General features: G+C 62.5%; 56 protein-coding genes and 1 tRNA gene (1 of these 57 only partly in view). 36 read left to right on the top strand and 21 right to left on the bottom strand.

The window, feature by feature from the left end; genetic code table 11:
• Positions 1-387 precede the first annotated feature (387 nt).
• Positions 388-651, bottom strand: coding sequence for an acylphosphatase (locus tag E7T06_RS06895; RefSeq protein ID WP_136365099.1), 264 nt, complete (start codon positions 649-651; stop codon positions 388-390).
• Between the two features lie 214 nt (positions 652-865).
• Between E7T06_RS06895 and E7T06_RS06900 the strand changes: the two genes are divergently transcribed.
• The 4 genes from E7T06_RS06900 to E7T06_RS06915 all read left to right on the top strand — a co-directional run bounded on the left by E7T06_RS06900 (position 866) and on the right by E7T06_RS06915 (position 15,990).
• Positions 866-11,980 (top strand): translocation/assembly module TamB domain-containing protein, encoded by an 11,115-nt coding sequence (locus E7T06_RS06900; protein WP_240740898.1) that lies wholly within the window; start codon positions 866-868, stop codon positions 11,978-11,980.
• 545 nt (positions 11,981-12,525) lie between these two features.
• Entirely contained in the window at positions 12,526-13,554 is a 1,029-nt protein-coding gene (locus E7T06_RS06905; RefSeq protein WP_136365100.1) for an IS110 family transposase, read from the top strand.
• Positions 13,555-13,604: 50 nt separating this feature from the next.
• Complete coding sequence (locus E7T06_RS06910; RefSeq protein ID WP_136365101.1) at positions 13,605-14,612, top strand: alpha/beta hydrolase-fold protein; 1,008 nt, start codon at positions 13,605-13,607, stop codon at positions 14,610-14,612.
• A gap of 316 nt (positions 14,613-14,928) precedes the next feature.
• The gene (locus E7T06_RS06915) at positions 14,929-15,990 is read left to right on the top strand and encodes a peptidase C39 family protein (RefSeq protein WP_136365102.1); all 1,062 of its coding nucleotides are present in this window, start codon (positions 14,929-14,931) and stop codon (positions 15,988-15,990) included.
• A gap of 174 nt (positions 15,991-16,164) precedes the next feature.
• Here the strand turns inward: E7T06_RS06915 and E7T06_RS06920 are convergent, their stop codons facing one another.
• Both E7T06_RS06920 and E7T06_RS06925 read right to left on the bottom strand, forming a co-directional pair.
• Positions 16,165-16,614, bottom strand: coding sequence for a hypothetical protein (locus E7T06_RS06920; RefSeq protein WP_136365103.1), 450 nt, complete (start codon positions 16,612-16,614; stop codon positions 16,165-16,167).
• Positions 16,615-16,766: 152 nt separating this feature from the next.
• Positions 16,767-19,001 carry an ABC-F family ATP-binding cassette domain-containing protein gene (locus E7T06_RS06925; protein WP_136365104.1) on the bottom strand — a complete coding sequence of 745 codons (2,235 nt, stop codon included), beginning with the start codon at positions 18,999-19,001 and terminating at the stop codon, positions 16,767-16,769.
• Between the two features lie 225 nt (positions 19,002-19,226).
• Here E7T06_RS06925 and E7T06_RS06930 point away from each other — a divergent pair, with 225 nt between their 5' ends.
• Positions 19,227-19,616, top strand: coding sequence for a hypothetical protein (locus E7T06_RS06930; protein WP_136365105.1), 390 nt, complete (start codon positions 19,227-19,229; stop codon positions 19,614-19,616).
• Between the two features lie 47 nt (positions 19,617-19,663).
• Positions 19,664-20,593: a rhodanese-related sulfurtransferase gene (locus E7T06_RS06935; RefSeq protein ID WP_240740902.1), complete on the top strand. Its 930-nt coding sequence runs from the start codon at positions 19,664-19,666 to the stop codon at positions 20,591-20,593.
• A 95-nt stretch (positions 20,594-20,688) separates the two neighbouring features.
• Here E7T06_RS06935 and E7T06_RS06940 read toward each other — a convergent pair whose 3' ends face one another.
• Complete coding sequence (locus E7T06_RS06940; protein ID WP_168733424.1) at positions 20,689-21,147, bottom strand: Hsp20/alpha crystallin family protein; 459 nt, start codon at positions 21,145-21,147, stop codon at positions 20,689-20,691.
• 342 nt (positions 21,148-21,489) lie between these two features.
• Here E7T06_RS06940 and pyrR point away from each other — a divergent pair, with 342 nt between their 5' ends.
• The 8 genes from pyrR (at position 21,490) to E7T06_RS06980 (ending at position 28,474) form a co-directional block, all read left to right on the top strand.
• Positions 21,490-22,050, top strand: a complete 561-nt coding sequence (pyrR, locus tag E7T06_RS06945; RefSeq protein WP_064015150.1) for a bifunctional pyr operon transcriptional regulator/uracil phosphoribosyltransferase PyrR — start codon at positions 21,490-21,492, stop codon at positions 22,048-22,050.
• A complete protein-coding gene (locus E7T06_RS06950; protein WP_136365107.1) occupies positions 22,047-22,973 on the top strand; it encodes an aspartate carbamoyltransferase catalytic subunit in 927 nt (308 codons plus the stop codon). The genes pyrR and E7T06_RS06950 overlap by 4 nt, the downstream gene beginning before the upstream one ends.
• 3 nt (positions 22,974-22,976) lie before the next feature.
• A complete protein-coding gene (locus tag E7T06_RS06955; protein ID WP_136365108.1) occupies positions 22,977-23,366 on the top strand; it encodes a hypothetical protein in 390 nt (129 codons plus the stop codon).
• 60 nt (positions 23,367-23,426) lie between these two features.
• Complete coding sequence (locus E7T06_RS06960; protein WP_136365109.1) at positions 23,427-24,065, top strand: hypothetical protein; 639 nt, start codon at positions 23,427-23,429, stop codon at positions 24,063-24,065.
• A 17-nt stretch (positions 24,066-24,082) separates the two neighbouring features.
• On the top strand, positions 24,083-25,348 hold the full coding sequence (locus E7T06_RS06965) for a dihydroorotase (RefSeq protein ID WP_136365110.1): 1,266 nt from the start codon (positions 24,083-24,085) through the stop codon (positions 25,346-25,348).
• A gap of 296 nt (positions 25,349-25,644) precedes the next feature.
• Positions 25,645-26,817: an ATP phosphoribosyltransferase regulatory subunit gene (locus E7T06_RS06970; RefSeq protein ID WP_136365111.1), complete on the top strand. Its 1,173-nt coding sequence runs from the start codon at positions 25,645-25,647 to the stop codon at positions 26,815-26,817.
• Positions 26,814-27,461 carry an ATP phosphoribosyltransferase gene (gene hisG, locus E7T06_RS06975; RefSeq protein ID WP_136365112.1) on the top strand — a complete coding sequence of 216 codons (648 nt, stop codon included), beginning with the start codon at positions 26,814-26,816 and terminating at the stop codon, positions 27,459-27,461. The genes E7T06_RS06970 and hisG overlap by 4 nt, the downstream gene beginning before the upstream one ends.
• A complete protein-coding gene (locus E7T06_RS06980) occupies positions 27,458-28,474 on the top strand; it encodes a phosphotransferase (protein WP_136365113.1) in 1,017 nt (338 codons plus the stop codon). Before hisG ends, E7T06_RS06980 begins: the two co-directional genes overlap by 4 nt.
• 341 nt (positions 28,475-28,815) lie before the next feature.
• Here E7T06_RS06980 and E7T06_RS06985 read toward each other — a convergent pair whose 3' ends face one another.
• Complete coding sequence (locus E7T06_RS06985; RefSeq protein ID WP_136365114.1) at positions 28,816-30,033, bottom strand: aminotransferase class I/II-fold pyridoxal phosphate-dependent enzyme; 1,218 nt, start codon at positions 30,031-30,033, stop codon at positions 28,816-28,818.
• A gap of 68 nt (positions 30,034-30,101) precedes the next feature.
• Here E7T06_RS06985 and E7T06_RS06990 point away from each other — a divergent pair, with 68 nt between their 5' ends.
• The 6 genes from E7T06_RS06990 to E7T06_RS07015 all read left to right on the top strand — a co-directional run bounded on the left by E7T06_RS06990 (position 30,102) and on the right by E7T06_RS07015 (position 34,966).
• Positions 30,102-30,797: a 5'-methylthioadenosine/adenosylhomocysteine nucleosidase gene (locus E7T06_RS06990; protein WP_136365115.1), complete on the top strand. Its 696-nt coding sequence runs from the start codon at positions 30,102-30,104 to the stop codon at positions 30,795-30,797.
• Between the two features lie 5 nt (positions 30,798-30,802).
• Positions 30,803-31,174, top strand: a complete 372-nt coding sequence (locus tag E7T06_RS06995; protein ID WP_136365116.1) for a CidA/LrgA family protein — start codon at positions 30,803-30,805, stop codon at positions 31,172-31,174.
• 90 nt (positions 31,175-31,264) lie between these two features.
• Positions 31,265-31,936, top strand: coding sequence for an LrgB family protein (locus E7T06_RS07000; protein ID WP_136365117.1), 672 nt, complete (start codon positions 31,265-31,267; stop codon positions 31,934-31,936).
• 64 nt (positions 31,937-32,000) lie between these two features.
• Positions 32,001-32,231, top strand: a complete 231-nt coding sequence (locus E7T06_RS07005) for a FeoA domain-containing protein (protein WP_136365118.1) — start codon at positions 32,001-32,003, stop codon at positions 32,229-32,231.
• Entirely contained in the window at positions 32,228-34,489 is a 2,262-nt protein-coding gene (feoB, locus tag E7T06_RS07010; protein WP_136365119.1) for a ferrous iron transport protein B, read from the top strand. Before E7T06_RS07005 ends, feoB begins: the two co-directional genes overlap by 4 nt.
• Positions 34,490-34,588: 99 nt before the next feature.
• Positions 34,589-34,966, top strand: a complete 378-nt coding sequence (locus tag E7T06_RS07015) for a helix-turn-helix domain-containing protein (RefSeq protein ID WP_136365120.1) — start codon at positions 34,589-34,591, stop codon at positions 34,964-34,966.
• 104 nt (positions 34,967-35,070) lie between these two features.
• Here E7T06_RS07015 and E7T06_RS07020 read toward each other — a convergent pair whose 3' ends face one another.
• Together E7T06_RS07020 and E7T06_RS07025 are read right to left on the bottom strand one after the other, a co-directional pair.
• Complete coding sequence (locus E7T06_RS07020) at positions 35,071-35,781, bottom strand: metallophosphoesterase (RefSeq protein WP_136365121.1); 711 nt, start codon at positions 35,779-35,781, stop codon at positions 35,071-35,073.
• Between the two features lie 110 nt (positions 35,782-35,891).
• Positions 35,892-35,968, bottom strand: a tRNA-Pro gene (locus E7T06_RS07025).
• Here E7T06_RS07025 and E7T06_RS21170 point away from each other — a divergent pair.
• The gene (locus E7T06_RS21170; RefSeq protein WP_168733420.1) at positions 35,941-36,105 is read left to right on the top strand and encodes a hypothetical protein; all 165 of its coding nucleotides are present in this window, start codon (positions 35,941-35,943) and stop codon (positions 36,103-36,105) included. The two genes, E7T06_RS07025 and E7T06_RS21170, sit on opposite strands and share 28 nt — an antisense overlap.
• Before the next feature lie 56 nt (positions 36,106-36,161).
• On the opposite strand, the gene E7T06_RS07030 is transcribed toward E7T06_RS21170, so the two are convergent.
• Positions 36,162-36,755 carry a RecX family transcriptional regulator gene (locus E7T06_RS07030; RefSeq protein ID WP_240740899.1) on the bottom strand — a complete coding sequence of 198 codons (594 nt, stop codon included), beginning with the start codon at positions 36,753-36,755 and terminating at the stop codon, positions 36,162-36,164.
• A gap of 229 nt (positions 36,756-36,984) precedes the next feature.
• Here E7T06_RS07030 and rpsT point away from each other — a divergent pair, with 229 nt between their 5' ends.
• Complete coding sequence (gene rpsT, locus E7T06_RS07035; RefSeq protein ID WP_136365122.1) at positions 36,985-37,266, top strand: 30S ribosomal protein S20; 282 nt, start codon at positions 36,985-36,987, stop codon at positions 37,264-37,266.
• Between the two features lie 202 nt (positions 37,267-37,468).
• Here the strand turns inward: rpsT and E7T06_RS07040 are convergent, their stop codons facing one another.
• From E7T06_RS07040 to E7T06_RS07090, 11 genes are all read right to left on the bottom strand, one after another.
• On the bottom strand, positions 37,469-37,933 hold the full coding sequence (locus E7T06_RS07040; protein ID WP_136365123.1) for a hypothetical protein: 465 nt from the start codon (positions 37,931-37,933) through the stop codon (positions 37,469-37,471).
• A gap of 68 nt (positions 37,934-38,001) precedes the next feature.
• Entirely contained in the window at positions 38,002-38,625 is a 624-nt protein-coding gene (locus E7T06_RS07045) for a GNAT family protein (protein WP_136365124.1), read from the bottom strand.
• 290 nt (positions 38,626-38,915) lie between these two features.
• Positions 38,916-39,512 carry a recombination mediator RecR gene (recR, locus tag E7T06_RS07050; protein WP_136365125.1) on the bottom strand — a complete coding sequence of 199 codons (597 nt, stop codon included), beginning with the start codon at positions 39,510-39,512 and terminating at the stop codon, positions 38,916-38,918.
• Positions 39,513-39,543: 31 nt separating this feature from the next.
• Positions 39,544-39,834, bottom strand: a complete 291-nt coding sequence (locus E7T06_RS07055) for a YbaB/EbfC family nucleoid-associated protein (RefSeq protein ID WP_064015165.1) — start codon at positions 39,832-39,834, stop codon at positions 39,544-39,546.
• Positions 39,835-39,850: 16 nt separating this feature from the next.
• On the bottom strand, positions 39,851-41,323 hold the full coding sequence (locus tag E7T06_RS07060; RefSeq protein ID WP_136365126.1) for a recombinase family protein: 1,473 nt from the start codon (positions 41,321-41,323) through the stop codon (positions 39,851-39,853).
• Entirely contained in the window at positions 41,253-41,906 is a 654-nt protein-coding gene (locus E7T06_RS07065) for an HNH endonuclease (protein ID WP_136365127.1), read from the bottom strand. The genes E7T06_RS07060 and E7T06_RS07065 overlap by 71 nt, the downstream gene beginning before the upstream one ends.
• A gap of 198 nt (positions 41,907-42,104) precedes the next feature.
• Positions 42,105-43,076 (bottom strand): DUF3037 domain-containing protein, encoded by a 972-nt coding sequence (locus E7T06_RS07070; protein ID WP_136365128.1) that lies wholly within the window; start codon positions 43,074-43,076, stop codon positions 42,105-42,107.
• The gene (locus E7T06_RS07075; RefSeq protein ID WP_136365129.1) at positions 43,073-43,999 is read right to left on the bottom strand and encodes a hypothetical protein; all 927 of its coding nucleotides are present in this window, start codon (positions 43,997-43,999) and stop codon (positions 43,073-43,075) included. Before E7T06_RS07075 ends, E7T06_RS07070 begins: the two co-directional genes overlap by 4 nt.
• Before the next feature lie 98 nt (positions 44,000-44,097).
• Positions 44,098-44,538 (bottom strand): hypothetical protein, encoded by a 441-nt coding sequence (locus E7T06_RS07080; protein ID WP_136365130.1) that lies wholly within the window; start codon positions 44,536-44,538, stop codon positions 44,098-44,100.
• Positions 44,539-45,137: 599 nt separating this feature from the next.
• Positions 45,138-45,599: a S24 family peptidase gene (locus tag E7T06_RS07085; protein WP_136365131.1), complete on the bottom strand. Its 462-nt coding sequence runs from the start codon at positions 45,597-45,599 to the stop codon at positions 45,138-45,140.
• Positions 45,600-45,605: 6 nt separating this feature from the next.
• On the bottom strand, positions 45,606-46,238 hold the full coding sequence (locus E7T06_RS07090; RefSeq protein WP_136365132.1) for a S24 family peptidase: 633 nt from the start codon (positions 46,236-46,238) through the stop codon (positions 45,606-45,608).
• A gap of 204 nt (positions 46,239-46,442) precedes the next feature.
• Between E7T06_RS07090 and E7T06_RS07095 the strand changes: the two genes are divergently transcribed.
• The 7 genes from E7T06_RS07095 (at position 46,443) to bet (ending at position 49,621) form a co-directional block, all read left to right on the top strand.
• Positions 46,443-46,676 (top strand): helix-turn-helix transcriptional regulator, encoded by a 234-nt coding sequence (locus tag E7T06_RS07095; protein ID WP_136365133.1) that lies wholly within the window; start codon positions 46,443-46,445, stop codon positions 46,674-46,676.
• Positions 46,673-46,846, top strand: coding sequence for a hypothetical protein (locus E7T06_RS21175; RefSeq protein ID WP_168733422.1), 174 nt, complete (start codon positions 46,673-46,675; stop codon positions 46,844-46,846). Before E7T06_RS07095 ends, E7T06_RS21175 begins: the two co-directional genes overlap by 4 nt.
• A 240-nt stretch (positions 46,847-47,086) precedes the next feature.
• The gene (locus tag E7T06_RS07100) at positions 47,087-47,536 is read left to right on the top strand and encodes a hypothetical protein (protein WP_136365134.1); all 450 of its coding nucleotides are present in this window, start codon (positions 47,087-47,089) and stop codon (positions 47,534-47,536) included.
• 112 nt (positions 47,537-47,648) lie between these two features.
• A complete protein-coding gene (locus E7T06_RS07105) occupies positions 47,649-47,954 on the top strand; it encodes a hypothetical protein (RefSeq protein WP_136365135.1) in 306 nt (101 codons plus the stop codon).
• Entirely contained in the window at positions 47,954-48,163 is a 210-nt protein-coding gene (locus tag E7T06_RS07110; protein ID WP_136365136.1) for a hypothetical protein, read from the top strand. The genes E7T06_RS07105 and E7T06_RS07110 overlap by 1 nt, the downstream gene beginning before the upstream one ends.
• 82 nt (positions 48,164-48,245) lie before the next feature.
• Entirely contained in the window at positions 48,246-48,425 is a 180-nt protein-coding gene (locus E7T06_RS07115; RefSeq protein ID WP_136365137.1) for a hypothetical protein, read from the top strand.
• On the top strand, positions 48,422-49,621 hold the full coding sequence (bet, locus tag E7T06_RS07120) for a phage recombination protein Bet (protein WP_136365138.1): 1,200 nt from the start codon (positions 48,422-48,424) through the stop codon (positions 49,619-49,621). Before E7T06_RS07115 ends, bet begins: the two co-directional genes overlap by 4 nt.
• A 32-nt stretch (positions 49,622-49,653) precedes the next feature.
• Here the strand turns inward: bet and E7T06_RS07125 are convergent, their stop codons facing one another.
• The gene (locus tag E7T06_RS07125; RefSeq protein WP_136365139.1) at positions 49,654-50,025 is read right to left on the bottom strand and encodes a hypothetical protein; all 372 of its coding nucleotides are present in this window, start codon (positions 50,023-50,025) and stop codon (positions 49,654-49,656) included.
• A gap of 68 nt (positions 50,026-50,093) precedes the next feature.
• Here E7T06_RS07125 and E7T06_RS07130 point away from each other — a divergent pair, with 68 nt between their 5' ends.
• Genes E7T06_RS07130 through E7T06_RS07160 form a run of 7 tightly spaced genes read left to right on the top strand, consistent with a single transcriptional unit; the run spans position 50,094 to position 55,026 of the window.
• A complete protein-coding gene (locus tag E7T06_RS07130) occupies positions 50,094-50,330 on the top strand; it encodes a hypothetical protein (protein ID WP_136365140.1) in 237 nt (78 codons plus the stop codon).
• The gene (locus E7T06_RS07135; protein ID WP_136365141.1) at positions 50,327-50,617 is read left to right on the top strand and encodes a hypothetical protein; all 291 of its coding nucleotides are present in this window, start codon (positions 50,327-50,329) and stop codon (positions 50,615-50,617) included. Before E7T06_RS07130 ends, E7T06_RS07135 begins: the two co-directional genes overlap by 4 nt.
• Positions 50,614-51,636 carry a hypothetical protein gene (locus E7T06_RS07140; protein ID WP_136365142.1) on the top strand — a complete coding sequence of 341 codons (1,023 nt, stop codon included), beginning with the start codon at positions 50,614-50,616 and terminating at the stop codon, positions 51,634-51,636. Before E7T06_RS07135 ends, E7T06_RS07140 begins: the two co-directional genes overlap by 4 nt.
• Positions 51,633-53,006: a DnaB-like helicase C-terminal domain-containing protein gene (locus tag E7T06_RS07145; RefSeq protein WP_136365143.1), complete on the top strand. Its 1,374-nt coding sequence runs from the start codon at positions 51,633-51,635 to the stop codon at positions 53,004-53,006. Before E7T06_RS07140 ends, E7T06_RS07145 begins: the two co-directional genes overlap by 4 nt.
• A 21-nt stretch (positions 53,007-53,027) precedes the next feature.
• Positions 53,028-53,633, top strand: a complete 606-nt coding sequence (locus E7T06_RS07150; RefSeq protein WP_136365144.1) for a hypothetical protein — start codon at positions 53,028-53,030, stop codon at positions 53,631-53,633.
• Between the two features lie 44 nt (positions 53,634-53,677).
• Positions 53,678-54,196 carry a hypothetical protein gene (locus tag E7T06_RS07155; RefSeq protein WP_136365145.1) on the top strand — a complete coding sequence of 173 codons (519 nt, stop codon included), beginning with the start codon at positions 53,678-53,680 and terminating at the stop codon, positions 54,194-54,196.
• Complete coding sequence (locus E7T06_RS07160; RefSeq protein ID WP_136365146.1) at positions 54,193-55,026, top strand: hypothetical protein; 834 nt, start codon at positions 54,193-54,195, stop codon at positions 55,024-55,026. Before E7T06_RS07155 ends, E7T06_RS07160 begins: the two co-directional genes overlap by 4 nt.
• A gap of 11 nt (positions 55,027-55,037) precedes the next feature.
• On the opposite strand, the gene E7T06_RS07165 is transcribed toward E7T06_RS07160, so the two are convergent.
• Positions 55,038-55,125, bottom strand: the final stretch of a protein-coding gene (locus tag E7T06_RS07165; RefSeq protein ID WP_136365147.1) for a hypothetical protein. 224 nt of this gene lie beyond the right edge of the window; only the last 88 of its 312 coding nucleotides appear in the window; its start codon lies beyond the right edge, outside the window — the gene reads right to left on this strand; it ends in the stop codon at positions 55,038-55,040.

The following is a 55,125-nucleotide window of genomic DNA, read 5'->3' on the forward strand; positions in this document are numbered from 1 at the left end:
CCGCGAAGGGGGCCGCACCGTCGGTGCCGGCGTCGTCGCCAAGGTTCTGGAGTAAGTATTTCTAGAGCAAGCGTCAGCACAAGCTAGGTTCCCGAATTTGGGAGCTTAAAAGGGAGAAGAGGCCAGTGCGCCTTCTCTCCCTTTTTCGGTTGAGCTTGGAGGGTGAACCCCCCCGTTGCTGACGCGACGCCCCCCCTTGAGGGGAGGACAAAGGCTGTTGCGCTCCCCTCTCCTGCGGAGCTTTGCAAGTCAAGGGGGGCTGGCTGCACAGCAGACTGGGGGGTTGCCTGGATCGTCACCTCGCTAGGCGTGCCAACCTCAGCACACGCCTCACGTTGCTGAGCCGCACGGGAATCGATGTTTCTATTTCAGCTTGCCATTCACTCTCTAGTACACATGAAAATCCCGTAGCCCAGTGCCTTCGCTGTACTGGGTCTGGACTTCACGCACTCTGGCATGGGGCGGCCCCCGGTGAAGCCAGTGCAGCAAGCGGTCTAAGTCGGCCTGCTCGCCCTCTGCGATGACTTCTACCTGCCCATCGGTGAGGTTTTCGGCGTAGCCTTGAAGTTTGAGGTCGCGGGCGTACCTTTGCACAAAACGGCGGTAGCCCACACCCTGAACGGTTCCGGTCACAAGAGCGGTAAGGCGCATATAGGGCGCATGGTAGCGGGCGCGGGGCGGGGGCAAGTGTCTGTCAGGTTCCTCTGTGCGCCAGACAGGTGGGCCGAACACCCCGCCGTGTCTGATGGTCAGGTGAGACTGTGCCGCCTGACATTCATGTGAGTGTGGATAGAATGACAGGAATGCCCGCTCCTGTCGTCTTGGCCTCTCCCCTGTTTCTCGCCGCCGCCCGCGTGGGTGACGTGTGACAGACGGCCCTGCACCGCGCCCCGATCCTGCTCCTGTGGCTGATATGCAGCCTGATGACGGCAACCCTACCCCATTGATGCGGCGGCGCAAGCGGTGGCCTTGGGTATTGCTGGCGGTAGTTCTGGTCTTGGCGGCCCTGCTGACCTTGACCCCCCGCTTGTTCGGATCGCTGATTTTGTCCCGCTTGGGGGCCGATCTTCAGGTGAAGGCAGACCGAGTGGGCGGGCCACTGTGGTCGCCCAATTTGTCTGGGGCCACCATCAAGTTGCCCGGAATTGAGGGGACGGCGGGCAAGGCGGGCGTCACGGTAGAGGGCGTCAATCTTGCGACGCGCACCGTGAAGCTGAATGTGGCTGTGCAAGACGCCACCGTGAATCTGAAGTTGCAAGAACTCTTGAAAAAGGGTGCGGCTGGAAAGGGCGGCGGCTGGAAAGTGGTGCTGGGCGGGCTGGATGTACAAAACGCCCGCGTGAACGTAGACGGCAAAGGCGCGAATGTTCCCAATGGGACTTTCCGGGTAGAACAGGGCCAAAACGGGGCGCTGACGGTGAAGGGCCGCACCAATGACGGCGATTTGAATGCCGATGTGCAGGTGTCTCAGGGCAAGGCGGGCAACATTTTCGGCCTGAATCTGGACGCCGACGCCCGCGTGCTGAACCACTACTGGCCCGGAGTGACGGCGGGCCGAATTACTGGGCGCTACGTGCTGAACGACGGCCCGATTCGCGGAGATTTGAAGGTGACAGACGCCGCCTTGCGTGTGCCACAAGCCAAATTCGTAACGGTGACGGGCGTGAATGGAACCGCCACCCACCGGGGCGACAAAGTTGATCTGAAACTGGCGGGGCGCGGCTGGAACGGCACAGTCAACGCAGTTGGCGCAGTGGATTTGAAGGCCAAAAACTGGAGTGTGACCGCCGACGCCGACCCGACTGTGGAAGGCTTAGCCAAAGCATTCGGCACCACAGGCACGGGCAATTTAAATTTGAGAGTCACGGCGGGCGGCTGGAGTACGGTACGGGTAAAGGCCTATGCCAAAGGCGCGGGCCAAGTGGGGGGCGTGCCTTTCCAGGATGCCAACGTGGAATACACCCTGCTGACCGAAAACGGCAACCGCGCCGGGCAGACCAACGATCTGGCCTTTAGTGTCAAAACGGCGGTGGCGGGCGATCAGGCCATCAGCGGACGTTGGGCGCTGGGCCGGGCCGGAACCGCACAGGCGCGGGGCACGCTGGCGGGGCAACCCCTTACACTCGACGCCACACTGGATGCCAAGAACAAGCTGACGTTGGCGGGTACGGCGCTGGGCGGGCCTGCACGCGGCTCCTTCGACTTGAAAACGCAGGCGCTGGACGCCGTGCTGAATCCCAAAGTGAGCGGCGTGGGCGCACGCGTGGCCCTGACAGGCAAACCTTCCGACTTGCGGGCAGCCATCAGCGGCGGCACGGTAGGGCCATTTGGGGTGGCAGGCACGGCGCGGCTGAACGCACAGGGCTTGACGGCTGACCTGCAAAGCGGTGAGGGAACGGCGGCTGGAACCTTAGCCCTCAATCTTGACCGCCAATTTAAGGGAACGTGGAGCGCCCAAAATCTCAAGGGCGCGGGCGTAACTTTGGGCGGAAATGGACAACTGGACGCCACAGGCGGCGACTTGACAGGCACGCTGACGGCCAGTTTGCCCGGATTGACTGCGCCGCTGACCGGCCCCCTGAATCTGAATTATGTTCGGCAGCGCGGCACCTTTGCACCCGGCAACCAACGCCTGACTTGGAACCGCGACACCTTCGGCCTGACCGCCCGCAACTTGGCTGTGGCTGGCGGCGTGACCGTAAACGGCAACTTGAACGTGACCACCGCCCTGAGAGCCACCGGGAACCTGACTGCACGCGGCAACGGCTTTGACGTGACCGCCACCGCACGCGGCGACACGGCCAGCTTGCGCGGCGTGTTGGGCGCGGCAGGTAACCGCGTCACCGTGTTGGCCGACACGCAGCTTTCCGCAGGATTTCTAACGAGCGCCCAGATTGAGGGGGCCGACATCGCGGGCACGCTCAGCGTAGAGGACGGCATCCGCTTTTCGCTGACTACCGCCAATGCAGCAGGCAGGCGCGACACTGCACGCGGCGTAATCGACGGCTCCAATTGGGACGCCATAGGCCGGGTCAATCTGGCCGCCCTGCGCCCGCTCTTGCCTGCGCTGGCCGAGCAAAAGCTGGACGGAACATTAGATTTGGCGTTGGCGGGATTGGGCGGCAGCGCCCGCGTGAATGCTTCGGCGGCGGGCGCAGGCGTAGCCGGAACATTGCAGCGTAACGGACAGGGGGCGCGGCAGCCCATCACCGCCGATCTGAACGTGACCTATCCGAGTGTGAGGGCACGATTGGCGGGCCGCGTCTTCCCCGATGTGCAGGTCAGCGGCAGCGGCACCTACCGCAACGGAACAGACGCGCCGCAAACGCTGAACGCTGTGCTGGCGGGCGAGTACGGCAACCTGAATGCCCGCCTGACCGGGCGCACCGGGCCGCTCTCGTTTAGCGGTGTGACTATTCCCGCGCAGGCCGTGAATCTGACCGGAACCGTGACGCCCAACCTGACGGCGGCGGGCACGTGGGGCGACCTGAACGTGACCTACGACGCCCGCACCGGACTGGCCCGCGTGACCGGGCGGCAAACCCTGACCGCGCTGGGCCAGACCGGAACCGTGCAGGGCCGCGCCACGTGGGGGCCGGGGCGCAGCACCGATGCTGGAGGGGTCAACTCTTTTCGGGGAGCCGTGGAAGCCAGCGGCGTGCTGGATCAGTACACGGTGGCGCTCAGCGGCCCTTGGGACAGCCTGAACGTGCGCCTCAGCGACGGCGAAGGCCTGCGGGCCAGCGGGAAAGCCTCCTTGCCTTCGGGCCGATACGACGTGGATTTGCGCGGCCCGATTGCGGGTGGGACGGCGGCGGGCGGCCTCTTTATAGACGGCAACGTGACCGGCACCGGCACCGAGCCACGCGGCACCGTGAACGTGTTTGACGGCGCGGGCGGCAGCGCCAGCGTGAGCCTGCGCGGCTTTTCGAATTTGGATGTGCAGGCACGCGGCCTCACCCTCGGTGGACAAAAACTCTACGGCGACCTGAGCGCCCGCAACAACGTGCTGAGCGGCGTGATCGACGCTGGCCCCTTCCGCCTGACCGCTGCGGGGGGCCGGGTGCGTGCAGTGGGCAAATTCGTGGGCCAAAGCGTCGTCGCCAGCGGCAAACTGACCCTGCCCGCCACTGTGTCTGACCTGAATGTGCGGGTGGACGGCCCGTATCTGAGCGCCAGCGCCACTGGCAGCGTTTCGGATTTGCGCGGCACGGTGCGCCTGAATGCTCAAACGTTTGGCCCGGCACAGGCACGGGTCAGCGTTCCAGCGCAGGTTTTCCCCCTCACGGCTTCGCTCACCGGAGCGCGGGCCAATATTGGCGGCCTGACCTTCTTGGGCGGCGACTGGAGCGGCGCGGCAAACTTGCGCTACGTGTTGAGTACGGCGGCCAGCAACACCCCCGGACAACTCCGCTTGGAAGGCAACGGGCCGCAACTGCTGGCGATTCCATCCGGCCCGGTGGCAGGCCGCGTCACTGTGCTGCCCACCATCGGCGGCACGCTCAGCGCCAGCCTCGCCCCCGCCCTGCCCTTCTTGCCGCAAGCGGTTCGCAAGGAAATTGTGCCCGGCAGACTCGTCGCGCAAATTTCGGCAGCGGGCGCAGTCCTGACCACCACTGGCACGCGCTATGTGGGCGAGCCGCTGAACCTCTCGGCGCGGGTGAATTGGAAGAACGGCGTCACCGCTTCCGGCACGCTGACCCACCCCGGTTCGCGGATTCCAGTGCGCTACGACGGGCGCGATCTAACCCTCGACGGTTTGGTGCTGAATGCCCGCGCCCTGCAACCCGTGTTGCCCGGACTGACCGGAACCCTGACCGCCAGCCTGACCGTACCCAAGCTGGACTTCGCACAGGCCGATGGGCGGGCGCGGGTGAATCTGGCGTTGGGAGGGCAGCGGGCAGATGGCTTGGTCTCGCTGCGACGCGGGCAACTGGATGCAGACCTGACCAGCACCCTCGCGGGCCTGAATCTGCGGGTGCGCGGGCCGTTGTATCCACAGGCCGACGCTGTGCTGAACGTAGACGGCGTGCGCGGAACCCTGACTGGAAGCGCCGCCAACACACTGAAGTTGCAGGCAGCGGGCGACTTTCAGGGCCAAGCTCTTGACCTGACGGCCAGTGCCGCAGGACTGACAGGCAAAGGCCAAATTAAATTGGCGGGCAATGTGGCGGGCCAAAGCATCAGCGCCAGCGGCAACCTCGTTTCCGGCGTGCTGTCAGGCCTGAATCTGCGGGTCAGCGGGCCGTATCTGACGGCCAATGCCAGCGGAAACTTGGCTGATCTGCGCGGCTCGGTGCGGCTGAATGCCCAAACCTTCGGGCCAGCACAGGCCCGCGTCACTCTTCCGGCTCAGGTGTTGCCCCTCACGGCCTCGGTGAGCAAGGCGAGCGTGAATGTGGGCGGCCTGAACTATGCAGGCGGCCAGTGGAACGGCGCGGCGAACCTGAGCTACGGCTTCGGCAACACGCCCGGACAACTGCGTTTGCAAGGCAACGGGGCGCAACTGCTGGCCCTTCCATCCGGCCCCGTAGTAGGCCGCGTCACTGTGCTGCCCACCATCGGCGGCACCCTCAGCGCCAGCCTCTCCCCTGCCCTGCCCTTTTTGCCGGAAGCTGTGCGGAAAGAGTTCGTGGCCGGAAGGTTGATCGCCCAAATCTCAGCTACAGGTGCGGCACTGACCACCAACGGCACGCGCTACGTGGGCCAGCCGTTGGGACTGGCTGCACGGGTGAATTGGAAGAACGGCATCACCGCTTCCGGCACGCTGACCCACCCCGGTTCGCGGATTCCCGTTCGCTACGACGGGCGCGATTTGAATATTGACGGAGCCGTACTGGACGCGCGCACCTTACAACCCCTGCTGAAAGGCGTGACCGGAACCCTCAGCGCCAGCCTGAGCGTGCCCCAATTGGATTTTGATCAGGCCAGCGGGCGGGCACAGGTGAATTTGGCGTTGCAGGGCCAGCGGGCGGTGGGAGCCGTGACCGTGCAGCGCGGGCAAGTGGGCGCAGACCTGACCAGCACGCTGGCGGGTCTAGACGTGCAGGTGCGCGGCCCCCTCTACCCGCAGGCCGACGCCGTGCTGAACATAGACGGCGTGCAGGGAACCCTGACCGGAAGCGCCGCCGAAACGCTGAAATTGCAGGCGGCGGGCGAGTATCAGGGCCGGAATCTGAATCTGAGTGCGAGTGCAAGCAATCTGACGACTGGGGCCGCTTCGGCACAACTGACCGGAACCGTGTCGGGCGCGGCAGTGAACGTGAGCCTGAAGCAAAATGCAGGGAAATGGAACACGGCGGGCAGCCTGAACGTGCCTGACCTCCGCACCCTGACGGCCACCAGCGGTTCGGGCGGCACGGCGGGCAACCTGAGCGCCACCATCGGCGGCACGCTGGACAACCTGACCCTCAACGCGGCGGGCGTCGCGGCGGGCGTGCGCTTCACGGCTCCGGCCAGCTACCGGGGCGGCGTGCTGCGGCTGGCGGGCGCGTCGGCCACGCTGCCTAACCTCGTGAGCGTGCGGGCCAGCGGGCCAGTCTTTCCCACGTTGGGACTGAGTGCCAAAGCCACGCTTAAGGACTATCTGCCGGGAACATACACGGTGCAGGCCAGCGGCAGCCTCTCCAAACCCGATGTGAACGCGCAGGGTACGCTGCAAAGTGCGCCCACCGGACTGCAAGCCGGGGGCAGCCGCGTGACCGCCCGCCTGCTGGGGCAGGATTACCGCCTGACCTTTGCGGGCGAACCGTTGGCCGGATTTGTGCGCGGGAAACTGGGGGCGAATGCGCTGGGCGGGCTTTTAGATTCCCGCCTCGCCCTGAACACCAGCTACATCGGCGCGGATGGCCGGCGTGTGGCCCTGAACGGCGCAACCGGTTGGAATGCCCGCCGGGGCTGGCTGGGCAGCTTGCAGGCTCGCGGCACACTGGGCGAAAACAACACCCTGAACGCCACCCTGAACGGCTCTGGCCCGCTGGCGATCTCGGCGTCTCTCCAAACGCCATTCAACGGGCAGCCGCGCACCGCCAGCGTCACCGGAACCCTGCCCGCCGACCTTCCCTTCCGGCCCGGTGGCACGCTGGATTTGGCCGCGCTGGACGTGGGCGCACTGTGGGGACGCGCCGGACAACTGGCCCTAACTGGGCAAGCCACGCTGGGTGGCGGCACTTGGAGCAAGCTGGACGCGCAATTCGCAGGCCAGATAGACGACAGCGCGGGCGAATTGACAGGGGATCTGGGGGCCACCTACCGTGCTGGTGACGTTTCGGTGCGGCTGGCCGGAGAGCGCGTGTCGGGCGGCGCGGTGCTGGCGGGCGGCAAGTACGACCTGACCTTGCGGGCCGAACCGCTGCGTCTGGCACGGTTGCTTCCGGTCAATCTGGATATGGACGCCCTCACCTTCGGCGGCACGGTTACGGCGGCGGGAACGTTGGCGGGCGGGCCGTCTAAGGTCACGCTGCGGAACTTGGCCCTGAAGGGCGAACAGGGCAGTATTCGGGACAGCGGCATCGGGCCATTCAGCCTGTACGGGAGTGCTTCCTATGTGTGGCAGCCGGGGGGCCAAAATGTGCTGGAAGCCGCGCTGGACGGCAGCCTACGCGGCGGGGTCTTGCAGGCGCGGGGCCAGTTGCCAGCAGGCGTGCGCGTGACGGCGCGGGACATAGACGCCCGCACACTCGGCGCAGGCGTGCTGGGCGCGGCCCTGAACCTGACGGGCGACCTGACCAACCCGGCAGTCGCGGGGCAAGTCAGTACGGTGGCCGACGCCTTCGACGCCCGTGTGATCTTGTCTGGGCGGGCACTCAGCCTTAAGGCCAATGCGCGGGCCGATTTGAAAGGCAACGCCAAAGGCACGCTGTACGCCGAAGCCTCCGACCTGAACCTGACGGCGGGCGCGGCGGGGCTGGAAAACGTGCGGGCGCGGGTGTACGGCACAGTCGCCAGCGGCACGAACTCGGCCAAGTTGGACTTGAACGGCGTGTGGCCTGCGCTGACGGGCACGGCAACCGCTACTGTCGGCGGTATTGCTCAGCCCATCACCCTGACCGGAGACGGACGCGGCGGCTACGCCCTCAGCGGCGGCGAACTGGGGGCCGGAAGCGTGACCCTGACGCGCACGCAGGGCTTTATCCCCGCACTGGCTGCAACGCTGCGCCTGACGCCGTTGCCACTGGTGGGCGGAACCGGAGCAGCCACCGCCGAAGTGACATTTGGCGGCACACTGACCGCGCCTACAGTGGCAGCAACCGTGACCACCCGCAACGCGGCCCTGAGCGGCGTCACGCTGGCCGATACCACCGGAAGCATCACGGGCACGCTGACTAACCTGAGTGGCACGCTGGCACAGGCCGGAGCCACCGTTGCGACGCTGAACGGGCAAACCGTAAACCTGACGGGCCTCACCGCTTCTGTTGCTGGGGCCACCGTGAAGGCCACTGGTACGGCGGCGCTGGACGGAACCGCCGACTTGAATCTGGTCAGCAGCGGCGCACTGGACGGCAACCTGAAGGCCACCTACCGCGCCCGTGCCCTCTCGCTGAACGGCACTTTGGCCGCGCAGGGAGTCTCGGCGGCGCTGAATCTGGATGCCGACCCCTTCACTGGCTGGCACGGCACCGCCCGCCTGAGCGGTGGCCCCGCCGGAGTGCTGACCCAGGCCGCCACCCTGACCCTGAGTGGCCCCTTCGCTCACCCGCTCGCCACTGGAGACGCCGGACTATTGGGCGCAGGGGCGAGGATTGTCGCCAGCAGCACGGGCGTACAGGTGCGCCTCGTGGACGGCCCCGGAGCCACCGCCAACGGGGCCGTAGAGCTGCGGCCCAATGCAGCGGGCCAGTGGCAATGGCTGGGAGCTACCAGCCTGACGCGCCCCGAACTGAGCCTGAGCGTCACGCCTTCCGGCCCATTGGCCGACCCCAACTTGCTCCTCAGCGTGCGGCGAGGCGAGTGGCGAGCCAGCGGCACAGCCAGCCTACGGGCCGCCGACCTGAACGTCAGCGACGGCCTCAAAGATGGCCGCATCACGTGGACAGACCAGATCGTGCGGGCTGACTTGCCGGGACTTGACCTCTCGCGCTTGGGGGTTAAGTTGGGGAGTACCACACTCACGGGCCGCTTGACTGCGCAGGGGGCCATCAGCACCGACACCCGCGACGGTCAACTGACCCTGAACATTCAGGATGTGACCACCGACTACGAGGTGCCGTATCTGGGCCTGAAGGTGAACGGAGACGTGCAGGCCACCGTGAATCTGACCGCTGGAAAACCCACCGTGCAGGCCAGCGCCACCTTGCCCGCCGGAACGCTGACGCTGAATGCCCAACAGACTGGCACAGGGCAGGCAGACAAGAACTGGACAGGCCGCTTGACCGGATCGCTGGCCCAAGACGGCGGCACACTGGCCCTGAACGTGGGTGCAGACGGGGCGGGCCTGACCGGAAACGTGACGGCTACGCGCTACCCGGTGTCGGGCGCGGGCCAAAGCGTGCGGGTAGACGGCACGGTGGCGCTAGGCGGGCAAACCTTTAGCGCCAACCTGACTGCCGCCAACGAAATGGGAGAAGCCCGCGTGATCGGTTCGGGCGGGCTGGCCGACGTGGTGCCTGCGCTGAGCAGCGTGCTGGCCGTGCGCCCCACCGATCAGGGCTACAACTTGCGGGCCACACTGGACGCCGTAGAACTGAAAGAACTGGCGATTGCGCCCGCCTTGTCGGGCCGGGTCAGCGGCGAAATCAATATCAACGACGGTGGCGGCACCTTCGTCGTCCGTAGCGCGGGCCTGACGCTGGGGCCAAAGACCCTGCCCGCCCGCGTGGAAGGCACACAGATTGGCGGCGACTGGCGAATTCGCGGCTTTTTGGGCGAATCCGATCTGTTTGGTGGCCTCAGCGGGGGCGAGCTGTTTGGCAACGTCACCCTGAAATCTTTCCCGGTGGGCGCGATCGTAAGCGCACTGGTGGGCAACAGCCCCGGCGAAGGCATCGTGACCGGAGTGGCCCGCTTCCGGGTGCCGGTAGCCGACCCGTTGGCAGGCAGCGCCACCGTTGTGGCCGAACGAATCCGCGTGAGTGCCACCAGCGGCGAAGGCGCAACAAAAGTCACCGAAACGCTGCTGGGTTCCGGCACGCTGGACTACGCGGCGCGGGAACTGCGGAACGTGAACATCCAGTTGGCGGGGGCCGGAACGTGGGACGTGCGCGGAGCCTTCAGCCGCTCGAACGTGGGCCTGACCGCGCAGTTTACCAACACCACCTTTACGCCCGTGCTGGTGCTGGTGCCTGCTGTTGCCGACCTCGGCCCCAGCCTCAAGGGAACGCTGACCCTCACAGTGGCCGGAACCTATGACCGCCCGCGTGGACAGGTACGGGCCTCTAACCTCAGCGGCACGTTGGCGGGCCTGAGTCTGCAAGTGCCTACGCTGTCGGGCGACCTGCCGGATTCGGGCGCGTTTATGGCCACTGGGCGCGTGCTGACCGGCGGCGTGGTAGGCAGCGACGGCACCTTGAACGTCAGCGGCCAACTGACGTTGGGCGACCTGAGCCAAACCCGCGTGCGCTTTGAAGGGCTATTGGCTCCGAAAGCCCTCGGCGCGCTGCCCAATACCACCGTGACGCTGGCGCAGGCCGCCACGTCCAGCTGGACACTGGACGCCCAAAGCCGCAGCACCAACCCCGTGACCGGAGCCGGAACCCTAAGCCTAACCGGGCAAATTGCGCCGCGCTGGGACTTGGCGCTGGCGGCCCGAAATTACAACTTGCCGCTGGCGGTGGTGTACGCCCGCGAAAGCGCCCTCAACGCTGACTTGCATGCGGTAGACGACGGAACGCTGATCCGCGTGAGTGGAGCCGCCGACTTCTTGCGCCTGACACTGGGGCGTGTGGGGGCCACCACCACCATTCCTGCACCGGGCCAAAGCAGTACCGACGATGGCACGGGCAGCGGCGGGCGCACCACCGACAGCTACGCGACTCCGCTACCCGACATTTATTCCACCTTCCCGGAACCGGGCCGTGACCCCAACGCGCCCGCCCCCGCCCGGCCTTTTTTGCAGCGCCTTGTTCTGGAAGACATTCCGATTCGCGCCCCCAACGGCATCCGGGTAGACGAGGCCTTAGCCCGCGCCGAATTTGGCGGCTCCTTGGTGGTATCGGGTACAGGCGCACAGCCGCGTATTACAGGCGACATCACCTCTCAGCGCGGCAGTATTTTCCTGCGTGAAAACGAATTTGCCATTCAAAGCGGCTTAGTGAGCTTTACCGGCCAGAGCCTTTTTCCCACCTTTGCGATTCTCGCCAGCGGCAACGTGCAGGCCAGCACCACCGGGCAGCGCGTGCCCGTGACGCTGGACGTGAAGGGCGAATTCCGCACCCTCGCCAGTGGAGCCAGCACCCTTGACCTGACCACCGCTCTGCGCTGTACGGCCATTGCCGGAGCGTCGGGCGGCACGGGCAGCGGCGAATGCACCGACCCCAACACCACGCAGGCCTACAGCGAGGCGCAATTGTACGCACTGGTCGCAACGGGCGTACCTAACCTAGAAACGCTGCCCGGCAACCTGACCGCACTGGGGGCCAGCGCCCTGCAAACCGCACTGAACATCTTCGTGCTGGGCGAAATAGAGCGCAACGTGGCCCGCGCCCTCGGCCTAGACGTGTTCCGCCTGACGCCCAACCTCTCTACGGCAGACGGCAGCCTCGGCGCAACCATCACGCTGGGATCGTACCTGACGCGCAATCTGTACTTGCAATACCAGATCGACCTGACGGGCGCGGGCCTCATTGACGCCACGTATTCCACGCCCAACAAGCAATTTACCTTCAAGGTCAGCACGCCCCTGAACGGGCTAGACCTGCAAAGCGTGCGCCCCAGCTTCAGCGCCGCCTACAACGTGAATGACCGCGCCAGCGTGAGCTTGGGCGTGCAGAACAACCCCGAAAGCACGAGGCTGCGGTTTGGGGTGACGTATAGGATTCGGTGAGAATCAACGGTTCGGATAGGTGGCAAATTTTGCCCGAGAATACGGGGGTTGCTCCTCTCCCCTTGCGGGGACTGGAACAGCTCGCCCGCGAGAGGTTGGGAGGGGGAAGTGGGCAGTACGTCCTAGACGAAGTTTCTCTGTGGCCTGTTTTTTAACATCAACACCTGTCCGAACCGTTAGACATTACAAGCAGAGTCGATTTGATCATTGGTACAAGAGAGCCGCCTGAACTGCATTGTTTCGGCGGCTCTCTGCTTGATTTGGGATTCGGCCCACATCGTCAACATTCTCTGAGTTTGCCCAACCATCACACGGCTTTTTTTGTGTGTTGGGCCAGATCCGTCACACTCTGGATGGTCAGGTCTCTCCCAGGTCAACAAGCCAGTGCTTTTTTCCAGCCTTCCAAGGCCGCATTCTAGATCTGGCCGACCTGGGCTCTTTCTCTGCAACGCTGAACCCTATCCGAGGCCCCAGAGCCTGCACCACAAGAACAGTGCCGAGAAAGACTGTGCCTGACACGCTTTGCCCAGCTCAGGAGGTGCAGCATGTTGGTGCTGGGCATGGATGTCGGAAAACGAGAGTTGTTCGTTCAGCTGCAGGACACCACAGGAAGTTCGCTCGGTCAGCGCGGCCCCGTGGCCAACACACCCGCCGGACTTCACCAGTTGAGTGATTGGGTTCACAAGTGGACTGAACCCACACAACTCCATGTGGTGATGGAGGCCACCAATGTGTATTGGGAGCGCTGCGCACACCATTTTCAATCGCTCGATTGTGTCGTGAGTGTGGTGAACCCCGCACAGATCAAGTATGTTGCTCGTTCTGTCCTGCGCCGGGGGAAAACCGACGTGATGGATGCGGAGCTGATCGCGCGCTATGGAGTCGTCATGCATCCGGGCGGCTGGACGCCGCCCAGCACCGCGTTGAGTGACCTCAAGCAGCTCACTCGAGAACGGGAAGCCGTTCTCGTGCGCCGAACTCAGGAACAGAACCACCTTCAAGCCTGGCAAGACGCCCATCGTGCTTCGGAGACCGTCGTCAAGCTCACCCAGCAGCGGTTAGACCTTATGGTTGGGCAAGTCGGAGAGATTGAGGCCGCCATGCGTGCGCTGATTGAGGCCGATGAAACCTTGTCGCAGCAACTGAAGTTGCTGCTGAGTGTGCCGGGGTTTGCCTTTGTGGCGGCAGCAACCATTGTGGCCGAGACCGTGGGATTTGCCCACTTGGAGACTGGACGGGAGATTTCTGCGGCCGCAGGCATGGCTCCCTCCCCACACCAATCGGGCGCCAAGCGCGGTCAAGGACGGATGTCCAAAACCGGCAATGCCCGCCTGCGACGGATCGCGTATCTCTCAGCCTTAGGCGCGTCAACATCACACAGTCGAATGCGAACGTACTCTCGCCATTTGCGGGACACCGGCAAGCCAGCCAAAGTGGCGTTAGTCGCGCTGGGACGCAAATTATTCATCACTGGACTAGCGGTGGTGAAATCTGGGCGGCCTTATCAGGATGACTTTTGTCGTTCTCAAGACGGAACTGGCCCAACACCGACAACCGCCCAGCCACAGACTTGACAATCCATTAGCGACACCCTATTTAGATCAATGCCGCTACACTTCCCCATATGGCTGTTTCTGTCGCAGGTTCTCAGGTCACTTTTTCGGCTCCGGCAGGGGCGGCGGCGTTGGTGGGCGACTTCACCGATTGGCGCAAACGCCCCGCGCTGCCTGTGGTGGCGGGCCAGTCCATCACCCTGAGCCTGCCGCGTGGCGCGTGGGTGGAATATGCGTGGCTGGACGAGGCGGGCACGCCCTTTGCAGACCCCGACAACGCCCAAAAATCGCTGAATCCTTGGTGGCCTTACCCACGTGCGGTGGTGGTGGGCCAGTACGCGCAGCACTCGCTGTGGGCCGCGCCCGAAGCCACCCAGAAAGGCACGGCGCACCGCCTGACGTGGGAAGGCACGGTGTTTCCCGGCACGCGCCGCGCCATCGTGTACACGCCGCACGGGTATCAATCGTCTCAGGTCGTGCCTGTTTATTACGTGCAGGACGGCGTGGCCTTTTACCGCACGGGCAAACTGGGTGAGGTGATGGACAGGGCGGTAGAAGCTGGCCTAGCGTCAGGCGCGGTGTTGGTGTTTGTGGAACCCGGAGACCGTAGCGCCGAGTATTACCTGAACGACCGCTATCTGGACTTCCTGCAATCCGAAGTGTTTCCGCGTGTGGAAGGCGAACTTGCCACCGCCAGCGAGCGCGGCTTGTGGGGCGCTAGCCTCGGCGGACTGATTAGCCTGCATTTGGGCGCGGCCCACCCCGATCTATTTTCCCGCGTGGTCAGCCACAGCGGGGCGTTTATTGCGCGGCCCGGTGCAGAAAAAGACGGCATCATCGACACGACGACTGCCGGAGAATGGCTGCGCGAACGCCTGAGCCTGCACCCGCCCACGCACCTGAAAACCAGCCTAGATACAGGCGTATTGGAATGGCTGGCCGCCCCGAACCGCCGCATGGCCGCCCTCTTTGCCGATGCCGATTTGCCCCACCAGTACCGCGAATATGCCAGCGGGCACAACTGGGTGACGTGGCGGGCGGCGTTGCCGGAAGCGTTTTTGTACATGCAAGGTGGGTGAGAAGGGCGGCTAAGGGTCTAATACGGACTCCGCTTAATTCCGCCACAATCGGGACAGCACCGCTTGCGGCTCCATAACGCGTAGCCCGTACTTTTTCCCGCTCGCTCCGCTCGGATTGAATCCCAGAAAGTGCAGGATTCAATCGGAATCCGTATAAGAAGGGCCATCGCTGACGCTCACTCACCCCCTCCCAGCTTCCCCCGCAAGGGGGGAGGAGCAAAAACAAAGTTTCACAAGTCCCCCTAGACCCTTAGACGCGCCACCATCCAGCCAAACTCACCCGCCGCACCCCTCTCACGCGGCATAGTCAGCACCAATGCGGATTCCTATTCTTCTTTCATTGCTGCTGGGCAGCGCGGGGGCTTCCACCATGACCTATCCGGCATCCACCACCACCGTTCACGAGCGGGCGCAGGACTGGGCAGGCGCGGAACTGCGCGGCGTAGAGGTGCGGGGACAAACGCTGACGCTGACCGCAGGCGCAACGAGCGGCACGCTGACCGGGCAGCCGATTAAAGTGGCCGCCTTTGATGAACTGGTGCCGTCTTGGAACAGCAGCACGGCGGGCGCGGGCAGCGTAACGGTGGAAGTGCGGGCGCAAACGGGCACAGCTTGGACGCGCTGGTTTTCCTTCGGCACGTGGAGCAGCGCCGATGGCCGGGCCAGCCTGAATGGACAAAAGGACGCAGCGGGCCAGATCCTGACCGATACCCTGCGCCTGAGTGCCAAAGCCACCACCTATCAATACCGCGTAACGTTGCGCGGCGCGGGAACGAATGTGCGCCTGTTGGCCTTCAACACTTCTGACCGGGCCAAGCGGGCCGCCGGACTGGGGCAGGCCAGCAACCGGGCGGCGTGGGGCAAAGTGACCGACGTGCCGCAGCGTTCGCAAATGGTGTTTGCTGAGGGCGAAGGCTGGTGCAGCCCCACGAGTACCTCTATGATTCTGGCCCTCTACGGCGTGAATGTGCCCGTGCCTACCGCCGCCAAAGGCATGTTCGACCGCGTGTACGAGGGCACGGGGAATTGGCCCTTCAATGCCGCTTACGCCGCAGAAAAAGGCATGCGGGCCTTCATTACGCGCCTGCCCAGCCTTGCCGCCGCCGAGAAGTACACGGGCGCGGGCCTGCCGTTGGCGGTCAGTTTGGGTTGGAAGGCAGACGAGTTGCCCGGCGCACCGATTCCCAGCAGCGGAGGCCACCTGATGGTGCTACTGGGCTTCGACGCCAAAGGCAACCCCGTGATGAACGACCCCGCCGCCCCCACCGACGCGGGCGTGCGGCGAACGTATCCCCGCGCCGCCTTTGAGAAGCTGTGGCTGACGCATTCGGGCGGGCTGAGTTACGTGATTGCACCGCAGGGAACAGCGTTGCCCTGAGGGGCAAGACCGCGGAGTGTGGAACGTGGGAAAGGCGCAAGGCCAGTCAGAATCAATCGACTGGCCTTGCGTTTAGGGTTGTTGTGGATGAAATTAAATTCTAGCTTTGGCGGCCAAAACCCGCACAGTTTTTAACCACAATCCACGATCTACTCTCCACGATCCAGCCCTGCTTTACCGGCTGATGCTGGCGCGGGGTTCCAGCGCGTAGAACGACACCAGCGCCACGAGCGTGCCAACCCAACCGGGAGCGCTGCCGAGGCTCAGTTCGAAATTGCGGCCCAGTACGGTGCTGCCCAGCTGCCCGACGAGTTGATCGCCGTTTTGCTGCGCCACCACGTTCCAGCCCACGATGGGTTCGCCCATGTAGCCAGTCACGCGGTCTACGCCACGCAGCGTCAGCTTTTGCGAGCCGACGTTGCCTTTGAGTTCGCCGTCTTGAAGCTCGATCTTGAACGGGTCTGCGCCGACAGTACCCTGTACGCCGCGTTCCGTAATTTCGAGGTCGATGTCTTTGCCGTGGAGCTTGCCACCTGCGCGGCCTGTAATGCGGTCACCGTCGATGATACAGCGGATGTCATATCCGTCTGCTCCACCCAAACGGCCCTTAATCTGGTCTTCCATGCGGCGAAGTATAGCGGGGCCGGACGTGTTAGAGATGCAGGCTCACCTACTCGCGTTCACATGTTGACGCGACGCGAAGCCGAAGACACCGTTCTAGGCGCGAAAAAAACATCCTCAACTTTGCTGCCCCCTGCATTAACAGTTCGGCGGGATCAGATGGATACAGGCTCCGGCACAGGCTGTTTGCTGCCGCCCACCAATCCAACCCGCTCGAAATAGGCGCGGCGAGTGAGCATCGGCCCGCCCTCGCCCAGCCGCACCCGCCCCACATTCCAGCGCTCGAACAGGATGCGGAGTGCCCCGCCCAGCAGCGCCGCGCCGTACCACGCGGGCAACTCGGCAGAGGAAACGACGCTCCAGCGCAAGCATTCCCCGTCCCACGCCAAATGCGGGCAAGTCTGATCGTGCGCCGCCCAGAACATGCCCCCCCGCCCGATGCCCTCATCCCTTAGACCCCTAGTTCTTAAACTGTTCGGCCCTTGACCCTTAGACGCCGCACTCTCCGGCCCCCACTCCCTAAACTGCTGCCCCCGCACAGTCAGCGGAGGCTCGCGCACCTGAGCGTCGTAGTTGGGCGCGGCAAACGCTTCGGCATACAGGTCATAGAGGTGGTGCTGGAGCTGATGCGTTTGCGCCCGCAGCCGCGCTTCTTCCCGTCCGGTCAGTGCACCCGTCGCATTCAGGCTGGCGCGGGCCTCCAGCAACTGGTTTTCTACGGCCACGAGGCGTTGCCGGGGCGTGGGCAAGGGCGGCGGGGGCGGTGGATCGCCAGTCAGGGAGCGGGCCGGGTCGAGGTACTCGCCGCTCTTCCAGCCCGAAGACGCCCAACCGGTGACCTCACGCAGAGCCGCGTCTTCGATGACCCACAGCCGGTTGGCGACTTCGCGGGCAAAACGGCGGTCATGGGTGACGATAACAACAGCGCCGCCATACGCATGCACGGCTTCTTCCAAGGCTTGCAGGGCGTCCACGTCAAGGTGGTTGGTGGGTTCGTCCAGCAGCAACAAGTCGGCCCGCAGCGCACTCACCAGCGCCAAGCCTGCCCGCGCCCGCTCTCCGCCCGACAACACTTCCGGCAGCTTAGGCCAGTCGGCAGCCACGAAACCCGCACCGCCCAGCAGGGCTTTGGCCCGCCCGCCAAAGCGCCGCTCAAACTGGGGCCGCAGCGCCTCGCCGGGGTTCAGGCCGTGCCAAATCTGATCCAGATACGCCACCGAGACGCCGCCCGCCACACGCAGCACCGGTTCCGGCTGACCCAACCCTGCCTGATCTAAACGGGGCGCGTCGGCGTGCAGGATTCCGGCCAGCAGCCCCAGCAGGGTGCTTTTGCCCGTGCCGTTGGCTCCCATCAGGGCCACGCGGTCGCCTTGCCGCAGCTTGAAGGCCACTTCTCGCAGGACAGGATGATCGGTGTAGGTTTTGCCCAAGTGCTCGCCCCATGCCACCAGTGGGGCGCGGGCGCTTCCGGCCAGTAGGCGCATTCTGAGTTGGCGTTCGGGCAACGGGGCTTCTGCGATGGGCAGGCGCTGGGCGCGGTTTTTGAGGGGGCGGGAGCGGCGGCCCCACACGTCCAGGCGTTCGGCGCTACCTTCCAAGCGGGCGGCTTCCTGCTGGCCCAAACGGGCGGCGCGGGATTGGGTGCGGCGCTCTAGCTCTCGCTGGGCGCGGGCGCGGGAGTAGCCGCCCGCGTATTCGGTGGCCTCGCCGCCCTCCAGCCACAGGCTGCGGCCCGCCACTGCATCCAAAAAGTCGCGGTCATGGCTGGTGAGGATCACGCCGCCGCCGTAATCGCGCAGCCAGCTTTCCAGCCATTCACGCATCCGAATATCGAGGTGGTTGGTGGGTTCGTCCAGCAGCAGCAGATCGGGTTCGCGGGCCAGTGCGAGGGCCAACGCCAAGCGGGTGCGCTCGCCGCCCGACAATGACGCCGCATCGCGCCCCAAAAACCGCGTGAGGTCAAGGACACCCAGAATGCGGGCCATGCGAGAAGGCCAAGCATAGGCCTGAAGATCGTCTAGGCGAGCGTGCAGGGCCGTCCACGCGGTCAGGGCGTCGGGGTTGCCCAAGTCGGCTTCCAGCGTCAGCAACTCGGTTTCCAGTTCCCGGTAAGGATGAGCGGCGGCTACCAGATCACGGACGCGCACGCCGTCTGCATGGGCATGATGCTGGGCCAACACTGCCACCCGCAGCCCGTCCTCACGCCAGACCTCGCCTTCATCGGGAATCAGTTCGCCTGTCAGCACCCGCAGCAGCGACGTTTTGCCCGCCCCGTTGCGGCCTAGCAGGGCCACCCGCTCGCCTTGCTGCACATTCAAACTCACGCCCGACAGCACCGCCCGCTCGCCGTAGGCAAGAGAAATGGATTCGGCGGTGAGGAGCGTGGACATGCAGGAGAGAGGCTAGCAGGAATGGGGCGGGGGCAAATGCGCCACAAGGCTCAGAAAGCATTTGGGAAGTGGGTGTGGGTTGTATCAGCGGGAAAAACATTGTGGCCCACCCTATATGGAATTAAATTGACTCCTTGACATGTGCGATATAGGCCGGACGCGTAGACGTGTGGCCCCTCCATCTGCGGTACGCCACAACCCTCCAGTCATCTACACTTGCAGCACATGCAAGCAACCGACGCGGATATCTTGACTGGCTGGCGAATCGTCGTGGGCGCGTTAGGCATCTTGATCTTGCTGAATTTGTTGGGGGCCGTGCTGCCCCTCCTGACCCAACCCTCTGCGGGAATGACCGAGGCCAGCGCAGGTCGGCTGCTCCTGACGGCACTGTTGGCGTGGCCTGTCTACCGGGGAAAACGTCATGCCCAGTTTGAAGTGGCGCTTTTGGCGGCGTGGGCAGCGGCTCAAATGATCTTCAGTGCCTCAGACGTGGCGGGCAGCCTACGAGTGTTGTGGGGCTGCGCGGGCCTACTCAGCCTCAGTTGCGGCCTCGCGCTGGTTGTGTTGCCGCAGGTCGGTGCCTATCTGGAATTCGCCAAAGCCCAAGAACCCTAAAGTCCCAGCCTTTGCCCCAGCCCCCACCGCTTATACTGCCGCCCGTGATGGTCGCAATTGCCCATGTATCAGAAATGTCTGTATCTAAAAAGACAGAACAGAGCGCCCCGTATATCGTGGCTGCCCTCTACCAGTTCCGTACCGTGCCGGACGCTGCCGCCCTGCGTGAGCATCTGCTAGACGTTGCCACCCGCCTCAGCTTATGCGGCACGCTGATCGTTGCGCCCGAAGGCATCAACGGTACGCTGGCCGGAACGCGGGAAGCGGTGAGCGAGTGGCACGCGGCCCTGATCGCCGCCGGATTTACGGGCATGGAATACAAGGAATCGAGCAGCACCGAGCAGCCCTTCAAGCGCCTGAAAGTACGGCTGAAGCGCGAAATCGTGACGATGGGTGTCCCCGTGACGCCGCCCGAAGAAGCAGGCCGGTACGTGACGCCCGCCGAGTGGAACGCCCTGTTGCAAGACCCGGATGTGTTGGTGATCGACACCCGCAACCGCTATGAGGTCAAGGCAGGCACGTTTCAGGGCGCGATAAATCCCGAAATAGACAGCTTCCGCGAGTTTCCGGCGTGGGCCGATGAGCAGTTGCGCGGGCAGGAAGGCAAGCGGATTGCCATGTTCTGCACGGGCGGGATTCGCTGCGAAAAAAGCACCAGCCTGCTGCGTCAGCGTGGCTTTAGCGATGTGCTGCACTTGCAGGGCGGCATTCTGGGGTATCTGGAACAGGTGCCGGGCGAACAGAGCTTATGGAACGGAGAATGCTTCGTGTTTGATGGCCGCGTGACGGTGGGGCACGGCCTAGAAGTCGGCGGGGGCGAAATGTGCCATAGCTGCGGCTGGCCTCTCACGCCCGATGAAACCGCACACGCCCACTTTGAGCGCGGCGTGAGTTGCGAGCATTGCCACACCCAAACGACGGCAAAGCAGAAAGCGCAGTTTCGGGAGCGGCAACGGCAGCTAGACGAACGGGCTTAGGGAACGTGGATCGGAGGTGGGCTATTGCCACACTCCATGATCCGAAAAAAGCCTGCCCACATCGTTGCAGATGTGAGCAGGCTGCTGAACTAGAGTTACGCGCTAGGAGCGTCCACCGTCTTGCGGGCGGCTTCCAGTTGCCCGCCCGTGCGAACGGTCACGGTGCGCCTCTGGGCGGCTTCGCTGCGTGGCACACGTAAGGTCAACGTGCCGTTGGTGTAGTCGGCTTCCACTTTGGTCAGGTCGTACTTGGCAGGCACGCTGAAAGTGCGGGCCAATACGCCGTGAGCACGTTCCACACGGTGAGCGGTGCGCCCCTCACGGCGGCTGTAGGTGCGCTCGGCCTGCACGGTCAGGGTCTGATTCTCCGCCTCTATCTGAATGGAATCGGCCTGCACACCGGGCAAGTCCAGCGTCAGTTCCAGTCCGGTTTCATCTTCATGTACGTCGACTGGGGGAGCAAGGCGGGCGGGAGCGGTGCTGGCCGCACCAAAGGCACGATCCATGCGCTGGGTCAATTCTTCGATATCACGGAAGGGATCAAATCGCATCACTTTCATACCTCCTGAAATGGGTCGCGCTGGCCGCTGCTTTCTTGGCCCCGCGCTGTTATGCATATACTATTACTTGAGTGTTATTGTGTCAAGTTTAGTGCTGCTTTAGCGTAAGGTAATATTTTCGGAAGGCGGCGCGGCAGTCACATCTCGCCTAGCTGCTAAACTCGCGGGCGGAAACAGGGTCAAACCTTGACCCGCCCACCTTTCTCAGCGATCCCGTGAGGTCGCGCCCGCCCTGTGAGGCAGGAGAGGAGTTCATATGAATGCACGCCTGACATCTGTATCCCAAACACGCCGACAGCCTGCGCTGGACGGCCTTTTTTTTGTTGGGGGCACTCCATGACGCCCCAGCCCAAAGCCACCATTCTGACCGCCGACGAGGTGCGCCGCGCCATGACGCGCATTGCCCATGAAATCGTGGAGCGCAACAAGGGCGCGGAGAATCTGGCCCTGATCGGCGTGCATACGCGGGGCATTCCGCTGGCCGCGCGGTTGGCCGCCAAGTTGGAAGAGTTGGAGGGCGTCGCCATTCCCACCGGAATGCTGGACATCACCCTGTACCGTGATGACCTCTCCGAGATTTCGCACCAGCCTGTGATCCGCGAAACGCATGTGCCATTTGATCTGGCCCGCCGCCGCGTGATTTTGGTAGACGACGTGCTGTACACAGGCCGTACCGTTCGCGCCGCACTGGACGCCCTGATCGACTTGGGTCGCCCAGAAGGAATTCAGTTGGCCGTGCTGGTAGACCGGGGCCACCGCGAGTTGCCGATTCGGGCCGACTACGTGGGCAAAAATCTGCCTACCGCCAAGTCGGAATTGGTGAAGGTGAAGTTGCTGGAAACGGATGGTCTAGACCTTGTGGAACTCTGGGACTTGAACGGGACGGCAGACCAATGACCGCCCGCCCGCGCCACCTGCTGGACTTTGAAGGCTGGACGCCCGAACGCCTGACCGCCCTGCTGGACAACGCCGACACCATGAATCAGGTACTAGAGCGGCCCGTGAAGAAGGTTCCGGCGCTGCAAGGCCTAACGGTCTGCACGGCGTTTTTTGAAAATTCCACTCGCACCCGCATCAGCTTTGAGTTGGCTGCCCGCCGCATGAGCGCCGATGTGGTCAGCTTTGCCGCCGGAAACAGCAGCGTCAGCAAAGGCGAGAGCCTGCGCGACACAATCGAGGTACTGACGGCCTACAAAGTGGACGCCTATATCGTGCGTCACGCCGCTGCCGGGGCCGCGCATCTGGTGGCCCGCTACAGCGGCAAACCCGTGATCAACGCGGGCGATGGCCGCCGCGCCCACCCCACGCAGGCCCTGCTGGACGCCTACACGGTGCGGCAGGAATTCGGCTCGCTGGAAGGCAAAACGGTGGCTATCATCGGGGATATTCGCCATTCTCGGGTGGCCCGGAGCAACGCCGAACTGTTGCCCAAGCTGGGAGCCAAAGTCGTGCTGTGCGGCCCTGCCACGCTGCTTCCGGCAGATTTGGCTGCCTTGCCCGGAGTCACCCTGACCACCAACCCGCGTGAGGCGGTGCGCGGCGCACACGCGGTCATGGCTCTGCGCCTGCAAAGCGAGCGCATGAGCGGCGGCTACCTCGGCAGTTTGCAGGAATACGCCGACGTGTATCAGGTGAACGAGCGCCTGTTGGCGGGGGCCGAAGCGGGCGCAATCGTGCTGCATCCGGGGCCGATGAACCGTGACTTGGAAATCAGCGCCGACACCGCCGATAGCCCCAGAAGCCGCGTGCTAAAGCAGGTAGAGAACGGGCAGGCAGTACGTATGAGCGTGCTGTATCACCTGCTCGTTGGTAGAGAATAGGGAATGAAGTTCCTCTTTTTGCTGACCACCTGCCTTGTGATGAACGCCTGCACAGCCCCAGCAAGCATTGCAGGAAGTGCCGTCAAGCTTTCGCAGGCCAAACAGAAAGCGGCGCGGGCTGAAGGAATGGCCTACATGATGTTCTTGAGAATGGGTTTGATGGTGGCTTATATAGATGCCGGAAACAAAGTGCTGAGTACGATGGATTGTGCTGACGCCCGTTTAGGTGAGCCTCGCCCACTCGAAATTTTGAAAGTGACACAGTGTAAAGCGCAGATTATTTCGTACAAGGAATACACCATCGCTGCTGAATTCAACAATGGGTTTGCTTTTGTGGCCGATCAGGATGGAGTGCGCCAAGTCGAAGCAGCCCAGCTTCCAGTTTTGAAATGAGGGGTTCGAATAAATGTTGACGGCATTCAATATTCACCAAACAAAAACTACAACCCTACGATGAAGCGGGCGTTGCTAGCTGGCCTGATGCTGACGCAGGGGTGGGCGGAGGCGTGTGACCCCGCACCGTCTCTCGCAGACTACTTGTTAAGTGTGGCTGATGTCAGCCCTACTCCTTGCCCATATAAACAAGCACTTTCACCAGAAGACGTGCGGGAATGTTTCACTTCTCCATTCAAGCCGAACGCAATTGTTAGCAAAATTCAGTTGGAAGGCTACTACTTAGACCCGAAAAAATTATTTGTATACAACGCAAGCTCTGTCATAAAGACCAACGGCTTGGGCGGCTGGGTTGACGTGAGTGCGAGAATTCTAAACTATTCATCTGGAAGTTTAATTCTTCTGGAAGATTCATACAGTTTCCAAGAGTATTTAACCGATCTTCTTGCACCCATCTACTACGATGCGAACAGCAACTTAAGGCTCAGTACAACATGCCTGAGTTTAGGGTTGAACGTCAAAGACATTTTTAAATCCTGCTCATCGGATGACAAAATTGACGCCACTGGTGAATACATTCCCCTCAAATTTGAACTGGCTTTTTCGCCTGATACATCTCTCAAAACGAACAAGCCGTATACCTTCTACATAACCTCTGGTACTTGTTCAGTCGCAGTCATCGAAGAAGTCTCTAAATAGCTCAAGCAGGAGTCCCCATGACCCTAACAATCACCAATATCCGCCGTCCAAATTCCAATACGTTGGAGTCCATCACCCTAGAGAATGGCCTGATTAAAGGCTGGAACCTGCCCGTTGAAGGCGAAATTATTGACGGCAAAGGCGGGACGCTTGCGCCTGCGCTGATCGAACTGCACGCGCACTTGCGGGAGCCGGGGCAAACGGAAAAAGAAGACCTCGCGTCGGGCCTCGCGGCGGCGGCGGCGGGCGGCTACGGCACGGTGGTGTCTATGCCCAACACGTCGCCGGTGGTGGATGACCCCGCCATCGTGCGCTCACTCATCGAGAAGGCCAACCGCCTCGGCTTTGCGCGGCTGCGGCCTGCGGCGGCCCTGACCAAAGGGCAAACAGGCGAAACGTTGGCCGAACTGACCTTTTTGCAGGAAGCGGGCGCGGCCATGTTTACCGACGATGGCCGCACCAACGAAGATGCGCGGGTGCTGCGGCTGGGGCTGGAATATGCCGGAAGCCTCGGCATGGTGGTCAGCGTACACGCCGAAGACGCCAGCTTGCGGGCCGATGGCGTGATGAACGAGGGCGCAGTCAGCGAGGCGTTGGGCCTGCCCGGAAACCCGGCGGCGGCAGAAGCGGCGCGGGTGGCGCGGGATATAGAGATCGTGGCGGGCTTGCAAGCTCAGGGCCGCCCCGTGCGCCTGCATGTTCAACACCTCTCCACGGCACGGACGCTGGACTTGGTGCGCGAAGCCAAGCGGCGCGGCCTGCCCGTGACCTGCGAGGTGTGCCCCCACCACCTCACCCTCACCGACGAGGCGATGCGTTCCTTCGACTCCATCTACAAAGTGGCCCCGCCCCTGCGAACTCAGACCGATGCCGAACACCTGCTGAGGGGTCTGCTGGACGGCAGCGTGGATTGTATCGCCACCGACCATGCGCCCCATACCCGCGCCGAAAAGGAACGTGACTTGCTGACCGCGCCGTCCGGCATTGCCTATATAGAACTGGCCTTTCCGCTGATGTGGACGCGGTTTGGAGATGTGCTGGGGCTAGAGCACCTGCTTGACCTGATGACCCAGGCCCCCGCCCGCGTGATGGGCTGGCCCGAACCCTCGTTGGACGTGGGCGCACCCGCCGACCTGACCGTATTTGACCTAGACACAGAGCGCACCGTAAACCCGGCAGAGTTCAAGAGCAAGGCCAAATTCACGCCGTGGGCAGGCGAAAGCCTTCGCGGCTGGCCCACGCTGACGGTGGTGGGCGGGGCGGTAGCGTACAGGCGGGAGTAAAGGCGTCTAAGGGTCTAAGGAAGGGCGGAAAGGCAATCGCTGGGGCTCATCCCCCTCACCCCGCTGAGGTGCAGCGCCCCTCGTTACTGCGTAGCTCTGCGAGTCCTATAAGGGGCGAGGGCAAACTTCACGGGCTGAATCTTGGGTTTGGCTCCTCACCCTTGAGGGGGGAGGCTGGGACTCGCAGAGCTGCGTTAGCAGAGGGGGTGAGTGAGCAACGCGATTGCCCTTTCTTCGACCCTTAGACCCAGCCCTCGCCGTACAGCACTACAACCCACACCCGCTATCATGCCCCGGTGAGTTCTCCCGCCCGGTCTGCCCCCCGAAGTGCTGTCCAACACAGTTCTGCCCGCGCCGCTGCCATTCCCGAAGGCACGCGGGATGTGTTGCCGCCCGAATGGGCACAGCGCGAGCATTTGCGGGCGCGACTTGTCGAAGTGTTCGGTGCGTGGGGGTACCGGGGCGTGGAGCTTCCGGCCCTTGAGTACGCCAGCGCCAATCACCCGCAAGATGCGCGGGCCTTCAAGCTGATCGATTCGGGCGGGCAAGTGCTGGCCCTCCGTAGCGAATTTACGACCGCGATGGGGCGGCTGGTGCAGTCCCGTTTTCCGGCGGGGCCGTTTCCGTTGCGGCTGCAATACGGCGGGCGGCTGTGGCTGCGGGCGCTGACCAGCGAGCTTGGAAGGCTGCGCGAGTTTTATCAGGTGGGTGTGGAACTGATCGGCGTGGCGACCCCGCAGGCCGACGCCGAACTGCTGCACTTGGCGGCGGCGGCGCTGCGGGCGGTGGGCGTTTCCGCTCAGTTGGAAGTGGGCTATCCGGGCTTCGTGGACGCTGTGCTGGAAGATGCGGGCCTGCACGGAGAAGCGCGGGACGCCCTGCACGACGCGATAGACCGGAAGAGTGGCGCAGATGTAGACCTGTTGGCGCGGCGCGGCGGCCTGAGTGCAGAGGTGACGCGCACGCTGCACGCCCTGACCGACCTGTACGGCGGCCCGGACGTGTTGGACACGGCTCAGGCTTTGGCACAAGGCGAGCGGGCGAGGGACGCGGTGGCGCACCTCCGCACGGTGGCAGGCCTCTACAGCGGCCCCCTCCTGTTCGATTTGGGCGTCAGTCGGCGCTACGGCTACTACACGGGCATCACTTTTCGCGCCTATGCAGACGGCCTGAACCAGCCGGTATTGGGCGGCGGACGGTACGCGCTGGAAGGCGGGCTGCCCGGTGCAGGCTTCGCGGTGGGGCTGGAACGCCTGACCGGGGTGCTGGCCCCCACGCTGCCGCCCGAACCCGAAGTGGTGCTGGCGTTGGACTTGGCTGGTGCAGCCTTAGCCCGCGCCGCTGGCCTCACGGCAGAGTTGGCATGGACGGACGACAGGGCGGAGTTACACGCATTCTGCATGGCACGGGGGATTAAACGCATGGTGCAGGGCGAAACATTTACCGCTGTAGACGGAGCAGAGGCATGACCCCCGCCCCCACGCGCACACCCGATCACCTCACGCTGGCGCTGCCCAAAGGCCGCATTCTGGAAGAAGCCCTCGTGCTGCTGGCCCGCGCTGGCCTGCCCCTCACCATGCCCGAAAAATCGCGTGCCCTGCGCCACGAATTCCCCGGCATCACGCTGCTGGAACTGCGGAATCAGGATGTGCCTGTGTACGTGGATTTGGGCGTGGCGGACGTAGGCATCGTGGGCAAAGACGTGCTGATCGAATCGGGCCGCGCCGTGTACGAACCTGTAGACCTACGCTTTGCCGCCTGCCGCCTCTCGCTGATCCGCGAAATCGGGGCCAGCGGCACCATCGGGCGGGTGGGCACCAAGTACCCGCGAGCCGCCCGCGCCTACCTGAACGCGCAGGGGATCCCCGCCGAGATCGTGAAGCTGAGCGGCAACATAGAACTGGCCGCCCTGACCGGACTGGCCGACGCCGTGGTAGACCTCGTGCAAACGGGCGGAACTTTGCGGGCCAACAACTTGGAAGAAGTGGACGTGCTGTTTGAATCGAGTGCGAGATTGGTGGTGAACCGTGCGGCCCTGAAATTGCGGCGAGAGCGCCTGCGCCCACTGATCGAGCGTCTGCGCGAACTGGTGGCCGCTGACCAATTGGTATGAACTGGCAAGCCGCCCTGAGCCACCTCACGCCCGATCTGGTGGCCGCTGGGGCCAAACGCTGGGGCGCGGGCCACGTGCGGCCTGTAAATATGGGCTTCAATCATGTATACCGGGCCACCACCCCCACCGGAGACATCGCCCTGCGGTTTACCCATTCCAGCCTGCGTAGCCCCGACGCCTTGCGCCCACCACTGGACTTTCTGCGCCATGTCCACGCGGCGGGCGCGGGCGTGTGCCCACCATTGCCCAGTCTGGCCTTGAACTTGATAGAAGCCCTCCCAGACGGCTTTCTGGTCACGGCCATTGGCTGGATAGACGGCCCCAGATTATCGGAGTTACCGCCGACGCCCGCGCTGTACCGGGCCTTCGGGCAAGCCATTGGCGAGTTGCACGCGGCTGGGCGTAGCTTCCGGCCCATTCCCGGCACACCGAACATGATTGCTGCTGCCTTTCCCGGAGTCTTCCCGTCATGGCGATTTTTCTGGCACCGCGCCGCCCCACACGCTGCTAAGCACGCTGAGCTGGCCCGTCACTTTGTCCGCCTGACCCCGCTGGTAGACGAGTGGGGCGGCCCCGCTGGGTGCTGGCCGGATAACGAAACACAGGGCTGGGGCGAGGGCTTCGGCCTCACGCACGGCGATCTGCGCCCCGGTAATGCCATCTGGGACGGCAAACGTGTGATCATCATCGATTTTGACGAACCCGTGTTTGGCCCACTGGCAACCGACTTGGCCCGCGCCGTACTGGAATTGCCCGCCGACCTGCTGCCCACGCTGAGGCCGCACCTGCTGGACGGATACCGCTCAGTTGGCCCATTCAGCGCCGACTGGGAAACCCGCTTACCACTGCTCACGCAATGCCGCGCCGCCCTAATGGCCGCTTGGACGCTGGACGGCGTAGGCAGCGCGGCGGAGGTAGAAGCGTTGGCAACAGCGCCAAAAGACAGTGACGACTCTGGTGCAGTGGTGAGTTTCGGGGCGTTGGTGGAGTTGCTGAGTGAGGCGGAGGGGTAATCGCTGACGCTCATTCACCCCTCTGCTAGCGCAGCTCTACGAGTCCCCGACCCTCCCCCCTCTCCTGCGGAGCTTTGCAGGCCAAGGGTGAGGGAGCAAAAACCACCACACCGCCACCCCACAACGTCCCGCCTCATCCGTGTGAGGCCGTCATCCGCACAGCGGGTGGGCCAATTCCAGTATCAAGACGACTGGCAATTCCGGTTCAGATGAACGAGCAAGCCGAGTTTGGACGCGACAAGATCAATCCTGCCGAGCGCAGCGACAAACTCCCCTGACCCCTTTGGGGGCGGGGGCTGGGGGGTGGGGGAAGGCGTGGGAGCAATCCCAAAACTTTACTTTTATTCCACTCCCCCGCCCAACACCCCCGCTATCCGCTCCAACGCCTCGGTCAGCAGCGCACGGCTGGTGGCAAAGTTGACCCGAATAAACCCCTGATAGTCGGCCTTCTGAGGATCGGGCGCGAACAAGGGGCCGTTGTGAATGGCAATCCGCGCCTGCTCCAGCAAAACCTGTTGAATGTCGCCCGCGTGCGGATGCAAGCGCACATCCAGCCAAGCCAGATAGGTGCTTTCTACCGCATAGGACTTGGTATACGGCAATCTTTCGGCCAAAAATGCCTGCAAAAAGTCGCGATTGCCGCGCAAGTAGGCCACCGTTTCGGCCAACCACGGCCCGCCCTCCTGCAACGCCGCTTGCCACATGGTGATGCTCAGGGCGCTGGGATGTCCCATCAGACCGCCCACCGCCGTTTTAAGGCGCTTGATGAGGGCCGGATCGTGGCTGAGCATGGCCCCGATGCCTAGCCCCGCTGTATTGAACGCCTTGCACGGCCCCGTGAGCGTGACTGTACGGCCCCGCACACGCGGATCGGCGGCGAAGGATTCGAAGGGCGCGTCGGCAAAGCTTAAGTCGGCGTGCAACTCATCCGAACAGACATACAGGTTGTGCTCCAGTGCAAAGTCGCGCAGTTTGCCCAGTTCCTCGGCGTCCCACACGCGCCCGGTGGGGTTGTGGGGATGGCACAGCAGCATCAGGCGCGTGGACGGCGTGACCGCCCCTTCCAGCGCTTCCCAGTCGATTTCCCAGCGAGTGCCGGAATCTTTGAGGGCGGCAGCCTGCACCACGCGGCGCTGATCGTTGATGCTGAGGTGAAACGGGTGGTACACGGGCAGCATGGTCAGCACGCCGTCGCCGGGGGCCGTGAGGGCGTGTACGGCGGCAAAAATCCCCGGTACGACTCCCGGCAGCAACGCCACACCCTCGGCGGGCAAATCGGTCAGCCCTTGCGTGGCAGCCTTCTCCTGAATTAGGCGCGTCAGGAGCGGATCGCCCATCAGTTGCGGGTAGCCTAAACCGCGTGTGAGACGGTCTTGCAGGGCGTTCAGGATGGCGGGGGCCACCGGGTAATCCATGTCGGCCACCCACATCGGAATCACATCTTCGCCGTACAGGGTCCATTTCAGCGAGTCGGCGTGGCGCAGCGCGGCGGGGTCGAGGTGGCTGTAGGCGTCGGCAGCTTCCAGTACGGACGTTGTGGACAAATTCGGGCCAGTCATAGGGCGAGCATACGCCGCCGCGCCGTGCAGGCATAGGTCAGCGGCGCGCCTCCTGTACACTGCCCCCTATGCTGGCGATCATGGGCGCGATGGACGAAGAAATCGAGTTGTTGTTGGCCGACTTGCAGGCCCCCGAAACCCTGACTTTTCCGGGGGTGACGCTGCACAAAGGCACACTGGACGGCGTACCCGTGCTGCTCACTCGCGGCGGCATCGGTAAGGTCAATGCAGCCCTGACCACCGCGTATTTGCTGATGCAGGGAGCCACGCAAGTTATTTTCACCGGGGTGGCAGGCGGCGTACATCCAGAGCTGCGGGTAGGAGACATCGTTGTGAGTACCGACTGCGTGCAGCACGATGTAGATGTGGGCGCACTGGGCTACGAACTGGGCAGCATTCCGGGCGAGCTTCCTGCGTGGCCCGCCGACGAGCAGTTGCGAACACTAGCCCTCGAAGCAGCGCGAGATGTAGAGGGCGTGCGTGTGCTGGACGGCAGAGTTGCCAGTGGTGATCAATTTATTGCTTCCCGCGAAGGCGTGCAGCGGCTCTGGACATTGTTCGGGGCGGTCTGCGCCGAGATGGAAGGCGCGGCAGTGGCGCAGGTGTGCAGCAAGGCGGGCGTGCCGTTCGTGGTCATTCGCAGCGTCAGCGACACCGCAGACCACGATGCCAACGTGGATTACCGAACCTTTATGCCGCTGGTGGCCCGCCACGCCAAACAGGTGGTGCGCGGCATGCTGGCCCGCCTGACGCCGCAAGCCTAAGCCGCATGACCTCACAGACCGCTGCCCTGCCGCCCGCCGTGCGCGTGGTGCTGGGGTTGGGCGTGCTGGTGGGCTTTGCCGCCCTTGGAGAAGGGTTGATGAGGCTGCTGCATTGGCCCCTGCCGGGTTCGGTGGTGGGCATGGTGCTGCTGCTGCTGTCGCTGGGACTACGTGTGGTGCGCCTGCACTGGATAGAACCCGCCGCCGATGGGCTGCTGGGAATCTTGGGCCTGCTGTTTGTTCCGGCCACTGTAGGGGCCATTCAGTTTTTGGGGGCCGGGGCCGAGTGGGGGCTGTGGCTGCTGGTGATGGTGGCCGGGTTGCTGCTGGGTGCAGGTGTAGCGGGAATCGTGGCGGGGCGGCTGGTGCGGGACTGACATGGAAGGTGAACCCCCCCGTTGCCTTGCAACGCCCCCCCTTAGACTTGAAAAGCTCCGCAGGAGAGGGGAGAACACAGGCGGCTTGAGATGATCTGGTTTGCCCTTACCCTGCTGGCGTTCGCACTCGGCGTGGTGCTGCAACTTCGCTTGCAGTCCCGCCCACTGCTGCGAACCCTACTGAACCCCACCTTGCTCGCCACCGTTCTAGTCGGTATTTTGCTGCTGCTGACACGCACGCCCTACGACACGTACACGCGGGCAACTGAATTCATCTCGGCATTCTTGGCCCCGGCGGTGGTGGCACTGGCCGTGCCGCTGCACCGCTTGCGTGGGCTGCTGGCGCGGCAATGGCGGGCGCTGTTGTTGGGTGGGGCGGCGGGCACACTGGCTGGCGTGGCGGTAGATACCCTGCTCCCGCGTGCGCTGGGCCTGAGTCCGGATGCACAGCGGGCGTTGACAACGGCCCCGGCCACCAGCCCAGTTGCGCTGCAATTGGCAGACATCACGGGGGCCACTCCGGCGCTGGCGGCCACGTTGGCCGTGCTTTCGGGCCTGTTGGGGGCGCTGATCTTGCCCGCCTTCCTGACCCGGTTAGGCGTGCGGCATCCCTTGGCACGTGGTATCGCACTGGGAGCCGTCGCACACGGCATCGGCACCGCCCGCGCCCGCGAGGAAGGTGAGTTGACGGGAGCCGCCAGCAGCATCGGCATGGGGCTAGCGGCGTTGGTGGTGACGTTGGTGGTAGCGCTGCGGGGCTGAGCGCTACTTTTTCTGTCCTCTGCGTCCCTTGCCTTGCCAATTAACCTGACTATACTGATCGGGTATGGGCGAACGAACCTTAGATGCACTGAACCCCGGCGAGGCCGCCCATGTGGTTGATCTTGACCGCCTTCACCCGTTGCGGCGGCGACTGCTGGAGCTCGGCTTCGTGCGGGGCGCTCGGGTCATGGTGGTGCGCCGCGCCCCGATGGGCGATCCGGTAGAACTGCGGGTGGGCGGTACCGATCTGGCGCTGCGGGCGTCCGATCTCTTGGGCATCCGGGTACGCGAATGACCGCCACTGTTCCACCTGCCATCGTCCCCACCACCACTGTGCCGCCTGCCACCGCCCTGCCCCGCCTGCCCGACGAGGCCGCTTGCCTGCAAACGGTGGCCCGCCTGAAGGCCGCCCACGAGCCGAGGGTGGTGGTGGTGGGCAACCCCAACACGGGCAAAACCACCCTGATCAACGCGGTGGCCGGAACCAACTTGAAGGTAGGCAACTGGGCAGGCGTGACCGTAGAAAAGCGGGAAGCGCGGCTGAGCGTGCAGGGCCGCCCTCTGCTGCTGCTGGACTTGCCGGGCGCGTATTCCCTCAGCCCGCACACACCCGAGGAACTGATTACGCGCACCGCCCTGCTGGATGAAGGCCCAGACGTGATTCTGAACGTGCTGGACGCCGGGAACTTAGAGCGCAACCTGTACCTGACGTTGCAACTGATGGATTTTCATGTGCCTGTAGCAGTGGCGTTGAATCTGGTGGACGAGGCCCGCGAAAAGGGCTTGACGGTAGACGCGGCGGCACTGTCGCGGGTGCTGGGTGTGCCCGTCATAGAAACCGTAGCCAGCAAGGGGCAAGGCACGGGCAAGCTGCTGGATACGGCGCTGAAGGGCGCAACGCTGGGCATCGGCGTGCGCTATCCGCAGGCCATCGAAGCCGCCGCCGCCGACCTGATCACGCGCATGGCCGAGCTACCCACGCTGCCGCCCCACGCGCACCGCTACCTTGCGCTGGCCCTTTTGGAAGGCGATCCCAGCGTGCGGGGCCGCCTGAGCGCCACGGGACACCTCCCGCTGATAGACGCCGCCGACGCGCATTTGGCCGCCCTAGACGCCGAAGGTGTAGACGCCCTGATCGAAATTGCCGAGGCCCGTTATGCCCGCGCTGGCGACCTTGCGCGTGTGGCTGTGCCACGTGCCGAAGCGCGGCGCACCCTCTCGGAGCGGCTAGACCGACTGGCGCTGCATCCGCTGCTGGGCATCCCGATTTTTCTGGCGCTGGTACTGCTGGTCTTCCGGCTCACGTTTAGCGTGGCGTCCCCGTTTGTAGACCTGATCGGCGGGCCGCTGCAAACCACGCTGGCGGGCTGGGCAGCGGCGGCGCTGGCGTGGTTCCCACTGGGGCGTGACCTGGTGGTGGGCGCAATTATTCCCGGCGTGGGCACGGTGCTTAGTTTTCTGCCCACCCTGCTGGTGCTGTACCTCGCCATGAGTTTTCTGGAAGACAGTGGCTACATGGCCCGCGCCGCCTTCCTGATGGACAGAATCATGCGCGGGCTGGGGCTGGATGGCCGCGCCTTCATTCCGCTGATTCTGGGCTTCGGGTGCAACGTACCCGCCGTGAGCGCCACCCGCACGCTGGAGCGCCGCAGTGACCGCGTGGTGGTCAGCATGATTTTGCCCTTCATGAGTTGCTCGGCCCGCTTGCCCGTGTACGTGGTGTTTGCCGCCGCGCTGTTTCCGCGTTCGGGAAGCTGGATCGTGTGGAGCATGTACATTCTGGGCATGGCGGTGGCCTTCGCGTTTGCGTGGGCGCTGCGCCGCACGTCGTTTCCCGCAGAGGGCGGCGGCGTGTTGCTGGAATTGCCGCCCTACCGTTTTCCCGCGTGGCGCGTGCTCTGGAAACATGCGTGGCGGCGCACGGCCAGCTTTGCCAAGCGTGCCAGAACAACGGTGCTGGCTACCGTGGCGGGCGTGTGGCTGCTGCTGGCGCTTCCGGCGGTGGCGGGCGGCAAGTTTGCCACTGTGGCTCCCCAAGACAGCGTGTTTGGCCGTGTGTCGGAAGCCGTGTCGCCCATTTTCGCGCCGCTGGGCTTCGGCAATTGGCAGGCTACGGGCGCACTCGTGCCCGGATTTATTGCCAAAGAAGTGGTGGTGGGCACGCTGGGTCAGATCTATTTAGGTGAGCAGGCCGCCGCCCCCGCCCCCCTGAGCCTGTGGACGGGCGTGCAGGGCGCAGTGATCGCCACTTGGGACACCATCAAAACCAGCGTCAGCGCCATTCCGACTGTGCTGGCGCTGCCCCGCCTCGGCACCGACACCACCGCAGACCAAAAAACCCCGCTGGCTCAGGCCTTGGCGGCGGCCTTTACTCCTGCCGCTGGCTTGGCCTACTTGGTGTTCGTGCTGCTGTACACGCCCTGTATCGTCACGGTGGGAGCCATCGCACAGGAACACGGGCGGCGCATCGCTTGGATTACGGTGGCCTACCAAATGGGCATCGCGTGGGGCATGGGCTTCTTGACCTATCAACTGGCGCGGCTGTGGATGTGATGGCTGTGACGAGTTTAGCCATTCTTGAATCTGCCACCACCACGCTTTTTCCACGTTCCACATTCCACGATCTCCTTCCCGAAGACCGGAGGACTTGAAATGCCGCCCCTAACCGCCCGCCCCCCTTCCCCACTGGCCGCCATTTTGCAGGCCATCGCGGGTGCGCCGCGTACCCCCAGCGAACTGGCGCAGGACTTGGGCAGCACTTCAGCGGCGCTGGACGGCATGTTGCGAACCCTCTTTGCAGGCGGCTACGTGCAGGAAGCCGCCCCCGACGCCGGAGCCTGTGCCTGCGGCCCCTGCGCCCTCAAAAGCCTGTGCCGCAACGCTCCCGATGGAACTCCGATTGTGGCAGCGGCCCCGGCCCTAAATCTGCTGCGGTTGACGCCGCGTGGGGAAACGTATTTGGCTAGGAACAGTGAGTGGGTAGTGGTCAGTAGGAAGGGTGAACAGCAGAACGTAGATCGTGGATCGTAGGCAGGGCTTTTTCCACGATCTACGATCCACGTTCTCTTGCTCAGTTAATCTGCAATTCTGGCCCAAAATGGACGGCAGGAACAGTTTTTTCCACGATCCACGCTCTACGTTCCGTCCCCCGTATCCAGCAGCAGCTTGGGCCGAAATTTAAGCCCATCGGCGGCCACCAGATGTGCCGGAATGCCGTCCACTTGATGAATGGCCCGCTCCGGTGGAACGCCGTGCAAGTGGCCGTACACGATCAGATCGGGCCGGGCCGCTGCAATCACGTCGGTCAGGGGATTGGGCGGGTAGGGCGGCGAGGCGGGCGGATAGTGCAGCATCATCAGGAAGTGGTCGCCGGGTTGCCGCAACGTGTGGGCGGCCTTCACGCTCAGGCTCAGGCGCTCGGCTTCACGGGTCAGCAGGCGCTCATCTTCGGCGTTCAGGGCCTCATGTCCGGGCGTTGTCCAGCCGCGTGAACCGCAGATTACGACGTTGCCCACACGTACAGCATCGTTGACGATAGCCAACATTCCCGCTGGCAGCGCGGCTCGCAGGCGGCTGGCAGTCGGCCACCAATAATCGTGGTTGCCGCGCAGCAGCACTTTGGTTCCCGGCAATTCGGCCACCACGCTCAGGTCGGTCAGGGCGTCAGGCAGGCGCATGGCCCACGACAGGTCACCGGGGAGCAGCACCACATCTTCTTCCCGCACCAGTTCGTGCCAGTGCGCCCAAATTGCCTCCGGGTGGCCTGCCCACTGTGGCCCAAACACCGTCATGGGCTTGGGCGTTACGGTGGCAAGGTGCAGATCGGCAATGGCAAACACGCGCATAGTGAAACTCCGGCAAGAAGGAAAAGGCAGACACGCAACGGCAGTGTCCAGCATAACCGAAGCGGGATCGCCACAAAAAAAACCTCCCACGAGCAGGGAGGCTTCCGGCGTGGTCGGGGCGAGAGGATTCGAACCTCCGACCCCGTCGTCCCGAACGACGTGCGCTACCAGGCTGCGCTACGCCCCGATTCCACGGCCCGCCGCGCCCGTGAGGGTCACTTTGGTGCAATCGGCAGTTTACGCGGGCCAGATTGGGGGTGTCAAGCACGCCAGAAGCAGGCCAAATGGCTGACGGTGCAGGCGTTTACGCGCAAGGCCGTCTAAGGGTCAAAGGGTCTAAAGGTCTAAGGTTTTTGCCTCTCTTAGACCCTTCGACCGCCTTACTCATCATCATCAATAAACTCCGGCTCTGCGGCATCCTCGTCGTCGATTTGTTCGGCGCTGACCTCGCGGATGGCGTTCCAGATAACAGAGCCGGGAAAGCCGCGCCGGGCCAAGAATCCATAGGCGCTAGAGCGGGGATCGCGCTTGCGGCTGAGACTAGGCCAGCGGCGGCTCAGCAGTTCGGTGGCCGAAGCCTGCTCATCGTCTGGGTTGCGGGCCAGCATGGTTTCATCTATCAGCGGGGCTGTGACGCCCCGGCGCTTGAGCGTTTGGCGCACGCGGAAGCCGCCGATGCCACGCCTCGCTCCTTCGGCCTGCGCCACCTGTGCGTCGTCTTGGTAGCCTAGCTCCTGCACGCGCTCCAGCACCTCTGATACCAACGCTTCGTCGTCGCTGCGGCGCTCCAGTTTGGCTTTCAGTTCGGCGGCGGTCAGCGCCCGTGCCCCCAGTGCGCGAAAAGCATAGGCCAGTAAGCTGTCGCGGGCTTCTTCGGGGGTGGGCACGCGGGCGGGCTTGACAGGCCGTTCGCCGTCTAGGTCAAGACGGCCTTGATTGGGGCTGGGACGTGGTTTTTTGGGCCGGAAGCTCACGCCGGACAGTTTAGCGCTTGACCGAATCCGCCATACCGGATACAGTAACGAAGTTGCCCATTTTGCCCCGGATTCATTTCTAGGCACTCTGGATGACCCCGAACCAGATTCAACATGATCTGAACGGGTGCGCCGAAGGCAGCCGAAGTTGCCCGGTGCGTCGAGTTCCCCAGCGTGGGAACCGCCCCGCCTACACAAGCTGTAACGCGGGAGAACAAGGAGAACGAACATGGCCCTACGTCATAAATCTGCCCAGAAACGCCACCGCCAGAGCCTCAAGCGCCGCATGCTGAACCGCAGCCGCAAAAGCACCATCAAAACCTTCGTGAAGAAGGCTGTGGAAGCCGCCCAGCAGAACGTGGCCGACGCCGCCGCCGTGCAGAGCAAGGCCGAGAGCCTGATCGACAAGGCCGCCAAGGGCAGCACCCTGCACAAGAACACCGCCGCCCGCAAGAAGAGCCGCCTCGCCAAAGCCATCAACAAGCTGAAGGCCGCCGCCGAACAAGCGTAAGCGACAGCATTAAATTAAGCAGGGCCGACGCTGGAATATGCGTCGGCCTTGCTTTTTAGTGTTGTGGAGTGACGCTGGCGTGTCAACCCCCCGTTGCTTCGCAACGCCCCCCTTAGAGGGGGAGGACAAGTGCTTTTTCGCTCCCCTTTAAGGGGGGCTGGCTGCCCAGCAGACTGGGGGGTTTACACGCAGCATAGAACGCTCAATCTGCCAAATACCGCAAAAACTCGCGCATGGCGTTCACGCACGGACTGCCTTCAAATTCGGCGCTGCTGCCTGTGACCGTTCGCAGAATGCCGCTGTCGCTGAGGTAAAGCTGGCTGATGCGGTAGCTGACGCCGCCTTCTTCGTAGGAATACGAGGCCAAAATGCTCCATGCCCCGGCGCGGTCTACGGGTTGCGTGACCACCTCGCGCACTTTGCGGGCGCTGAGTTTGGATTGCAGCTTGAGGGCAAAGGCGCGAGCCTGATCCTGCGTCTTGAAGGTTGGGAAGGCTTGCCCGTGTTTTTCCTCGCGCAGCAGGCACGCGCCCGCACCGTCTACCCACTCGTTGGCGTTGCCCGCCACAGGTGTCCAGCCGGTCATGGGAACGATTAGAGCCTGTGCTGGGACGGCACTAAGAGCGGCGACGGTCAGCAGGGCGGCAAAGGGGGTACGGGCAAGCATGGCTCCTTCAGGCTAACAGGTCGGTTATGACAAGCTTGGGATAATTCTCATTCAATCTGAGGCTGGACTTAAGAAGTTGCCGCGTCCAGCCGAGCTTCTAAGCGGGTTTTCACGCTGTGCCACTCATCTCGCAAGATACTGAACATAACGCTGTCGCGGGCGAATCCATCCGGGCGCACCTGATATTGGCGTAACGTGCCTTCCTCCACCGCCCCCATTTTCCTCATGGCGGCGAGGCTGCGGGCATTGCGGGCGTCTACTTTGAAATGCACCCGGTTGGCCCCCAGCACCTCGAAGGCGCGGGTCAGCAGCAACAGTTTGGATTCCGGATTCACCACGCCGCCGCGTGCGCCCGGCAGCAACATCGTGCCAATTTCAATCCAACGGTCTGCGGGCTTCACTTCGCTGTAGCTGATGCGCCCTACCGCCTGCCCACCTAACAGCACGGCCCAGTTGATGCGGTTGGGTAAGGCGTTGAGGCGCGTAATGTACTCGGCCCACGCCTGCACGGTGGCCGCTTCTGGCCCGCCCCGCGCCAACATCGCTACCGTATCGGCATCGGCTCCGGCGTTCAGCGCCTCCGCGTGGGCTTCGGTCAGGGTAGCCAGAGTAATAAAGCGCCCCGGCAAGGTGGGGGCCAGCAGCCAATCGGCAGCGGGTGCGACAGGAAAAGAATCGGGCGTATCGCTCATGAGGAGAACGATACGCCGGAGTTGGTGGGGGCGGGTCTAAGGGTCTAAGGTCGAAGGGTCTCAGCAGGGCAATCGCGTTGCTCACTCACCCCCTCCCCAACCCTCCCCCCTCAAGGGTGAGGGAGCAAACCAAGCTTCTCGCCCTTAGCTTTTATCCCTCGCCCCTTATGGGACTGGCAGAGCTGCGGAGCAGAGATGGGCGCTACTCATACAGCGGGGTGAGGGGAGTGAGCGAAGCAATTGACTTTCCTTGGATCCTAGACCTTTAGACCCTGAGACAACGTAAGCGCCTACTTACTCACCCGCTGCCGCCCCGTCATGGCCCGGCCCAGCGTCACTTCGTCGGCGTATTCCAGCGCGCCGCCCACCGGCAATCCGTAGGCGATGCGGCTCACCAGTGCGCCCAACGGCTCCAGCAAGCGCTGCAAATACAGCGCGGTGGCGTCGCCCTCTACGGTGGTTCCGGTCGCCAAAATGACTTCCATGCCTTCCGTGACACGCGGCAGCAGGGGCCGGATGTGCAGCGTGTCGGGGCCGACGCCGTTCATAGGACTCAGAACGCCGTGCAGCACGTGATACAGCCCCCGATATTCGCCGCTACGCTCGATGGCGATCACGTCGCCGGGTTCTTCCACTACCGCAATCAGATTTTGATCGCGGTTAGAGTCGCTGCACACGTCACAGCGGTCAGCGTCGGTGATATTGAAGCAGATCGGGCAGACGTGCAGGTCACGCTTGGCCGACAAGAGCGCCCCAGCCAGCCGCTCTATGTCTTCGCGGGGTTGCTCAAATAGGTGGAAGGCAAGGCGCTGAGCGCTCTTGGGGCCAATTCCCGGCAAGCGCGACAGCTCGCGGATCAGGGCCACGAGGGACGGCGGATACTTCATGCCTGTCCCCTGCTAGCCACCGGACGCCCGCTCAAAATCCGGGCAGGCCCAGCCCGCGTGTGGCGTCTTGCTGCAACGCGTCAGCTTTGGCCGTGGCGTCCTGCATCGCCACCAAAATCAGGTCTTCGAGGGCTTCCACATCGTCCGGGTCTACGGCTTCGGGCTTGATTTTCAGGGCCGTGATCTTGCCGTGACCGCTCATCGTGACCGTGACAAGGCCACTGGCCGTGCCTTCCACCGACTGCGCGGCGAGGTTGTCCTGAATCTTGGCGGCGGCGGCCTGCGCCTGCTGCATCTGCTTCATCAATTTCTTCATGTCCATAATCGTGTATCTCCTGTTAAGCGCGTGGGAGGTCTAACGCGGTCACTAAAACCGCCCCACCCGGTTGAACCGACATTCTAACCCGGAGCGCCCTCAGCAATTCCCGCCGCCCTTCCGGTTTAAGGTTCGGAAGCCCAGCGGCCACCTCCGCTGCAATTTCCCGCACTTCTGGAGTCAGCGCATCCTCTGGCACAGGCCGGGGCGCATCTTCCCTGCTCAGGCGCTCTTGCTCCAACTGGAGGGGTTTCAGGGCCGCCGAGACGACGTCATCCGGCAGGCCATACCGCACCGCCCGCGTCAGGGTATCGGCCATCTCCTGAGCGATCTCCGCGAGGCGCCGTGAATGATTAGACGGCGCGGCAGGGGCGTCGGTGAGCAGCGGCCGCAACAGGTCAGGCTCTGCCAAAGTGCGGGTGAATTCAGTCCAGCACGCCGCCTCCATCTCCCCCATTCGGTAATTCTTGCTGTGGGAGCACTCCGGGACACGGGCGCAGCGGAGGTAACGGTAATAGTTGCCTTCTTTGCCCTGCCCACGGCCACCACCACTGCTCAGCACGTAACTCATGGCCCCGCCGCACACGCCGCACCGCGCCACCCCCGTCAGGAGGTGTTCGCTCGATGTCATGCGCTCCCCTTTACGCCGTCCCTTGATGACGGCCTGCACCGCTGCCCACGCTTCCGCATCGATGATGGCCGGGTACTCCACAACATGCCCGTAAAACTCCGCTCTGCCGGTATACCGCTCGTTGCGAATCAGCGAGGCCACCGCGGAGACACCCCACGCCTTCCCTTCTGCCGTCGTCAACCCTTCCAGATTGAGTTGCCGTGCCGTCAGCAGGTTGCCCCCGTGTACCGTATACACCTCAAACACCCGCCTAACTACCCGCGCCGCCGCTTCGTCGATAACGGGCAGCGTAGAAATCCCCCGTTCATCGCGGGCCAGCTTGTAGCCCCACGGGACGCGGCCCTGTGCCCAGTGGCCCAACTGAGCTTTATCCCGTTTCCCATCGGTGAGCTGCCGGACGATGTTCGTGTAATCGGACTCGGCATCTACGGCGTCACGTAAGAATTCCTTCCAGTTGCGCGGATGGCTGAGGTTGCCGATACCGGAGACCCAGACCACAGCCCCCAGTTTTTGCAGCTCGCGGGCAATGCCCACGATGATCTCCACATGCCGCGCCACCCGGTTCGAGGCAGAGAAAATGAAGTTCATGCCGGGATTGTCCCGCGCCAGATCGTAGTAAGCGTTGGAGTGTTGCCGTGCGCCTTTCGCGCCGCTGACGGATTCTTCCAGCCAGTGCGCCAGCGTAAGACCAGCGTAGGCTGCCTCGCGCTCGATGTCTCGCCGTTGCCGCTCGGGGCCGTGACGGTCTTCCTGTTGGTCAGTAGACACCCGAATCGCACCTACGGCCTGCTTGCTATACGGTAACGGTAGTGTTTTTGCGTCGGTTGCAAACGTAATGGGCGACGGCGACGTTTTGGAAGGCATGAGGTCCACCTTTACTGAGGGGGATGATGTGGTCAAAGCTCAACCAGCCCTCTGTGATGTCCTGGGCGCAGATATGACACCGCATACCATCACGGTCAAGAACGGCAAAGTAGTCGACGGCTTCAATGACAACGCCGTACTGCTCTGCTCTTTTCTCAGCGCCCAGCTGGGCACGACGAATGCGGGCCCGGGCATATCGTTCAGGGTATTTGTACTTCCACGCACGGTCTCGGGCGCGTTCTTCTTCGAGGTGGGCCGCGCGGTAGGCCCGCCGAGCGGCCCGGCGTTTCTCTGAATGTTCTTGGTAAGACTTCCGAACCTTCTCTCTGTGATGTTCCGGATTGGCTGCACGCGCAGCACGGTGACGTTCCTTTTCACGTTCAGGATGCTTCTCGGCATAACGCTGGCGAATAGCCAGTGCAGCTTCCGGATTCTCTGTTCGGAACTTCCGGCTCCGGGCCGCATTACAGACCTTGCAAAATGAATTGAACGTCCCCCGATTTTTTCGAAAGCTGAAAAAAATCGGGGTCTCGGGCTTCCACTCCCCACAGCGACAGCAAACCCGCGTGGTAACTTCGTCCATGCGTAGCACCCCCAATGTGCTTCGCCACGCCCCGAGCAGGTACGAACTGCGTCGGGGCTTAGCTTTTTTAGGCTAGCACGTAGTTCTTTGGTACTGACGCGAATGCAGCCAGCAGCTTGGTGGGAGGTCATGGGGTGTCAACCATTGGTTGTCAAATTATTGATATCAGCAGTCATGAGGGGTTATGCCGCTGCCATATCAAGCGGCACTGAAACCTTCATCGCTGGCGATACTGTCAACAAATTTCACAGTCGCCTGTACCAATGCAGGCTCATCGTCTGTATTTTGAAACACCTTGAATTTTGTTCTCAGAGCCTTTAATGCATCTTCATAGGCGGTTCGATGTTGCCGATGATGAATAGGTGCTTGCAAGAAGACCCCAAACTCATACTTTTCAAGGAGTCTTGGATCAGCTCCTTTCAAGTCACCAAGGGATTGTAGAAGGCGTAAAGATTGAGTCGTTGCAGGGTCAACGTTCTTCAAATCAAAAGAAATAATGTGCGCAAGACTGTCGACGGCATCAATCCTGTGTCTCGCAACATCGAACTTGTTTTCAAAAAACTCTCCTCGGATGACAGCATGCTGTGTGTAAACAGCACCTCTTCGGTCAAGCTCTTTCCCAACTTGAAATTGGATTATTTCCTTAGTTATGCTATTTCTCTTCTGTTTCCCATCATCCACTCGAATGTAAAGTTCAAATAGTTGGTTGAGCTTTTCCCTAAAGCTTTCCCCTTCTGAAACACGTACAGGTTTGCTCTCCGCAATTCGAATAGACCCATACGTTTGATTGAAACGGTCGAGGAAGGTTGGAATAGCTCTCTCGTCGTAGGCCTCTGTCCATAGACGTTGTGGCCCTTTACGGGTAGCCCTATTCAAAGGCTTCAACAACTCTTCAATCTCTTTGACCATCAACCGAACAATCTCAGCATCAATGGCTGGCCACAAAGCCTGCAAAAGAGAATCCATGTAGGGGCGTACCCGAACACCCGCGTAGCCGTGGCTGGGATTTTGGAGAGCAATACCAATATTCACTCGTTCATCCCTGAGTTCGTTAGGGACGTACTGGATGATGCGCATGTATGTCCGTTCGCCCCAAAGAGCAGGTAAGCCCTCCACGGCGATGACTTCGCGCGGCTGGATAAGAGAAGTGGTTGGGGGTACATGCGTCATACTTTCACCAGAGCGTGGGCGTGAACAGAAGAATAGTGGCTAGTTATGATTCTAGCGTACCTGGCGATTCTCGCCGTGAGGGCACTCACAAGCTGGGCTAATTCATGGGTGTTGGTAAAACCCAACCATGAAGCGGGAACCTCTTGAACAATTGAGTTTACATCCCCCACAGTGAGGCGCTGAAGACTACTCAGATGGGCCAGTACCTCGGCTTGATCATAAAAGTTTATCAACGCCAATGTTTTGAAGATCCCAAAGACCTCATCAGGCCAAGCGCCAATGCTATTCGGCCAGACAGGTGGGATTTTGTTGTCCCACTTTGCTCCAAAACAATAGCCATGGTCTATCAAGGTCATGAGTATGCCAGTGCCATTTGGATTGGGCCTGAATAGAAGATTTCCGGGATTTTCGTTGGCTATATCCCTCATCGGAATAGATCGATCCCAATTCGCCGTTGCCGAATCCAAGGCAACCGCTTGATTGGCTGTAGAGGGATTAACGCACTTTGCCCTAAGCTCGGCGCGAAGGAGAGGAGAAAAGTAATTTTCTAGTGTTTGTGAGCCAGGATAGTACTTCACAGCAAAGTGTTCTCCCGCTGTAAATGAGCCATGGTTCGCATCTCGAAGCTCGGGGTAGTCGTTGAGAAATTCCTCATCGACTAGCATGATCCCAACCTCACCTACGCTAAAGCCAGCGGCCTCCGCAAGGCGACTGCCTACATAGTCGTTGAACGCAGCTTGGTCACCAGGAATCTCCCCTGGCCCATTTCCCTGCCCACTATTCAACGACTTAACAATCCATCCTTGCGGCAGAGTGGAAGCATCCACAACTAACTGAGCTTTGGAGGAGCCAGGCATTTTCACGCCGTTGTAGATGGACGCGGTCAAAAACCGTCTCGGTGGGATGAGCAGATGTCTTGTCATATGTCTCCTTTTAAACCCTCAGCCCCAGCACACGCCCAACACCGCTCTGCCAGTAGTTCACCCTGTCAACTATCAGTAGACATCGCTAGAGATCCCGGTCATAGGTGCAGGCGTGCAGCAATTCTGATGAGCTTCTCGTCGGGGCCATCAATCACGCATTTGTAGCTTCCAGCGTGAACGACCAGCTTCGAGTTCGGGTAAAAGAAGAAGAGGAGAAAGACGAGGGCGAGGGCAAACGAAGCAAGCCCACCGCTCCTCGGATTGTTGGCAATGGCGTCTGGTAAGACATAGCTGTAGGCGTAGAGGGCAACCAATGAATCAGCTACACCACTCAGACCAAAAGCCACGAAAAAAATGGCAAGGGCCAACAGCCAGTAATTGCGGAAGATTCTGTACTCAACGGCTTCAATAGCCGATTTCTTGATGGTGCACTCGTAGCTCCCGCGCCCAAATGAAATCAGTTCGATGGCGTCTGTGAACGTGAATCCTCTTTGGCCGTTGTAGGACACCTGAGCGATGATGTGTGAATTGCTGGTCATGACATCTCCTTGGGGTGATCCTCTTGGCCTATCACGTCTGATGCCCACGAGCGGGCAAGTTTGCCCAGCTCAGCCCCAGCGCACGTCCCTCGGTCATCGGCTACAACCACCCGATCCGCATGGAAGGGAATCCCGTCACCTGAAAACAGCCCTCAGCGTCTGCAGGTGCCTTGATCATTTGGGCAGGGTGATAGCCCCGAAGAGGGCCGTATGTGATGCTCGCGCGAGCTCTTCACCCTGCCCGGTACTACTCACGCTCAAAGTAACTAGGCCTGGGACTTCAGTACAGGTCCAAAGACTGCTGGTGCTGTTGTTAACCGGCGTAAGACCCCCGAACACCCCTGAGTAAGCGGTGGGGGTGCTGGTCACGGTCAAACTTGTGGCCGTGCGATTGGCAACCATGTAGAGAGGCCAGATCGTTGCCCCGCCCAATGAGGCAGGCCGCAGCGAGGGAGCCACCCGCGCCACTTCATCCAAAGCGGCAGCACAAGTCCCCCTGTAGGCCTGCTGATCGGTATACGTAGGCGTTCCCGTCACAGTGGGGGCGCAGCTGGCAAGGGCCAGCAGAGGCACAATCAGTAGCTTTTTCATAGTTCTCCTCATCCCACCCATTGCACGCTGTACGGCCCCAAGTACACGGCATAGATGCGCCCCAGTGGCCGGATGTCTGCCAGCTGTGTGATCGGCTCCACGTCTTTGTTATCGCTGACCAGCGCAGGGCGCCCGCGTACCGTGTCCCGGCGCTTGGCAATAATCCCGTGCGGCGTCAGAAAGGCACAGGGCCGGTGCGTACTGAACGCATCATTCGGATCCACCAAGACAATGCTGCGGTCTGGAATCGTCGGGGCCATGCTGCCACCAATTACGAAAAATGCTTGAGTTCCAGGTCGCCGCTGGGTAGGAGTGAGGCGCAGGCCACGCCGCCCGGCGAACGTCCACACATCGTCTGTCGTGCCTGCATCCGCTGGGCTGGCATAGATCAGACCGGAAACCTTGAGGGGTCTTTTGTGTGGGGCAGAATTGAAGGGTGTGATTAGAGGCGAGAGAGTCAAGGTGGGCACTTCTCCTTAGTTCAGTTGGTCAGGGCGATAGTCGCTGGCGACTCGAGTAATGCGGCCAAGAACTACCGCGTCGGAAATAGGGATCAATTCACGAGCAAGTGCAGGGTTATCAGCAGTAAAGAAGGCCACGCCACCCAGCACCTCGTAACGGCGCAGGAGCACGCGCCCCTGGTGTTGGATAGCGTAGCCTTGCCTTTCTTCAAGTTGGGTCAAATCGGTGCGAAGAAATACCGCGTCGCCGGGGTGGATACTCCGGCCACCGGGACGTTCCATGTCGGTGTTGTCAGCCAGGACAATGAGCAGCTTCGTTGGGTCTTCGCCTGCGTCCAGTTCGAACCCTTCGTAGCTGTGCAGGGTGGGCGTGGGCTGCGCGATGCTGGAGAGCAGGTAGACGGGCATTTCCTCGTCAGCTGCACCCACTGGGGTGAGCTCAGTAATGCCGAGGTCAACGCCTAGCGCGTGCTGCATATCAATCAATGTCCAGTCGAGCGCGCGTGCTAAGGCAACAACTTTGCCAAAACCAGCATTATTGAGATCAACCTTGCCACGTTCGACATCACTTACCCACGCTTGAGTCATCAGGTCGCCTGTAGCAGCCACGATGTCTTCTTGCCCTTTGCCCAGCTCCAAACGGCGCATTTTCAACCTCAGCGCCCATGAGGGCGGGGCTGTCTTCGTTGGTTTTGCCTTTGGGGTCGCCATATGGGTAAGTGCGTACATACTGAACGTACTACGCTCAATGTACGGATTTAGTTGCAGAACGTCTAAAGACACATCCGTGTAGACAGGTTTTACCGATGTCCGTACATTGACAATGTACGGATAAACTTATATTCTGGCAATATGCGAATGAGCGAAATCAAACGACTACGAGAGGAGCGGGGTTTGTCGCGTGACGAACTGGCCGCAAAATCTGGCGTCTCCTCGTTGACTATTCGTGCTCACGAGCTGGGCAACGTCAATGGCACGGAAACTAAGACTGCAGAGGCCATTGCTTTGGCGCTTAGCGTATCCGTCCAGGCTCTTTTTTTTCCTGTCAATATAAACACATCCATACAAACGGACAAATCCGCATGACTCTCCCCGTCCCACCCACCGTCACCGTTACCCATGACCCGGCACGCAACGCCCTGGTGCGCCGCTTGCTGGCAGGTGCTCTCCCCTGCCCCATGTCCGACAACGCCAACCCCACTCCCACCGCGCCCGCCGAGGCACGTCACGAGCAGCCCGCCCAGAAGACGGGCTGACCTGATTCACAACTTCTAGACCTGCCGACTCCACCCGCCTGAGAAACGAGGAGTCGTAGCAGGAAGCCCAAGTAGCTGGAGGGGTTCTTTTGTATCTTGCCCGCCCGACCGTTAAAGGAACGCAAATTACAGACCACACGGTTCTAACGCTGTGCGGCGCGGTTTGCGTTGTCTCCAGCTCTGTCTGAAACGCCATGAAAACGCCCCCGGAGACAAGGCCGGGGGCAAAGGGAGAAAGGAATGACTAGCCAGAGTGTACCGCAATCCCATCTCCAGAGCCACCTTCTCCTGACGGCCCAAGCCGAGAAGTGCGCCCACTGTGGCCGCCCGCTGATTCGCCCTGGCACAGTCGTGCCCTACCTCGGTGTACTGGGCCCAGAGTGCAAGACCAAATTCACCGCCTTGCTGATGCTGGTGGCTGAAGTGGAATTGCTGCAATTCAATGTTGATGATGAAGGCAGCCAACGTCTGGCACACGGCATTGCGGGTACCCTCACGCGCATCGGCTTTGAAGTCAGGAAGCGAGTTGACGTACGGAAGGGCATTTTGTGGCTGGACGTCAGCAGCCGCAGGGCCACCAAACGCGGGAACGACATGGTGAAGACGTGGGAGCAGGTTCGCGCTGAATTCGAGCAGCGTCTTCAACTCGCGGCGGCTGAGCGTGAACTCCACTCTGGGGCGTCGGCATGAGCTTGCGTTCCCCTCTGATCCAGATGGCCTTCACCGTGGCACTGACTCAGCCCGTGGTGGGCTGGGTTGTGGGCCTGACCGCCCTGGTGAGCACGGTTGTGGCGGTCCTGGCATGACCCGCGCCAACTGCCCCGACTGCGACGGCGTCGGCACGCTCTACGCCGGAGAAGACAACGCTCCCCTCGCCTGCCTCTACTGCAACGGCACCGGACAGGCCACCGTGTACCAAGCGCCCTTCTCCATCCCCGTCTACAGCGCCGCACCTGTCGCCCATGTCGAACACGACCCCAGCAACACCGAGCGCCCCGCCCGTATCTACGTTCCCGGCGCGACGATCAATCTGAATCTGGCTGAACTCAGTGAGCTGATTCACGCCTGCCAGACGCTGCGGGAAAGCTTGAAGGCCGGGGCACTGTGATGCACCGTCGCCGCACTGACGCGCCCTCGCCGTCTGTCGACGAGTTGCGGGGCTACCTGTACGCCGAGCACCGCGACATCCAGAACCGGCACGCCGATTTCATGGGCACGCCTGATGAACCCCAGCGTGAGTTTCTGGCCCGGCAACTCCGAATCTCTAACGAAATGCGCCACAACCTGCTGGTCAGCCTCTCGGAGTGTGCCCAATGAAAAACCTGCTGTTGACACCCGTGTTCGTCTTGCTGGTGCTCGCCTCGGCGGCCAAGAAGCGCCTGAACCGGAAGGCCCGCGCATGATTCGCGCCCTGATCTGCCTTGCCTGCTACATCGGAGCCTACCGCCTGATTCCTAACCTGACGCCCGACGCCAGCAGCGGCGTGCGGCTCCTGTTTGGCCTGCTGACGATCCTGGCGGTGACCTGCTTGGTCAGCCTGATTTTCCAACTCATTGATGATTCGGAGGAACGCGCATGACGGCATCACAGATTCAACCTGCCCAGACCATGCCGCTGGCCCAGTTCACCGACTTCAGCCGCGAGCAATTGGAACTGATCAAAACCCAGATTGCCCCCGGTGCCAGTGACGGCGAGCTGGCCCTGTTTGTGGAGCAATGCAAACGCACGGGCCTCGATCCCTTCAGTCGCCAAATCTACGCCGTCATGCGGGAATCGAACGTCAAGACCGGCAACCAATGGTCGAAGGTCACGAAAATGACCATCCAAGTCGCCATTGACGGCTTCCGGGTGATTGCCGAGCGGCACGGCCAGTATGCGGGCCGGGTGGGGCCGTTCTGGTGTGGCCCGGACGGCAAGTGGGTGGACGTGTGGCTGGACAAGGAACCGCCCGCTGCGGCCAAGGTGGGCGTGTTGCGCCGGGGCTTTGCGGAGCCGCTCTGGGCAGTAGCGCGGTTTGAAGCGTATGCCAGCCGCAACCGGGACGGGGTGCTGATGGGGTTGTGGCTGAAGATGCCGGACGTCATGATCGCCAAGTGCGCGGAAGCACAGGCACTCCGGAGCGCGTTCCCCAATGATCTGTCTGGGCTATACACCGGGGATGAAATGGCGCAGGCGGATAACGCTAGCCCCGCTCCTGCCCCTCAGCCCAGCCGCACCGTAGACGTGACCCGTGAAGTGGCCCAGAGCGCAGGCGTTGAACCCAAGACGCCTGTTCAGGAAACCAAACCCGCACTGGATCCAGTCGCCGCCGAGTGGGAACGGAAGCGCAGCGAGATTCGCCAGATGTGGAAGGCCTGCAAAACCAAAGGTCTGGAAGATGCTCTTTCCCCCTTGGGTCTGCGCTACCCGAACTGGCGCACCGATGACGACCAGGCCGACAGCCTGCGTTTCGACCTGATTCACCTGAGTGAAGGCGGGGAACTGAACGCCGTCTGGTACGGCGAGGAAGCTGCGCTCATGACTGCTGAAGCCATGCTCACCCCAGAGCAGCGGGGGCAATTGCAGGCCGTCGCCAAAGCCAGTGGCGCTGTCAGTAGTGTCGAGCGGTACGCGCTGTGGGGGTACATGTTCAACCACGCCACGCCCATCGCCACCAACAACCTGACTGAAGCGCAGGCCGTGTCGCTGCTGGACAGCTTCAGCGCCATGAACCCCGATGAGCGTGCCCAGTGCCTCACCGAAGCCCGCGCCAAATTCAAGGTGGCTGCGTCGTGATCCCTCTCCTGCTTTGGTCAGGGGTGTGGGGTCTAGCGGTACAGACCTACAACCACCTGCTGCCCAGCCTGGGGCGTGAAGTGCCGCTCAATCGGCTGGACGAAATACCAAGCGTCTCTCAAGACTGTGCCGAACCGTCGGGCTTTTCCTGCCGCCAGGGCTTGATCCAGCGCCGTTGCCAAGGGCTGAGCGTCCAGCGCGATCAAGCCGTGAATCTCCCAGCCTTCGGGCTGTACCCCTGTGGCACGCGCAATGGAGTACCCATCGAACCTGCTGAAATCGACCTCGACCCGGTGGGGAGTTTGAAGCAAGGTGAGACTTTTGCCATCGAAGCCGTCAATGCGGTAGTGGGGCACCGGGATGGTCTGCCCTTTGGGAAACGTTTTGCGGTGGATGGACAGCATACGAGTCACGCTAGCGCCTTCCCCCTGGGTCGAAATGAATGCCTCTCCGTTCTGTTAAGGGGGATGGCATGACTGCCCAGACCTGCGGAACGTGCCGTCACGGCGTCCCGATCCAGCACGGCATGATTCAGTGCCGGCTGGGGTGGGAGGCCCATGACGGCTTCTTGCCCAACGTGCGCGGCACGGGCAAGAACCGCGTCGTCACTCCAATCCACATGGCGCATGGCGAGTTGGAGAAGCCGGAAGCCACGCCCCACTGCAGCTGCGGTTGTACGCCAGACAAATGGTTGCCGGTGAAGGCATGACCACCGAACTGCCCCGCCTCAACTCCGTCGAGTACGGCTACCTGCAAGGCGCAGCAGCTCAGTCCTTCCCTGCCGACCCCGCCGAGTTCCGCGCCCTCTACCAGATCGAAAACTCCCGCGCTCCTGAATTCCGGCTGGAAGGGTTGCAAGCCCTGGATGACGACACCATCCGCAAGCTCTCCGAAGCCCTCAGAACAGCCGTCATTGAAGACCCCAGCCAGATCGGGGAACTGTGGACGGTGGTCTGCAACGCGGGTTACATGACCACACTGGGCGGGCTGCAATGAAGCGCGGCGAAGACACCATGATGCCCAACTGGCTGCTCGATGCCATCGAGAACATGACCCTAGCCAGCGACATCAAGATCGCCTGCTACCTCGGGCGCCGCCGCCTCTATCAAGCCAGTACCTTCAAGCCCTGGCAGATCGCCGGAGAGCTGGGCATTGACCTGCGAACCACCCAACTGAGCCTGAAGCGCTTGGCCGATTCGGGGCACATCCTCAGTGCAGGCGGGGAACACTGCTTGCGCGGCGCTTGCGCGAAGATTGCGCACCCGTTGCACAAATCTACTCGCGTGAAAACTACCCTCAAGGCTGTTCAGCACGAAGAAAACCCTTCCCTGAATAAAGAGAATAAAGGGAATAAAGAGGAAGGAAGGAAAGAAGGGGAAAACGGGGTCATTGTTCACTCACCGGAACCCGCCCAGCCCACCCCTGAACCCCAAGAAGGCGGGGCGTTGCCCTCTCCGGTTCCTGCTCCTGTTCAGGAAAGAATTCAAACAGCGGGGCAAGGCGCGAGGATCGAAACAGCAGCCCCCCATCCCCCCCAGTTCCGCGGCGCCCCCCCTGCCCCCCGCCCCGAGCATCACGGGGATGACCACGCCGCCGTCGTTCTGTTCCGCGACATTGCGGGCGGCAGCTTCGTCATCCGCTACCGCAGCGAGTTGGCCCGTTGGCACCGGGACTACTCCGAGGCGTTCTTGCGGCTGGCCTACGTGCTCGCCCCGACCCTGCCCGGTTCCAAAGGCATGTTCGTGTTTGCCGACCTGCTCGACCGCGATGCCCGCAAGCCCTGGCCGGAAGCCCTCAAGGCCCGCTATGAGCTGGACGTGCAGGCCGCTGCCCCTGCCCAAATCGTTCCCGCTGCCCGCGTCAAAGCAGGCGACCTGCTGCGCTGGCCGGACGGCGTGATCGCCCGTGTGGAGCGCGTTGACCATGCCGACGCCGTGACCGACGCTGAAGATGATGCCCGTGGCTACGTGCCCCTCGCCCTGATCGGCAAAACCGTGGAGGTGCTCCGCGCATGACCACCGTCGATCAACTGGGCGCACGCATCGCTCCCCATGATGACCGCGCGGAGGTGGCCGTGCTGGGCGGCGTGCTGCTGGACAACGAGCAATGGCGGCACGTCAGCGACCTGCCTGCTGAAGCCTTCCAGCGCGAAAGCCACCGGATCATCTGGCTGGCGATGCACGCGCTGATGCAAGCTGGAAAAGGGCTGGATCTGGTGGGCCTCTCTGGCCACCTGGAGCGTCTGCCCGCCCGGATCAGTGGCCGCAACGCTCTGGACGAAGCGGGTGGCCTGACCTACCTGATCGGGTTGGGTGAGAGCGTGCCCTACGCCTACCGCACCGCCGAATATGCCCACACGGTGCGGGATTTGTACGCCCGCCGCTTGCTGCTGACCCACGCGGGACGGGCCAGCGCGATGATTTACGGGGTCGGGATGGATCCCCAGCCCACTGAAACCATCCAAGACTTCCTGGCGAATGTGCCCACGCCTGCCGCCCGCGTCACCAGCAACATCGTCACCGGGGCGGCAGCGGATCAAGGAGCTTTGGAATACGTCCGGCAACTCGCAGCGGGCCACAGTCCCGCCCTGCGCACCGGCTATCCGGATCTGGACAGCGAATTCTGCGGGTTCCACCCTGGCAGCCTGACGGTGCTTGGAGCGCGGCCTTCGATGGGCAAAAGCTCTCTGGCCATCGGCATTGCAGAGCGGGTAGCCCTGAGTGGGCGGTATGTCCAAGTGCTGAGCCTCGAAATGAAGGCCAGCCAGATCGCGGTGCGGCAACTGTCTCACGCGGCCCGTGTGCCCCTCAAGGAAGCATTGAATGGGCAAGCCACCTCTGCCCAGTTGGATCGACTGGAAGCTGCGGCTGAACGCCGTGCGGCCCGCAATCTGCCCGCCTACATGGATCAGCCGGATACCACGCTGCCCGCTGTGGAGCGACTAGCCCGCCACCTCAAAGACGCCGGGCGGCTGGACTTCCTGGTCATTGATTACCTGGGTCTCATCAGCGTGCCGGGGCGGGACGGCGATGAGAACGACACCCAGAAGCTGGGCATCATCTCGCGCGGCCTGAAGACCCTTGCCATCCAGTTGGACATCCCCGTGTTGGTGCTGCACCAACTGAACCGCTCGCTGGAAGCGCGGCAGAACAAGCGGCCTGAAATGGCTGACCTGCGCCAGAGCGGTCGGATTGAAGAGGACGCCGACAACATCCTGTTTGTCTACCGGGATGAGTACTACAACCCCAATACAGCTGATCTGGGCGTGGCCGAAATCATCATCGGCAAGCAGCGCCAGGGGCCGCGCAAGGTGACGGCCAAACTCAAATTCCATGCCGAGAGCGCGACGTTTCAGAGTCTCGCCGCCGAACACGCCCTGCTCTAAACCTTCACAGGAGGAACCACCATGCCCACGAAAAGCTACGGAATCTACAGCACCACGCCCCGCACCATCGCCATCAAAGACGACCGCGATAACGGCTGGGTGGCCGACGTGAAATGGGCTTTCGCTTCCGGCGCACGTCCGGAGCGCAAGTTTGAGCTGGCCGACGTGCCCACCCTGAAGGGCGCAGCGGCAGAGGGCGGGCAGATCAAGTTGGAAGTCACGCCCCGCCTGGACGGTGAGCACCTGCCCAGCGTGTACCTGCCCGTGACGCTGCGCGGCAACATCACGATTGATGACGACGGGGCCGTGACCTGCACCACACGGGTAGCCTTCGACGCCTTGGAGAACGCGGGGCTAAGTGTGGACACGATTCTGAACAGCAGCAACTGCTTGGAATGCCGCGTGTCCGATCAGCCCACTCTGGAAGAAAGCATTCAGAGCGAACTGAAGGCCGAACAGCAGGTGAAAGAGGACGTGGCGGACGTGCTGAAAGACACCAAAGCGTTGTTTGATCAGCCCGAACCCGCTGCCCCGAACATCCCGCTTGGCCCGGATCTGGATGTGGAAGAAGACATGCCGTTCCCCACGGATGGCGGCGACGGCTTCGGCACACAACCCAGCGCCTAAACACACCGGGGCGGGTCATTGCGCCCGCCCTCCTGGAGATTCCCATGCCCAAACCACCCACCCTGACCACACAACAACTGAAGGAACGCGGCTGGACGCCCGCCATGATCCGTGACCTCCTCGGCAAGCATGACCGTGTGCGCCAGAACGAGATGCGCGTCGGCAGTCGGAACCGTCCCGTTGATGCGCCCGTGAAGTTGTATCTGGAAGAGCGCGTTTTGAAGACAGAGAGCACTGGGCAATTCGCCCGTGCCCAAGACGTTGCCCGCATTCGCCAGGACAGCGCTAACCAAGCCGCCGAGACCCGAAAGGCGCAGAACACTGAGGCTGTTCGCGCCTACGTTGACGGGTTCACACCTCAGATCACAGGTCACCCTAACGCGGCCACGATGACCCATGACGAGCTGTGGCGGCACCATCTGGACGCGCTGTTCGACTGGGAGATGAAACATTCACTGCCTCGGGGGCTGAGTAAACAGGAGCGGCGGGATGCAAGCACCGCCATTTACGCCAAGTACCGTGCTGCCGTGTACGCCGCATACGGCTGGGAAGACTTCCTGTGATCAGCACCTTGGAACAGCCTGTGATCCAACTTGCCCCTGAAGAACGGGCTGAGCTTGCCCAGCTGGAAACCGTGGTGCGTCAGGGCTGGCAGGGCTTCGTGACTGTCGGAGAAGCCTTGCTGAGCATTCGTGACCGCCGCCTGTACCGCGAGGCTCACAAGACCTTCGGTGACTACTGTGAGCAGGTCTGGGGCTGGTCTCGCCAGCGGGCGCAGCAACTCATGGACGCGGCAGAAACCAGCCACACTTTGACAACCATTGGTTTACAACCGGAGAACGAACGCCAAGCCCGCGAGTACAAAGATGCGGCCAAAGTGGTGGCCACGCTGGAGCCAGAAATGCAGGTGGCCGTGGCCACGTACCTGAAGGCCGCCATTGGGAACGAACGGCCCACCACCAGCCAGGTCAGGGCAGCGGCAGAAGTGGCCGCCGCCATCGACGCGCACGCTACGGTGGCCCACCCGGACACCGGCACAGAGGTGCCCTTCCACACCCTGACCGGTGAGCAGCGGGCCGTCGCACTGGCTGAGAACGTCACCACCGGAACCTTTGAGCGTCTGAAGCGGCAAGAGAACCACATCCAGACCAGCATTCAGCAGAGCAACAGTACGGGCAAAGGCGGCTGGACAGACTGGTGTGTGAGCTATGCCGAACAGCAGCTCACCGACACCCAAGAGCTTCGGATCGTGGTCAAGAAGGACAGCAGTGGCAATGCTCAGGTGCAGGCGTTAATCGTCGATTCGGAGTCGCACGCCACTGTTGCTTACGGCGATACGGCCCCTTATCTGAAGAAAGCCGTGCTGAATTTGGTGGAAGAGGTCAAGGGGTGAGCTTCGCCGCCTTAGAGGCCCGAACCACGCGGGCCCAGCCACTCAAACCACAGCCAGTTGAGTTGACCACCGACCATAACCAACAGCAGGAGCCAAGGA

This window comes from Deinococcus sp. Arct2-2 (assembly GCF_004801315.1).
GTDB lineage: Bacteria > Deinococcota > Deinococci > Deinococcales > Deinococcaceae > Deinococcus.

Bases quoted from the DNA above. Each gene is read 5' to 3' on its own strand.
- E7T06_RS06980 (WP_136365113.1), top strand. From the start codon at position 27,458: ATGAACTGGCAAGCCGCCCTGAGCCACCTCACGCCCGATCTGGTGGCC.
- E7T06_RS07140 (WP_136365142.1), top strand. From the start codon at position 50,614: ATGAAGCGCGGCGAAGACACCATGATGCCCAACTGGCTGCTCGATGCC.
- E7T06_RS06915 (WP_136365102.1), top strand. From the start codon at position 14,929: ATGCGGATTCCTATTCTTCTTTCATTGCTGCTGGGCAGCGCGGGGGCT.
- recR (WP_136365125.1), bottom strand. From the start codon at position 39,512: ATGAAGTATCCGCCGTCCCTCGTGGCCCTGATCCGCGAGCTGTCGCGC.
- E7T06_RS06910 (WP_136365101.1), top strand. From the start codon at position 13,605: ATGGCTGTTTCTGTCGCAGGTTCTCAGGTCACTTTTTCGGCTCCGGCA.
- E7T06_RS07070 (WP_136365128.1), bottom strand. From the start codon at position 43,076: ATGACGCATGTACCCCCAACCACTTCTCTTATCCAGCCGCGCGAAGTC.
- E7T06_RS06925 (WP_136365104.1), bottom strand. From the start codon at position 19,001: ATGTCCACGCTCCTCACCGCCGAATCCATTTCTCTTGCCTACGGCGAG.
- E7T06_RS07080 (WP_136365130.1), bottom strand. From the start codon at position 44,538: ATGACCAGCAATTCACACATCATCGCTCAGGTGTCCTACAACGGCCAA.
- bet (WP_136365138.1), top strand. From the start codon at position 48,422: ATGACGGCATCACAGATTCAACCTGCCCAGACCATGCCGCTGGCCCAG.
- E7T06_RS07000 (WP_136365117.1), top strand. From the start codon at position 31,265: ATGATCTGGTTTGCCCTTACCCTGCTGGCGTTCGCACTCGGCGTGGTG.
- E7T06_RS06965 (WP_136365110.1), top strand. From the start codon at position 24,083: ATGACCCTAACAATCACCAATATCCGCCGTCCAAATTCCAATACGTTG.
- E7T06_RS06935 (WP_240740902.1), top strand. From the start codon at position 19,664: ATGGTCGCAATTGCCCATGTATCAGAAATGTCTGTATCTAAAAAGACA.
- E7T06_RS07065 (WP_136365127.1), bottom strand. From the start codon at position 41,906: ATGGACGAAGTTACCACGCGGGTTTGCTGTCGCTGTGGGGAGTGGAAG.
- E7T06_RS06955 (WP_136365108.1), top strand. From the start codon at position 22,977: ATGAAGTTCCTCTTTTTGCTGACCACCTGCCTTGTGATGAACGCCTGC.
- E7T06_RS07040 (WP_136365123.1), bottom strand. From the start codon at position 37,933: ATGCTTGCCCGTACCCCCTTTGCCGCCCTGCTGACCGTCGCCGCTCTT.
- E7T06_RS07015 (WP_136365120.1), top strand. From the start codon at position 34,589: ATGCCGCCCCTAACCGCCCGCCCCCCTTCCCCACTGGCCGCCATTTTG.
- E7T06_RS07155 (WP_136365145.1), top strand. From the start codon at position 53,678: ATGCCCAAACCACCCACCCTGACCACACAACAACTGAAGGAACGCGGC.
- E7T06_RS07090 (WP_136365132.1), bottom strand. From the start codon at position 46,238: ATGCGCCGTTTGGAGCTGGGCAAAGGGCAAGAAGACATCGTGGCTGCT.
- E7T06_RS21175 (WP_168733422.1), top strand. From the start codon at position 46,673: ATGACTCTCCCCGTCCCACCCACCGTCACCGTTACCCATGACCCGGCA.
- E7T06_RS07045 (WP_136365124.1), bottom strand. From the start codon at position 38,625: ATGAGCGATACGCCCGATTCTTTTCCTGTCGCACCCGCTGCCGATTGG.
- E7T06_RS06960 (WP_136365109.1), top strand. From the start codon at position 23,427: ATGAAGCGGGCGTTGCTAGCTGGCCTGATGCTGACGCAGGGGTGGGCG.
- E7T06_RS07145 (WP_136365143.1), top strand. From the start codon at position 51,633: ATGACCACCGTCGATCAACTGGGCGCACGCATCGCTCCCCATGATGAC.
- E7T06_RS06895 (WP_136365099.1), bottom strand. From the start codon at position 651: ATGCGCCTTACCGCTCTTGTGACCGGAACCGTTCAGGGTGTGGGCTAC.
- E7T06_RS07125 (WP_136365139.1), bottom strand. From the start codon at position 50,025: ATGCTGTCCATCCACCGCAAAACGTTTCCCAAAGGGCAGACCATCCCG.
- E7T06_RS07130 (WP_136365140.1), top strand. From the start codon at position 50,094: ATGACTGCCCAGACCTGCGGAACGTGCCGTCACGGCGTCCCGATCCAG.
- pyrR (WP_064015150.1), top strand. From the start codon at position 21,490: ATGACGCCCCAGCCCAAAGCCACCATTCTGACCGCCGACGAGGTGCGC.
- E7T06_RS06995 (WP_136365116.1), top strand. From the start codon at position 30,803: ATGACCTCACAGACCGCTGCCCTGCCGCCCGCCGTGCGCGTGGTGCTG.
- E7T06_RS07075 (WP_136365129.1), bottom strand. From the start codon at position 43,999: ATGACAAGACATCTGCTCATCCCACCGAGACGGTTTTTGACCGCGTCC.
- E7T06_RS06905 (WP_136365100.1), top strand. From the start codon at position 12,526: ATGTTGGTGCTGGGCATGGATGTCGGAAAACGAGAGTTGTTCGTTCAG.
- E7T06_RS07135 (WP_136365141.1), top strand. From the start codon at position 50,327: ATGACCACCGAACTGCCCCGCCTCAACTCCGTCGAGTACGGCTACCTG.
- rpsT (WP_136365122.1), top strand. From the start codon at position 36,985: ATGGCCCTACGTCATAAATCTGCCCAGAAACGCCACCGCCAGAGCCTC.
- E7T06_RS07110 (WP_136365136.1), top strand. From the start codon at position 47,954: ATGCACCGTCGCCGCACTGACGCGCCCTCGCCGTCTGTCGACGAGTTG.
- E7T06_RS07005 (WP_136365118.1), top strand. From the start codon at position 32,001: ATGGGCGAACGAACCTTAGATGCACTGAACCCCGGCGAGGCCGCCCAT.
- E7T06_RS06920 (WP_136365103.1), bottom strand. From the start codon at position 16,614: ATGGAAGACCAGATTAAGGGCCGTTTGGGTGGAGCAGACGGATATGAC.
- E7T06_RS07100 (WP_136365134.1), top strand. From the start codon at position 47,087: ATGACTAGCCAGAGTGTACCGCAATCCCATCTCCAGAGCCACCTTCTC.
- E7T06_RS07150 (WP_136365144.1), top strand. From the start codon at position 53,028: ATGCCCACGAAAAGCTACGGAATCTACAGCACCACGCCCCGCACCATC.
- E7T06_RS07095 (WP_136365133.1), top strand. From the start codon at position 46,443: ATGCGAATGAGCGAAATCAAACGACTACGAGAGGAGCGGGGTTTGTCG.
- E7T06_RS06990 (WP_136365115.1), top strand. From the start codon at position 30,102: ATGCTGGCGATCATGGGCGCGATGGACGAAGAAATCGAGTTGTTGTTG.
- E7T06_RS07020 (WP_136365121.1), bottom strand. From the start codon at position 35,781: ATGCGCGTGTTTGCCATTGCCGATCTGCACCTTGCCACCGTAACGCCC.
- E7T06_RS06930 (WP_136365105.1), top strand. From the start codon at position 19,227: ATGCAAGCAACCGACGCGGATATCTTGACTGGCTGGCGAATCGTCGTG.
- hisG (WP_136365112.1), top strand. From the start codon at position 26,814: ATGACCCCCGCCCCCACGCGCACACCCGATCACCTCACGCTGGCGCTG.
- E7T06_RS07055 (WP_064015165.1), bottom strand. From the start codon at position 39,834: ATGGACATGAAGAAATTGATGAAGCAGATGCAGCAGGCGCAGGCCGCC.
- E7T06_RS07115 (WP_136365137.1), top strand. From the start codon at position 48,246: ATGATTCGCGCCCTGATCTGCCTTGCCTGCTACATCGGAGCCTACCGC.
- E7T06_RS06950 (WP_136365107.1), top strand. From the start codon at position 22,047: ATGACCGCCCGCCCGCGCCACCTGCTGGACTTTGAAGGCTGGACGCCC.
- E7T06_RS06985 (WP_136365114.1), bottom strand. From the start codon at position 30,033: ATGACTGGCCCGAATTTGTCCACAACGTCCGTACTGGAAGCTGCCGAC.
- E7T06_RS07060 (WP_136365126.1), bottom strand. From the start codon at position 41,323: ATGCCTTCCAAAACGTCGCCGTCGCCCATTACGTTTGCAACCGACGCA.
- feoB (WP_136365119.1), top strand. From the start codon at position 32,228: ATGACCGCCACTGTTCCACCTGCCATCGTCCCCACCACCACTGTGCCG.
- E7T06_RS07105 (WP_136365135.1), top strand. From the start codon at position 47,649: ATGACCCGCGCCAACTGCCCCGACTGCGACGGCGTCGGCACGCTCTAC.